The 57,671-nt window shown below is 49.4% G+C and carries 45 protein-coding genes (2 of these 45 running past the window's edge); 14 read left to right on the top strand and 31 right to left on the bottom strand.

The genetic code is table 11. From position 1 onward, the window contains the following. The 6 genes from TH61_RS06555 to TH61_RS06530 form a co-directional block, all read left to right on the top strand. Positions 1-606, top strand: the 3' portion of a protein-coding gene (locus tag TH61_RS06555; RefSeq protein WP_066507506.1) for a DNA replication/repair protein RecF. It extends 513 nt beyond the left edge of the window; the window shows 606 of its 1,119 coding nt (coding positions 514-1,119); the start codon falls outside the window, past its left edge; it ends in the stop codon at positions 604-606. A gap of 16 nt (positions 607-622) precedes the next feature. Then, the gene (locus tag TH61_RS06550; RefSeq protein ID WP_197464111.1) at positions 623-1,099 is read left to right on the top strand and encodes a hypothetical protein; all 477 of its coding nucleotides are present in this window, start codon (positions 623-625) and stop codon (positions 1,097-1,099) included. 77 nt (positions 1,100-1,176) lie between these two features. After that, positions 1,177-1,731: a GNAT family N-acetyltransferase gene (locus TH61_RS06545; protein WP_066507489.1), complete on the top strand. Its 555-nt coding sequence runs from the start codon at positions 1,177-1,179 to the stop codon at positions 1,729-1,731. A gap of 179 nt (positions 1,732-1,910) precedes the next feature. Continuing rightward, a complete protein-coding gene (locus TH61_RS06540) occupies positions 1,911-2,237 on the top strand; it encodes a DUF721 domain-containing protein (RefSeq protein ID WP_197464110.1) in 327 nt (108 codons plus the stop codon). A gap of 81 nt (positions 2,238-2,318) precedes the next feature. Next, positions 2,319-3,041, top strand: a complete 723-nt coding sequence (locus TH61_RS06535) for a DUF1003 domain-containing protein (RefSeq protein ID WP_066512580.1) — start codon at positions 2,319-2,321, stop codon at positions 3,039-3,041. Positions 3,042-3,091: 50 nt separating this feature from the next. Then, positions 3,092-3,667: an acyl-CoA thioesterase gene (locus tag TH61_RS06530; protein WP_066507486.1), complete on the top strand. Its 576-nt coding sequence runs from the start codon at positions 3,092-3,094 to the stop codon at positions 3,665-3,667. Positions 3,668-3,727: 60 nt separating this feature from the next. On the opposite strand, the gene cls is transcribed toward TH61_RS06530, so the two are convergent. The 8 genes from cls to TH61_RS06490 form a co-directional block, all read right to left on the bottom strand. Then, positions 3,728-5,239, bottom strand: a complete 1,512-nt coding sequence (gene cls, locus TH61_RS06525) for a cardiolipin synthase (protein WP_082780316.1) — start codon at positions 5,237-5,239, stop codon at positions 3,728-3,730. A gap of 30 nt (positions 5,240-5,269) precedes the next feature. Continuing rightward, the gene (locus tag TH61_RS06520) at positions 5,270-6,334 is read right to left on the bottom strand and encodes a metal-dependent hydrolase (RefSeq protein WP_066507483.1); all 1,065 of its coding nucleotides are present in this window, start codon (positions 6,332-6,334) and stop codon (positions 5,270-5,272) included. A gap of 72 nt (positions 6,335-6,406) precedes the next feature. After that, positions 6,407-7,759 carry a serine hydrolase gene (locus TH61_RS06515; protein ID WP_066507481.1) on the bottom strand — a complete coding sequence of 451 codons (1,353 nt, stop codon included), beginning with the start codon at positions 7,757-7,759 and terminating at the stop codon, positions 6,407-6,409. A 142-nt stretch (positions 7,760-7,901) separates the two neighbouring features. After that, a complete protein-coding gene (locus TH61_RS06510) occupies positions 7,902-8,594 on the bottom strand; it encodes an ABC transporter ATP-binding protein (RefSeq protein ID WP_066507480.1) in 693 nt (230 codons plus the stop codon). A gap of 119 nt (positions 8,595-8,713) precedes the next feature. Continuing rightward, positions 8,714-10,204, bottom strand: coding sequence for a DUF5687 family protein (locus tag TH61_RS06505; protein ID WP_066507473.1), 1,491 nt, complete (start codon positions 10,202-10,204; stop codon positions 8,714-8,716). 139 nt (positions 10,205-10,343) lie between these two features. Beyond that, complete coding sequence (locus TH61_RS06500) at positions 10,344-10,979, bottom strand: hypothetical protein (RefSeq protein WP_066507472.1); 636 nt, start codon at positions 10,977-10,979, stop codon at positions 10,344-10,346. Then, positions 10,966-11,406 carry an RNA polymerase sigma factor gene (locus TH61_RS06495; RefSeq protein ID WP_231862312.1) on the bottom strand — a complete coding sequence of 147 codons (441 nt, stop codon included), beginning with the start codon at positions 11,404-11,406 and terminating at the stop codon, positions 10,966-10,968. The genes TH61_RS06500 and TH61_RS06495 overlap by 14 nt, the downstream gene beginning before the upstream one ends. Before the next feature lie 504 nt (positions 11,407-11,910). After that, positions 11,911-13,335 carry a Glu/Leu/Phe/Val dehydrogenase gene (locus tag TH61_RS06490; protein ID WP_066507468.1) on the bottom strand — a complete coding sequence of 475 codons (1,425 nt, stop codon included), beginning with the start codon at positions 13,333-13,335 and terminating at the stop codon, positions 11,911-11,913. A 340-nt stretch (positions 13,336-13,675) separates the two neighbouring features. Between TH61_RS06490 and TH61_RS06485 the strand changes: the two genes are divergently transcribed. Both TH61_RS06485 and TH61_RS06480 read left to right on the top strand, forming a co-directional pair. Continuing rightward, positions 13,676-15,055, top strand: coding sequence for a M20/M25/M40 family metallo-hydrolase (locus tag TH61_RS06485; protein ID WP_066507465.1), 1,380 nt, complete (start codon positions 13,676-13,678; stop codon positions 15,053-15,055). Positions 15,056-15,325: 270 nt separating this feature from the next. After that, positions 15,326-17,641 carry a patatin-like phospholipase family protein gene (locus TH61_RS06480; protein WP_066507463.1) on the top strand — a complete coding sequence of 772 codons (2,316 nt, stop codon included), beginning with the start codon at positions 15,326-15,328 and terminating at the stop codon, positions 17,639-17,641. 218 nt (positions 17,642-17,859) lie between these two features. Here the strand turns inward: TH61_RS06480 and TH61_RS06475 are convergent, their stop codons facing one another. The 6 genes from TH61_RS06475 to TH61_RS06450 form a co-directional block, all read right to left on the bottom strand. After that, entirely contained in the window at positions 17,860-18,582 is a 723-nt protein-coding gene (locus TH61_RS06475; protein WP_157600610.1) for a head GIN domain-containing protein, read from the bottom strand. A gap of 292 nt (positions 18,583-18,874) precedes the next feature. Beyond that, positions 18,875-19,387: a fasciclin domain-containing protein gene (locus TH61_RS06470; RefSeq protein WP_066507448.1), complete on the bottom strand. Its 513-nt coding sequence runs from the start codon at positions 19,385-19,387 to the stop codon at positions 18,875-18,877. 90 nt (positions 19,388-19,477) lie between these two features. Further along, a complete protein-coding gene (locus tag TH61_RS06465; RefSeq protein WP_231862311.1) occupies positions 19,478-20,104 on the bottom strand; it encodes a rhomboid family intramembrane serine protease in 627 nt (208 codons plus the stop codon). A 57-nt stretch (positions 20,105-20,161) separates the two neighbouring features. After that, positions 20,162-21,124 carry a polyprenyl synthetase family protein gene (locus TH61_RS06460; RefSeq protein ID WP_066507445.1) on the bottom strand — a complete coding sequence of 321 codons (963 nt, stop codon included), beginning with the start codon at positions 21,122-21,124 and terminating at the stop codon, positions 20,162-20,164. Positions 21,125-21,303: 179 nt separating this feature from the next. Next, complete coding sequence (gene rnr, locus TH61_RS06455) at positions 21,304-23,643, bottom strand: ribonuclease R (RefSeq protein WP_066507437.1); 2,340 nt, start codon at positions 23,641-23,643, stop codon at positions 21,304-21,306. Positions 23,644-23,847: 204 nt separating this feature from the next. After that, entirely contained in the window at positions 23,848-25,626 is a 1,779-nt protein-coding gene (locus tag TH61_RS06450; RefSeq protein WP_066507435.1) for an ABC transporter ATP-binding protein, read from the bottom strand. 190 nt (positions 25,627-25,816) lie between these two features. On the opposite strand from TH61_RS06450, the gene TH61_RS06445 reads away from it, so the two are divergent. Next, positions 25,817-26,425 (top strand): hypothetical protein, encoded by a 609-nt coding sequence (locus TH61_RS06445; RefSeq protein ID WP_066507434.1) that lies wholly within the window; start codon positions 25,817-25,819, stop codon positions 26,423-26,425. 91 nt (positions 26,426-26,516) lie between these two features. On the opposite strand, the gene TH61_RS06440 is transcribed toward TH61_RS06445, so the two are convergent. From TH61_RS06440 to TH61_RS06430, 3 genes are all read right to left on the bottom strand, one after another. Beyond that, entirely contained in the window at positions 26,517-27,116 is a 600-nt protein-coding gene (locus TH61_RS06440; RefSeq protein WP_066507432.1) for a lipoprotein signal peptidase, read from the bottom strand. An 83-nt stretch (positions 27,117-27,199) separates the two neighbouring features. Then, positions 27,200-30,697: an isoleucine--tRNA ligase gene (gene ileS, locus TH61_RS06435; protein ID WP_066507429.1), complete on the bottom strand. Its 3,498-nt coding sequence runs from the start codon at positions 30,695-30,697 to the stop codon at positions 27,200-27,202. After that, a complete protein-coding gene (locus TH61_RS06430; protein ID WP_231862310.1) occupies positions 30,687-33,119 on the bottom strand; it encodes an RND family transporter in 2,433 nt (810 codons plus the stop codon). The genes ileS and TH61_RS06430 overlap by 11 nt, the downstream gene beginning before the upstream one ends. Positions 33,120-33,386: 267 nt before the next feature. On the opposite strand from TH61_RS06430, the gene TH61_RS06425 reads away from it, so the two are divergent. Then, positions 33,387-34,463 carry a dipeptide epimerase gene (locus TH61_RS06425; RefSeq protein ID WP_066507427.1) on the top strand — a complete coding sequence of 359 codons (1,077 nt, stop codon included), beginning with the start codon at positions 33,387-33,389 and terminating at the stop codon, positions 34,461-34,463. A 400-nt stretch (positions 34,464-34,863) separates the two neighbouring features. Here the strand turns inward: TH61_RS06425 and TH61_RS06420 are convergent, their stop codons facing one another. Then, complete coding sequence (locus TH61_RS06420) at positions 34,864-36,360, bottom strand: glycine--tRNA ligase (protein WP_066507425.1); 1,497 nt, start codon at positions 36,358-36,360, stop codon at positions 34,864-34,866. A 243-nt stretch (positions 36,361-36,603) separates the two neighbouring features. Between TH61_RS06420 and TH61_RS06415 the strand changes: the two genes are divergently transcribed. Beyond that, entirely contained in the window at positions 36,604-38,010 is a 1,407-nt protein-coding gene (locus tag TH61_RS06415; RefSeq protein ID WP_066507423.1) for an inorganic phosphate transporter, read from the top strand. Between the two features lie 798 nt (positions 38,011-38,808). Here the strand turns inward: TH61_RS06415 and TH61_RS06410 are convergent. The 10 genes from TH61_RS06410 to TH61_RS06365 form a co-directional block, all read right to left on the bottom strand. Next, entirely contained in the window at positions 38,809-39,282 is a 474-nt protein-coding gene (locus TH61_RS06410) for a hypothetical protein (RefSeq protein WP_066507420.1), read from the bottom strand. A gap of 535 nt (positions 39,283-39,817) precedes the next feature. Then, a complete protein-coding gene (locus tag TH61_RS06405; RefSeq protein ID WP_082780315.1) occupies positions 39,818-41,401 on the bottom strand; it encodes an Ig-like domain-containing domain in 1,584 nt (527 codons plus the stop codon). A gap of 70 nt (positions 41,402-41,471) precedes the next feature. Next, positions 41,472-42,359 carry a class I SAM-dependent methyltransferase gene (locus TH61_RS06400; protein WP_066507416.1) on the bottom strand — a complete coding sequence of 296 codons (888 nt, stop codon included), beginning with the start codon at positions 42,357-42,359 and terminating at the stop codon, positions 41,472-41,474. After that, entirely contained in the window at positions 42,360-44,222 is a 1,863-nt protein-coding gene (mnmG, locus tag TH61_RS06395) for a tRNA uridine-5-carboxymethylaminomethyl(34) synthesis enzyme MnmG (protein WP_066507413.1), read from the bottom strand. It lies immediately after the preceding gene. A gap of 70 nt (positions 44,223-44,292) precedes the next feature. Then, positions 44,293-44,724, bottom strand: a complete 432-nt coding sequence (gene ybeY, locus TH61_RS06390; protein WP_066507406.1) for an rRNA maturation RNase YbeY — start codon at positions 44,722-44,724, stop codon at positions 44,293-44,295. After that, positions 44,717-45,124 carry an ATP-binding protein gene (locus tag TH61_RS06385; protein WP_066507403.1) on the bottom strand — a complete coding sequence of 136 codons (408 nt, stop codon included), beginning with the start codon at positions 45,122-45,124 and terminating at the stop codon, positions 44,717-44,719. The genes ybeY and TH61_RS06385 overlap by 8 nt, the downstream gene beginning before the upstream one ends. Before the next feature lie 39 nt (positions 45,125-45,163). Then, entirely contained in the window at positions 45,164-48,475 is a 3,312-nt protein-coding gene (locus TH61_RS06380) for a DUF4175 family protein (RefSeq protein WP_066507401.1), read from the bottom strand. A 138-nt stretch (positions 48,476-48,613) separates the two neighbouring features. After that, on the bottom strand, positions 48,614-49,384 hold the full coding sequence (locus TH61_RS06375; protein ID WP_066507398.1) for an exodeoxyribonuclease III: 771 nt from the start codon (positions 49,382-49,384) through the stop codon (positions 48,614-48,616). Next, positions 49,385-49,726, bottom strand: a complete 342-nt coding sequence (locus TH61_RS06370; RefSeq protein ID WP_066507395.1) for a hypothetical protein — start codon at positions 49,724-49,726, stop codon at positions 49,385-49,387. A 140-nt stretch (positions 49,727-49,866) separates the two neighbouring features. After that, entirely contained in the window at positions 49,867-50,217 is a 351-nt protein-coding gene (locus tag TH61_RS06365) for a carboxymuconolactone decarboxylase family protein (RefSeq protein ID WP_066507391.1), read from the bottom strand. A gap of 68 nt (positions 50,218-50,285) precedes the next feature. On the opposite strand from TH61_RS06365, the gene TH61_RS06360 reads away from it, so the two are divergent. Continuing rightward, a complete protein-coding gene (locus tag TH61_RS06360) occupies positions 50,286-50,999 on the top strand; it encodes a ComF family protein (protein WP_066507389.1) in 714 nt (237 codons plus the stop codon). 178 nt (positions 51,000-51,177) lie between these two features. Here TH61_RS06360 and gldJ read toward each other — a convergent pair whose 3' ends face one another. Together gldJ and TH61_RS06350 are read right to left on the bottom strand one after the other, a co-directional pair. Beyond that, positions 51,178-52,365, bottom strand: coding sequence for a gliding motility lipoprotein GldJ (gene gldJ, locus TH61_RS06355; RefSeq protein WP_066507387.1), 1,188 nt, complete (start codon positions 52,363-52,365; stop codon positions 51,178-51,180). 85 nt (positions 52,366-52,450) lie between these two features. Then, positions 52,451-53,518, bottom strand: a complete 1,068-nt coding sequence (locus TH61_RS06350; protein WP_066507385.1) for a PorP/SprF family type IX secretion system membrane protein — start codon at positions 53,516-53,518, stop codon at positions 52,451-52,453. A 45-nt stretch (positions 53,519-53,563) separates the two neighbouring features. On the opposite strand from TH61_RS06350, the gene TH61_RS06345 reads away from it, so the two are divergent. Further along, positions 53,564-56,584 (top strand): AsmA-like C-terminal region-containing protein, encoded by a 3,021-nt coding sequence (locus TH61_RS06345; protein ID WP_066507383.1) that lies wholly within the window; start codon positions 53,564-53,566, stop codon positions 56,582-56,584. 172 nt (positions 56,585-56,756) lie between these two features. Then, positions 56,757-57,551, top strand: a complete 795-nt coding sequence (locus TH61_RS06340) for a DUF4382 domain-containing protein (protein WP_066507380.1) — start codon at positions 56,757-56,759, stop codon at positions 57,549-57,551. Between the two features lie 115 nt (positions 57,552-57,666). Here TH61_RS06340 and TH61_RS06335 read toward each other — a convergent pair whose 3' ends face one another. Further along, positions 57,667-57,671 carry the final stretch of a DinB family protein gene (locus TH61_RS06335; RefSeq protein ID WP_066507377.1) on the bottom strand. The gene runs 481 nt beyond the window's last position, so 5 of the gene's 486 nt are visible here — the last part of the coding sequence; its start codon lies beyond the right edge, outside the window; it ends in the stop codon at positions 57,667-57,669.

Below are 57,671 nucleotides of genomic sequence, written 5' to 3'. Positions count from 1 at the left end.
AATTACATAGACCGGGAGTACCTGCAGATTCTGGATGAGCAGTTGATGCCGCTAGGCACCGAGTTAAGCATACGCCGCGCCGCCTTCCTAGAGACCTTTGAACCGGTGTTCCAGCGGCATTACCAGCACTTGTCCGGCTCCTCTGAGCTGGTCACGCTGGGCTACCAGAGCCAACTCATTCGGCAGAACTACGCCTACCTTTTGGACCAAAGCCAGCGAAAGGATTTGCTTTTGCAACGTACCACCGTGGGCCCGCACAAAGACGATTTTGTATTCTTGATGGCGGATAAGAGCGTGAAGAACTACGGCTCCCAAGGCCAGCAGAAAAGCTACGTCATTGCCCTTAAGCTGGCCCAGTTTGAGGTCCTAGCCCAGAAAAATGACAACAAACCCTTGCTGTTATTAGATGACATCTTTGACCGCCTAGACGAAAAGCGTATCACGCACCTCATGCAACTGGTTGCCAACAATACCTTCGGGCAGATTTTCCTGACAGACACGCACTTGGATAGAACAGACAAGATTCTGCAACCGCTTTCCAACAACATTAGACGGTTCAGAATCTCTGAGGGAAAAGCAGAGACCATTGAGGATGAGGATATCTAACTGAAAACAAACGCTTATGTTCTCCTGGTTTAGAAAATCTAAATTCCCGAAGAAGCTTCCAATCAATAGAATGGAGGATTACCATACGCACTTCTTGGGCAAAACCAGCCATGGAAAACTATTCTGGGCGTATGAGACCTTCTATTTCTCGCAACCTTTTGGCAGTTTTAAAAATGAGGATTGGGCAAAATACCGGAGAGAGTATGCTATTCTTCATCTGTTTGATAAAGCGGGCAACCATGTAGAAACCAAGTCAAAGTTTACGGGAATAACCGCTGATTTGCAGGAGGTAGATACTTATACCGTACTAGAAGAAATGGTGCGAGAGCTTGGTCAGGTAGAATACACAGATATTGAAGTGAAACCTTTCAGTGTGAAGATTGATGGTGTGATTTTTGGGCTGATCCCTGATTCAGAAACTGGCTCCATTGATTTACAACCCAGCTCTACTATCTCTTTTCAAGAACCATGGGATGGGGAATACCTAACATAACCATTTTATCGTTTTTGGCTTACTTTCTGGAAAACAGGCTAAAAACGGTTACCTTGAATTCTAAAATCCCCACTCCCATGGATGCATCTTTAGAAGTAAGAGAACTGCAGGCAGATGACATTCCCCTCATCGCGGACTATTGGCTGAAGTCTGACCCAGACTTTCTGGTGAGCATGGGCGTGGATTTGCAAAAACTCCCCTCTCGCGAAGGGCTTACCCAGATGCTTACCCACCAACTAAAATTGCCACTCACAGAGAAGATGGCGTACGCGTTGATCTGGCTGGTAGACGGCAAACCCGTGGGCCACTGCAATGTGAACAACATTCAGTTCGGGCAGAGTGCGTACATGCATTTGCACCTGTGGCAGTCTGAGACCCGGCAACAAGGCATGGGCACGGAGCTGGTTAAGAAATCGCTGCCTTTCTTTTTTGAGAACCTGCAACTGCAAGAGATTTACTGCGAGCCCTATGCGCTCAACGTGGCTCCCAACAAGACGCTAGAGAAAGTAGGCTTCACGTTTGAGAAACGCTATGTCACCATACCCGGCTCGCTCAACTTTGAACAGGAGGTCAACCGCTGGAAACTCACTAGAAGTGACTACCAGAGGATTGTGGCCGAGGAACATTCGTAAAACTCCAAATGTCGTTTTTGCCTTACTTTCTGAGAATCAGGGCAAAAACGAAGGTGCAGAACTTAGCGTATTTCTGGGGATAACCGGGTGGATAAATTCATCTGCCGTAAAAGGATTTAGGGGCGGTTTAAACGGCTACCTTAGCAGTCCAGAACCCAGCATCCTTACCCGCAAAAACTATGTCATTACGCCCGTTGAACCCCAGAAGCCCTTTCATGCGCAAAGCAGATACCATCTCTTTGAAAGACAGCATTGAGGCCATGCTCCGGGCGTACAAACTCAACGGCAAACTGAGCGAAGTGCAGTTGGTGGCCTCCTGGGAGAAGATCATGGGCAGGGCCATCTCCATGAAGACACAGGAAGTCTTTGTGCGCAATCGCAAGCTGTTTGTGCGCCTCACCTCTGCCCCACTCAAGCACGAACTCAACATGGCCAAAGCCAAAGTCCTCACCCTCATCAACGCCGAAGTGGGCGAGTCGGTGATTGACGACGTGGTGTTCTTGTAGTTACCTTTCACCAGCGTAAGTGCGTACTTAATTGAAGTTTAGAGGCAGGATCCTTTGAACATCACCTTAAGCCAAACGCCCATGTCTACGCTGAAAGACCTTCCGGTAGTGGAGACTTGCCAGATCACAGGCAAGCTCTTGCCGCTAAGCCAGTTGATGCCCGCCAACACCGTGCGCGAACCACTGGTAGAACTCATCCTCAAGGACCACCCACAGTGGGACCAATCTGGCTACATCTCGCTGGATGAGCTCAACAAGTACAGAACCGCCTTTGTAGAATCTTTGCTGCAAGAGGAGTTTGGCCACCTCACCGAACTGGAGCAAGAGGTGGTGAGCAGTATCTCGCAGAATGAGCTCCTCTCCAAAAACACAGAGACAGAATATACAGAACAACTCACCTTTGGCGAGCGCATCTCAGATAAAATAGCCGATTTTGGGGGCAGCTGGCGGTTTATCCTCAGCTTTCTGGCTTTTCTGATCATTTGGATGGTCATTAACGTCGTCCATTTTCTAGGCCAGCCGTTTGATCCCTTCCCATTCATCTTGCTCAACCTCATCCTCTCTTCCATTGCGGCCTTGCAAGCGCCCGTCATCATGATGAGCCAGAACCGCCAGGAGGAGAAGGATCGCCTGCGCGCCGAGCATGACTTCCAGATCAACCTGAAAGCCGAACTGGAGATACGCCAACTTCATGAGAAAATTGACCACCTGCTCATGCAGCAAGGCCATAGAATGTTCCAGATACAGCAGATACAGGTAGAGCTGCTCAATGAAATCAACGCCCGTCTCCGGAATAACGTCTAGCGACATTTCCCGTTTTTGCCTTACTTTTAGGAAAACAGCTCAAAACCGAAATGCCCACTTCTAGCCCAGACCAAGACTTCTTCAAACCTGTCTCCCACTCGCGCACCACGCTCACCGAGCTGATGATTCCCAGCTATGCCAACTTCGGGGGGAAGATTCACGGCGGCATCCTGCTGTCCTTGATGGATAAAGTAGCCTATGCCTGCGCGGCCAAGCACGCGGGTAATTACTGCGTGACGGTGACGGTAGACGGCGTGCATTTTCTGCAGCCTGTAGAGGTAGGTGAACTAGTGAGTTTAATGGCCTCAGTGAATTATGTAGGAAGAACTTCTTTGCTGGTGGGCATCAAGGTAATTGCTGAGAATGTGAAGAGCGGTTCTGTCAAGCACACCAACACCTCTTACTTTACCATGGTGGCCAAAGGCGAAGACGACAAACCCGCCCTGGTGCCCGGCCTTACCTTAGAAACCCCTGAAGACGCGCGCCGTTTCATTGAGGCCTTGCAACGCAAGGAAATAAAGGCCCGCTCAGAGCAGGAGTTCAAAGAGATTAAGACGCATCTAGAGCTACAGCAACACCTCCCTACCTTAGACGGACAACGCTGCCAAATGGCATTCACCCTATAAGTTATCCACAACCGTTTTGGCCTGTTTCTTAGAAATTACGCCAAAAACGATGTTTAGCAATTATAGTAGCGGAGATAACAACCTGGCCAGTTTCTCAAAAAGTTGCTTGACTCTAGAGCGGTTGCGCCATTCCTCAGGGTCTATCTTCTTGGCGTCATTCAGGTCTAGGTAGAAGGCGTTGTGTAGCTGCTGGGAGATTTCCTTGTCATAGACCACGGCGTTCACTTCAAAGTTGAGTTCAAAACTGCGGTTGTCCATATTGGCGGTGCCCACCATGGACATGTTGCCGTCAATGACCATGGTCTTGGCATGCATGAACCCTTTCTGGTAGAGATAGATTTCCACACCTGCCAAGAGCAGATCATCATAGTAAGACCATGCCGCTGCGTTCACCAAGGCAGAATCTGCAATGCCCGGCACTAGCAATTTGACAGACACGCCACCCATGGCAGCCACGCACAAGGCGTTTAAAATGCTCTCACCGGGAATGAAATACGGGGTAGTTATCAACACTTCCTCCTGCGCCAGATAGATAGACTGCAGCAAGGAGAACAGAATAGTGGACGTAGGCGAATCTGGCCCGCTGGCCGCTATCTGCACCCGGCAATGGGCGTCTTTTACAGGTTCGGCAATAAAGTAATGCTCCTCTGGGTGCAGGAACTGACCCGAGCAGAAATTCCAGTCACAAAAGAAAAGGTATTGCAGGTAGTAAATGCCCGGCCCGTCAATGCGCAGGTGGGTGTCTCGCCAGTACAGTGCTTGCTTCTTTTTGAGGTTGTTGATGTACCGGTCTGCTATGTTGAGGCCGCCCACAAAGGCGGTCTTGGCGTCAATGATAATGATCTTGCGGTGATTGCGGTAATTCAATCTATTGGCCAGCAACCAGAAATGCACCCGATGGAACGGATGGGCCTCTACGCCAGCTTCTGCAAGTTCAGCTACATACTTTCTCCTGATAGAACGGCTTCCGTAGTCATCATAAATCAACCTGACCTGTACGCCCTCCTTCGCCTTTTGGATAAGCACGTCTTTTATCTGGTTGCCTATGCGGTCATTGTCTATGATGTAGTATTCAAGGTGAATGTGGTGTTTGGCTAGCTTAAGAGCTTCCAGCACTTCGGGGAATTTCTCTTCACCATTGAGCAGGACTTTGACTTTGTTGCCGGCGGTCAACGGACTAAAGCTGTCGCGCAGCAAGAGTTTGATGAGTTCTTTGTTGGCCTTCACCTCGGGACTGCTGCTTTGTAGGCTCTGCTCTGAGTAAGCGGTCACGCGTTGCTCCAACTCGCTCATGAAGACCTCGTCCTCAATCAGCTTCTTGGTGTAGAGCCGGCGCTTCTTGTAGTTGATCCCGAAGGAGAAGTAAATAATGATTCCCAGAAACGGCACAAAGATGGCAATGAGCAGATAAGCCAGCGTCTTGGACGTAGAGCGCGTGTCATAAATAATGCGGAGACAGACCAATACCACCACTACCGTATAGACCAGCCTGCCCAGCGTCATCCAGTTCTCCTGGTCCAGTAGAAAATCAAATGGGGAGGCTTGTATGGAGTATCTAAGCTGCTCTAGCATAGAAATGGACTGTGGATAAATGTTATTTCCCTAAAGAGATTTTTCTTCTTGAGGCCTAAAAACCCTGTGGATAAGTTGCCTGACCGTGACGGCATCCCACCCCTGAAATCGGCCTCTCTGCACTGCTAACGTGTTATCCAGCTTGGGCTGCAGGTAATAATGAAAGGCGAAGGTAGCACTGTTGTCGCGCCAGCCCAAGACTTGCCCAAACCGGAGCACGTTAAAGACCAGCGTATCCTGCCTCTGCTGTGCGGTATGGTAGCCCGCTGCAAACTGCTTCAAGTCTTGTACCTCCTGTTGGTCTGGATGAGCGGCTAATAAGTGGTCATTTCTTGGGTAGAAAGTAAACGCAATGGGAGCTTCTTCTCCCTCAAACACCGAACGGTACCCAATATGATAACCGCTGTCTGAGGTCGCCACCACGTACCACAGCCAACTGTTGAAGGCCGTAGGCGTCATGAAATGATGTTTTGTCTGTAAACTCTGACTAACTAAAGACCTTTCTACACTTCTCTCAACAGTAGCCTTGTTCTGGTTGGCGTAGCCCAGATACGCCAATGGCAGCACCAAACCCATCACCGCCCATGCCTTTCTGCTCTGTGGATTGATTCTGTGGCTGAATATTAATACAAGGACGGCTATAATAGGCCATAGCGTAAATAATGGGTCAGCCACATAAAGCAAATTCCAGGAGAAGCGCGTCTCTTGAAAGGGCAATAGCAAACCGGTACCGTAGGCATTGCAGGTATCCAGCAGATCATGCAGAAAGATCTGGCCCAAGAAAAACAGCAAGAGTGCCCCAAAACCTGCGTTACCGGTGTACTTCCATCTGTTGAGCAAAGCCGCCAGCAAGACAGCCAAGCCTACCCCGAAGAGAAAGGAATGCGTGATGCCCCGGTGCACCAACAAGTTCTTGGAGAAAGGCAGCCACAGGGCAGCCACCACGTCTATGTCTGGGAGGTTTTGCGCCACCGCGCCCAGCCAAAGCGCATGCCGGCCCAGCTTTTTCCCCAGCGTTAGTTCTCCTATACAAGCCCCAATGGCGGCATGCGTCAATGAATCCATAGCAGTGCAAATGTCATGGGTATACGCCATACATCAAAAAGGCGTTTTTGGGCTACTTTTTAAGAAATAGCCCAAAAACGCCTCTACTCACCCAAGGAGATTCTATTCTTTGGTGAAATGGTATTTGCCCGCCCCTTGCTTTAGGGTGAACTGGTCATACACGCCGGCCTCATTGGCAATGAATTCAATCTCAATGCTAGCTGGTTCAAAGACAAAGTTCTGAGCATTCTTGGGCTCTAATATGAACTCTGACTGACCCTGCGCCTGTGACATGAGCTTATCTCCGTCCTTGCGCATGGTTACTTTCAAGGGAAACTGCTTAGAGACAAAGGTGCCTTCATACTTGCTCAAATCCAGCACCAAGCCTTTAGGTATCTCATAAGAAGGGATCTTGTAAGGCTTGTTGAATGCAATGTTCAAGATGCCTATATGTGCATCACTGGGGTTCATGCCTAACCCGTTGAAGGTGGTAGCCATGGTCAATTTCTGCTCTGGGAAATAGCTGATCATAGAGTTGAACCCGTCAATAATGCCGCCATGGCCATAAGACACCTGGTTGTTAAACTTTAACGTGATCAAGCCTAAGCCATAGCCGTCTTTCATGGTTTTCATCTGCTCTAAAGACGCAGCAGAGATGAGCTTGCCATTAAACAAGCCGTGTATGAAAGTTGCCAGGTCTTTGGTGGTAGAAACGATGGCCCCAGCACCGTGGGGGATGCTCATATCCGTCTCTGGGGAAACGGTCCATTGGTTGTCTACAAACTTATAAGAAGCCGCTTCTTTCTTGGCCTGGGTTATCTTTCCTCCGTAGTAGGTGTCCTTGAGCTTGAGTTTATCCACAATCTTTTTCTTTAAAACCTCGGCGTACGGTTTCTTGGTGACCCGTTCTACAATGTAGCCCAACAGTACATAGTTGGTATTGCTGTAATTGTACTTGGCACCAGGTTCAAAAATAGGCTTCAGGGACGTCATGATCGCCAGCATCTCTTCCTGGGTTTTGGGCTGCGTCATGTACAACCCATAGGCAGGCACTGAGGTAAAGCTCATCAGGCCGCTGTGCTGGTTCAATAAATGCTCAATGGTAATGGTAGACGCGTTTTCAAACTCTGGAAAGAACGTAGACAACGGCGTATTTAGAGCAAGCTTCTTTTCTTCTATCAATTGCAGAATAAGCGTAGCCGTGAAGGTTTTAGAGATAGACCCAACGCGGTACTTGGTGGCAGTAGTGGCTTTTTCCTGATTTTGGTCAGCAAGGCTGGCATAGCCAATAGCTCTGTTGTAGACCGGCTTTCCGCCTTGGTATAGGGCCACCGTGCCCATGATCTTGTTTTTGCTTTCCAGCACAGACAGCAGACTGTCCATCTTGGCTTTGTTAAAATTCTCTTTCTGCTGAGCCATGCCCACAAAAGGCAAGGACAGCCAGAGGCAAGCCGCTAAAGATTTCTTGAATTTCATATTGAGTTTTATTGGGGACAGATAGATATAGAAAAAGGCGTTTTTGGTCTATAATCTAGAAAGTAGCCCAAAAACGCCTTTATTAGGAATAGCCTGCTTTTAGTTTAGCATGCAGGCTGAAATCAAATTCTACTGTGGATAACTACACCGTAAAATAGCTCTCCAATTGCTGGAGCGTAGTTTCGTTGGTTTTCATGTCCTCCACTACTTTGCCTTTCTCCAGCAAGACAATGCGGTCGCAGACTTCAATCACGTGGCTTAGGTCGTGGCTAGATATCAACATGGTCATGCCTTGGCTCTTCAGGTCTTTCAAGAGGTTCTTGAGGCGTATCTGTGAGCTTGGGTCCAGGTTGGCGAACGGCTCATCCAGGATCAACAACTCTGGGTCTGCCATGGCTGCGGCAGCTACGCCTACCTTTTTCTGGTTTCCTTTAGAGAAGTCCCTGATGTACTTGCGCTGCGCCAGAATCTCGCCGTTGAAGAAATCCTGGAAACGCGTCATGAACGCTTGCACATCTCCTTGGCTCAAGCCGTTTAGTTTGCCAATAAAATGGAAATACTCTTCTGGCGTCAAGTAGTCAATTAAGAAACCTTCGTCTAGGTGAGAGCCGGTGTACTGCTTCCAGTCCTCGGTGGTGCGCACATTCACGTCTTTGCTCAAGACCTCACCGCCAGACGGACGAATCAAGTCCAGAATCATCCGGAAGAAGGTGGTCTTGCCAGCGCCGTTGTTGCCCACCAGGCCAATGGTTTCGCCTTTTTGAATGTTCAGCGCCGGGATGTCAACCACCGTCACGCCATTGTATCTTTTCTGAAGGTCGCGTACTTCTATCATATCCTTATATTTTAAATCACAGGCGTAAAGCGTTTTACTTGAGCACCTATGCAGTAAATGACTTATTTATAACTTGTTATACTTTTACAGGCTTCTAAAAAACCTGAGTTTATCCACAGCTAGGCTGTCTGCCTAAAACCAGCGGCAATCTCGTATTTCTGGCCAGTGAAACGTTTCACTACCACTCCTATCAACTGCTTATGGAAGATAAAGCCCAAGATGCCCAGGATTGAGAGCGTAGCTATTCCCCAGTAAGGTTGGCCCAGCAAACTGAACGGTAAGAAAATTAAGATAGGCCCAAGAAGGATGGGCAGCATTAAGATAAACTGTGAGGCACCCACCCCTTGCCAGTTAAAAGAAGCGCTCTTGCTCAAGTCAATGCGTTTCTTGTTGAACGTGCTCATGAACAGCACCACAAAGGTGTTAATGCCTATGTTGTAGAGGAAGCAAGCCGTATTGATGAGCATGATTTTACCCCCTGCCTCAGGCAAAAGGCCATACAGCAAGGTGACTAAATAGGCTATCACGCAGGCCGGCACAAACAGCCAGAACTTGGCCAGATAGAACTTATAGGGACTCAAGCGTTTGGTCAAGAGCGCATCAAAATGGGCACTTTGCCAGCCCGGCACAAACTGACCGTAGCTCATCATTAAGAAGCCGGTCATGAAGATGCCCGGGAAGATGAGCATGGTAAAGCCGTCTGTGTACATTTTGTTCATGTAAAACACAAAGCCATAGGCCAGGAAGAAGACAGACATAATCACCACAGACCGTGGGCGCTTGTGCCGCTGGATTAAGCGCAACTCCAAGCCAATCAAAGTACCCATCTCGCCGAAACGTTGCAAAAACCCAATCTCAGAGCTATCTCCAACTTTTGACGCTTTGTTCACCCGTATCTCTTCTGGGTAGGTATGGGAGATCAGGAAACTGTAGTTAAGCATGTATACCGCCACTAGCAACACCAAAGGTACCAATACCCAAACTGGTTGCGTGCCCAGGCCGTTGAAGAAGCTTCTAGAGCTGTCGCTTAAAGAGATAAAGTTGAGGTAGTCTGCCAGGGCCAAGCCAATCACGGCCAGCAAGAACCCAAACGTCACCATAGGCTTCTCTACCAGCTGGCGCTTTACATACAGGGTAATGAAGTTGTTCACCAGCGTGAGCAGGAACAGACCCAGAACCCACATCCAGGTACCGGCCATGCCATACACCGCCGGCAAGGTTTTTACCGCGAAGGGAATGAACAGGAACAGTGGCAGGAAGTTGAAAAGGCTGGTAATGGACTTCCAGAGCACAAAATTAACCAGCTTGGACTTGCCCACCGGCAGGTGCAGGTAGGGCTGAATGCCCAGCACCGGAAGCTCCTGCAAGAAGAAGCGCATGGCCAGGTCAATTAAAAAGTAGTAGAGCAGGCCGCCGTTGACCATGGCCAACGTCTCTTTTCCCGGAAACATGTAGTTGAGGATGTTGTCCAGAAAGAAGCCCAGCAGCACCACATACAAAAGCATGAGGAGCATGAAGAAGCCCAGCACCAGGTTCACGGTCAGGTTTTTCTGCCAGACAGAGGACCGGGTGGTCTCTTTCCATTGGTGTGAAAGAAGAAGTGAAAGCATAAGCAGGTTGTTGTTTGGTAGTTTGTGTGTTTAGGCTATTAGTCCTTTAACTTACCAAAATATTACAAGCTCAGCCTGAATTCTTTACCAATAGATAGAAAAAGCGCTATGTATGAGAGTAGAAGAACCTTGCGTCTTTCTATGCCGCTACTTCCAAGGTTTCTAGTTCACTAAGGGCGCCTCTCAGGTTATTCAAATGGTTGCCATACATCTGGCGTATGTACCAGCGCAGGAAGCTATAGCCCACCACTCCGCCAATCACAAACCCAATGATAAGCCGCAGGGACAGCTGTTCCCAGGGCAAATGGGAGAGGTTGATGCCCTCGCCTAGTTTCAAGTAGACCAGTTGGCCCGCCGCCAACCCAATGGGCGCGAACAGCACGTTGCTCCAGAAATACAGCTTGGTGAGGCCGGTAAGCATCTCGGTGAGGTTTTGGAGCGTGCCGCGCAGGTTCTCTGTGGTCACGTTTAGGCGGCGCAGGTACTGCAGGCGTCCCCAGAAGTAGCCCAGGAACGGCAGGCAGATGACCACTATCACCATACACAGAAGCTTGAACACCAAGTCATTGGTAACATAGACCACGCCCACCCCAAACAATAGAACGGTGAACAGCAGCATGCCCAGCTCAAAGTAAATGTTCTTCTTGAGCTTGGTGACCGCATTCTGGGTACGGGTTTTCAACAGACTACTAATCTGGTCTTCGGTGACCTGGTGAACCGCCGCGGTCTGGGCAGCATATACCTGCCAGGCGTCTTTGAGGCTATCTAATTTCATCGTACACAGGGGTAAGCAGTTTCTCTAGCTTGGCTTTGATGCGATTCAGTTTCACGCCTACGTTGGATTTGGTGATGCCAATGATCTCGGCAATCTCATCATAGGACTTGTCTTCTAAATAGAGCATCACAATGGCTTTTTCCACTTGAGACAACTGGTCAATGGCGGAGTAGAGGTACTTGATTTTCAGTTCGTATTCAGCGGAAGTGTCTGGAGCAGACGGTATCTGCAGGTCCAGGTCAGAAAGCGAGCTTTGGTGCGGCCTTCTAGATTCCTTCCTAAAGCTAGAGACGGCCGTGTTCAGGGCCACCCGGTACATCCAGGTGCTCACTTTAGATTCGTGCTTAAACGTAGGATAGGACCTCCAGAGTTGCAACACTATCTCCTGGAACAGGTCTTTCCGTTCCTCGGGGTCACGACAGTACATGCTGCAGACCTTGTGAATCAAGGCCTGGTCTTGTGCAATGAGCTTGACGAATTCTTTTCTAAGCGCCGGATTTTCCACCGTAGTCTAAAAGTTTACCCCTATTGGTAGCCTAAGCCACAGGTAAATTACAGTTTCTAGCTGATATGCCGTAAAATTGTTGATGGCTGATGTTCAATTGTTGACAGCCATGTCCTCCTGCCCTTACCGTTTTTAGCCTGCTTTCTGAGAAACAGCCCAAAAACGAGTACTGTTCCCATTGTGCTTCTCGGCATTACCTTTCTTAGTTTATCATCCTGAAAAGACTTTATGAGCAAGTAAGATGACTTCTTTGGTAACCGTTATCACAACTTGCCCACAAGATCTTTTATGATGGCCGGAATGGTGGCATATTTTCATTCTTAGAAACCAGCAGCCACAAAAAAAGCCCCAGCAGATTTGAGCTGCTGAGGCCTTACCATTTTTGGTCTGTTTTGACGGAAACAGGCTAAAAACGATGTCTGTGCATCAAGGGAAAATACCCAGTGACTGGTAACTCACGCCAATCTTCTCAATGGCGCTGTAGAAGCCGGCGGTACGCAGATCCGTGATGGTGGATTTCTGGCGGGTCACTTCACGTATTTCATGGTAAGCAGTAATCATGGTGTCTTCTAGGCCAGAGTAGACCAGGTCCCGCTCATCTGCGCCGTGGATGATGAGCTCCTTTTCTTCTGGCGAGAGGCTTTTGCCGGTGTTCTTCTCAATGGTGTCTACCAGGCGTTTCAGGCTGGCTTCCTCGGCACGCTTGCCCATGCGGCCAAAGCGTACATTGGATAGGTTTTTGAGCCACTCAAAGTAAGACACCGTCACCCCGCCGGCGTTCAGGTATAAGTCTGGGATGATGATCACGCCCCGTGACAAGAGAATGCGCTCGGCTTCCTGGGTCACGGGACCGTTGGCACCTTCCGCAATGATTTTGGCTTTGATGCGCGCGGCATTGTCCTGGTGAATCACGTTCTCCAGCGCAGCCGGTAAAAGGACATCACATTCATGTTCCAGCAGTTCAGCGGAGCTTTCCAAGAAAGTACAGTTATGGAAGCCTTTCAGGGAGCCGTGCTGCTGACGGTACTGCATGACCTCGTCCACGTCAATGCCGTTCGGGTTGAAGATACCGCCCTCACGCTCGGCAATGCCCGTGATGACGGCACCCGCCTTTTGGCAGTAAATAGCCGCGTGGTAGCCTACGTTCCCTAGTCCCTGCACAATGATGCGCTTGCCTTCAATGCCCTGTGAAAGGCCCAGCGGCTTCAAAATCTCTGAATCTGACAAAGCCTCGCGCAGCCCGAAGAACACGCCCAAACCCGTCGCCTCGGTCCGGCCCCTGATTCCGCCTTGGCCTACCGGTTTACCGGTGACGCAGCCTAGCGCGTTGGTCTCGCCGTATTTGAAGGTATGGTAGGTATCTGCTATCCAGGCCATTTCGCGGGCCCCGGTGCCGTAGTCTGGCGCGGGTACGTCCATGGCGGGGCCAATCAGGTTCTTTTTGATGAGCTCACTGGCAAAGCGTCTGGTCACCTTCTCCAGTAATTCCACAGAGGAGGTTCTGGGGTTGATTTTCACGCCGCCCTTGGCTCCGCCAAAGGGCACGTCTACCACGGCGCATTTAAAAGTCATGAGTGTGGCCAGAGCTACTACTTCGTCCTCGTCTACGTGCATGCTGTACCTGATACCGCCTTTGGTGGGCAGCTTGTGGTGACTGTGCTGGGCGCGGATTCCCTCAAACACCTGTACCTCGCCGTTAATCTCCACCGGAAAATTCACTTTGTACACGCTGTTGCACGTCCTTATCTGCGCCAGAATGCCGGGATTGAGGTTGGAGTGCTTGGCCGCATTGTCATAGTAGTAATGGACACTGTCTAAGAATTCTTTTCCGGGGGCTACATTGGCGCTCATAGTTTTCTTGGGTTGGTGACAAAACTAGAACGTACTAATACGCAGACGCGTTGCTTGCCCTCAAAATGTTCCACGGAGAACAGTTTAGAGATGCAAGATTCAAGACGTAAGACACAAGACTTTTCTCTGCGCTTGTCATTCGTTTTTGGGCTGTATTCTGGAAAAGAGGTTAAAAACGGCTTGGGATGAGAAGTGTGGCATTTTGTCAAGATTGAGTTTCTGGGGATTAATGCAGAAATTACCCAACTGAATAAGAACAAATAAGACACAGCTGGTTATTGCTTTAAACCTGCGGTGCTTTATTTGCTCTAAGACCCAAACCCACACCACTCAAACAACCATGCGTACATTTTCTACTATTGCCTTGGCGGGCCTTTGCACCGTGGGCGTACTTTTTAGCGCTCCTTTCTCGCAGGCACAATCCATTGTAAGAACAGACCCGGTTATCAAGAAAATGACCGAAGAGGTCTCTGCCCAAGAACTGGAGCGCCTGGTGCGCGGCCTGGTAAGTTTTGAGACCCGGCACTCACTCAGCTCTGTCAAAGACAAGAAGAAAGGCATAGGCGCCGCCCGCAATTGGGCCGAGGCCGAGATGCAAAAAGCCGCCGCTCTGTCGGGGGGTCGTATGACCGTGATCCAGGACAAGTACCTGGTAAAGGCCGATGGTCGCCGGGTGAAAGAGGATGTGGAGTTTGCCAACGTCATGGCCACCCTCAAAGGCACCGACCCCAACGATGACCGCGTGTTCATTGTGAGCGGGCACATTGACTCTAGAAACACAGACGTGATGGATGCGGTAGGCAAAGCGCCGGGCGCCAATGATGACGGCTCTGGAACGGCCGCGGTGATTGAACTGGCCCGTGTCATGGCCAAGCAGTCGTTTCCGGCTACCATTATTTTTGTCTGCGTGCAGGGCGAAGAACAAGGCCTGATTGGCGCCCGTCACCTTGCCGAACGCGCTAAGAAAGAAAACTGGAACCTGGTAGCCATGCTCAACAATGACATGATTGGTAACTCCCTTTCAGATGAGACTGGCCTAGCGGATAATACCCGCGTGCGCATCTTCTCTGAAGGCGTACCCGCCTTGGAAACCCCAGAAATGACGGCCATGCGCAAAAGCACCGGCGGCGAAAATGACAGCCGAAGCCGCCAACTGGCCCGCTACATGAAGGAGATGGCCAGCCGCTACGTACCGCAATTAGACGTGGTCCTGAACTACCGCACCGACCGTTTCCTGCGCGGCGGCGACCATACCCCCTTCAGCCAGTTGGGCTTCACGGCCATACGCGTCTGTGAGATGAACGAAAACTACCAGTACCAGCACCAGAACGTGCGCACTGAGAAAGGCATTGCCTACGGCGACTTCCCGGAGCATGTAGACTTTGAGTATATTAGAAAGAACACCGCCATGAACCTGGCTACCTTGTCTAACCTGGCCTTGGCGCCTTACTCCCCAGAGAACGTGGGCGTGGTCACCAGCAACCTCACCAACAAGACTGAGCTAAAATGGGAAGCCCCGGCCAAAGGCGAGCGCCCGGCCGGCTATTACATTCTCATGCGCGAAACCTCTTCTGCCATGTGGGAAAAGAAAATCTACGTAGAGGGCAACGCCACCACCACCCTTCTGCCCTACTCCAAGGACAACTACTTCTTTGCCGTGCAGGCCGTTGACGCCGAAGGCCACGAAAGCCTGCCCGTCATGCCCAAGCCTCTGAGGTAGTAAGAATCATTTTCTGGCTGATTTCTGGAAAACAGGCTAAAAACAGCCCGGTAGTTTATGCTGCCGGGCTGTTTGTTTTATGGGAGTTGCCGTATAGACAAAGTTGAGTGCTGACCGCTGTAACCTTTCCTAGAATATTGCGGTTTATGAATATATAAGTTCGCGCCAACATCTGCCCGTTCCTTTTGTTTTGGTATTGAACGGGCTGTAAAGCCTAAACGCACTCGTTCCAAAGCCATCATCACTCTCCTACGCTATAGAAACATATTTATGCATCGTTCTTACTTCTTCTCTTGCCTGTTGCTTCTCCTGTTGGGGGTGGGACTACAAAACAGTTCTGCCCAAAAAGTGGGGTTGGTCTTAAGCGGGGGCGGCGCCAAAGGTCTGGCCCACGTGGGCGTCCTTAAGGTGCTGGAGAAAAACCAGATTCCCATTGATTACATTGTGGGTACCAGCATGGGTGCCGTAGTGGGCTCTCTATATGCCGCGGGGTACTCGCCGCAAGACATTGAAGACCTGGTGCTGTCGCCTAAGTTCCAATACTGGGTGTCTGGCAAGCAACTGGAGGACCGCGCCTTCAACTACTTCAGCTTAGACCCGTCACCGGCGGCGCTTAGGTTGCCGCTTACCCTCAAATCCAGCTTGAAAGTACAGACCACCGGCGGCCTTATCAGTGACGTGAACCTGAACTACGCCTTGGCTTCTACGCTGGCCGCGGGCGGGGCCATTGCCAACTATGACTTTGACCAGCTTTTTGTACCGTTCAGGGCTTTGACCGCTGAGATTTTTACCCGCCAGCAGATTGTTCAGCGCAAAGGCTCTTTGGCAGATGCTGTGCGTAACTCCATGGCAGTGCCCCTGGCGTTCAGACCCATCAGGCAGTCAGACGGGCGGTATCTGTTTGACGGCGGATTGTTCAACAATTTTCCTACAGACGTGATGCGCTCAGAGTTTAAGCCAGATGTCATTATTGGGGTGAACGTGGGAGATGTCTCTTTCAAAAAGTATCCGCATGAGAAGGATGACGAAATCCTGGGCACGTCCTTGGTCTTCCTGAGTTTTGACGTGGCAGATACTTTAGCAGTAGGTAAAAATGGGATTCTCATTCAGCCAGATTTGGAAGGATACGGCACCACAGACTTCGCCAAGGTGAAAGAACTCATTGACCTGGGTACGCAAGCCACCGAGGCCAAACTAGATCTAGTAAAACAGCGCATCAACCGCAGAGTAGACACCGTGGATCTGGTCAAGCGAAGAGCCGCCTTCCAGAAGAATGCGCCTCCTACCCGCTTTGACCGCGTGCGCGTATCTGGCCTTAAGGAAAATCAGAATGAGTATGTGCGCAAGTTCTTCCGGAAGAAGGGTGACCACTACACCATAGATGAGATTGAGGAAGGCTATTACCGCTTGGCGGCCAATGATTTCTTTAGAGGCATCTACCCGCGCATTCAGTTTGACCCGGCCACCAAAGGCTATGTTTTGAGTGTAGACGCGCAGCAGAGCAACAACGCCACCGCCGAGGTAGGCGCGGTTTTCAGCACCAGGCCTGTGGATAACTTGTACATGGGCATTGAGTACCGCCACTTGACCAAGCTCTTGTACACCGTGGGCATGAACGCCAACGTTGGTCGGTTTTACACGGCTGGCCAGTTTGGATTTAGGGTCAACGTACCGTCTAAGCTGCCTTTCTACATAGAGCCATCTGTGCTGTATAGCAGTTTAAATTACCAAAACACCAGTTCCATCTTTGACCGGGAAGCCGCCAGCACCCAGGTAAGGCAGCGCGATTTCAAGGTGGGCTTGCAAGCCGGACTCAGTCATAATTTTAGAGGCAGGTTTGTGGTTGACGGCGCCTGGTTCTCCAATGAGGATGAATACGCCAACATTGAGGACGTTTCTTCTGATGACAAACTAGACGAAACCGATTTAAGCGGACTCACCACAGCCTTTAGGTTTGAGCGCAATTCCTTAAACAGAAAAATGTATTCCACCAAGGGCCACCGCGCGGTACTGGGCTTAAGGGCCGTGCAAGCCACAGAGTTGTACAGACCGGGTTCTACCTCCCTTATGCTGGAAGGTCGCGAGGAAGACCACAAATGGCTACAATTCTCTGCCACCTATGAGGGCTATTATGAATCTGAGAACCGCAAAAGCAGCTGGGGGTACTTTGCCGAAGGAATGGTGAGCACGCAGGGCCGGTTCTCTAACTTTAGGTCTTCTTTGACCAGTGCGCCTACGTTCTTGCCGTTGCCAGATTCTCGTACGCTGTTTTTAGACAACTACCGGGCTACGCGCTATGGGGCGGTGGGCCTTAGGTTCTCTAGAAATTTCCTGACCAAGTTTGAATGGCGCACCGAGGCCTTTACCCACGTCATCCATCAACCTTTGCAGGAAGGCCCAGAACAGATGGCCCTCCGGAAGAATAGCTTCAGCAGACCTTACTTGACGGCTAGCACGGGTATCATAATGCAATTGCCCATTGGCCCTGCCGCCCTGCACTTTATCCACTATGACAATGACGCCCACCGCTGGTCTGTGTTTGGTCACGTAGGCTTCTTGTTGTACAGAGGCAGGAACCTACAATAGAATAACAAAAGAGAAAGCCCTTCGTTTTTAGCCTGTTTCCATCAAAACAGGCTAAAAACGAAGGGCTTTCCCGTTCCTAATAACTTTGTTTAGGTGTGGATAACGTAGACTATAAGGAAATAGAAACGCCCGCCTATCAGATTCTAGTCCTGAGTAAACGGGCGCAAGGCCGAGGCGTTTTCGGGTTAATCTCCAGAAAACAGGCCAAAAACAAAATATTAGCTGCGGCGCTTAACAGAACCAGACCCACTCACACGGCTGTCTACGCTAGGAGAACCTTCATAGGACACCCGGCCGCTTCCGCTGATAGTAGATTTTAGGCTGTCTTTGGCTTTGATCTCGCAAGAGCCAGAGCCAGAGATTTTCACCGTAGCTTCTTTGGTCTCAAAATCAAAGCCCTTCAAAGAACCAGACCCACTGATGGAGGTGGAGGCGCTGTTGCTTTCGCCTTTCAAGTAAATGGAGCCAGAGCCCGAGATACGGCTGGTAAGGTTTTCCACATCTGCCTGCAGCTTGATGCTGCCAGATCCGCTCACGGCTAAATCCATGGAAGCACCTTTGAAGGTATCCGTTGAGACTAATTTCCCAGAACCACTGACAGAAACCGCCTCTAGGGTAGGCGTAGTAATGTAGATGTCTACACGCTTGTCATCTGAGCCCCAGCTAATCCATGAGCCCGTGTCTTTGCGTTTAATGTACAGTTTGCCATCCTTCACCTCAGTTATCAACATGTTTAGTTGGTCTTTGTCGCCTTCTACTTTAACGCTGTGGCTGTTGCCTCTGCGTAGTTCTACATTGGCAGGATAGCCCAGGCTTATCTTGGTGAACGCGCCTACGTTTCTATCCTCCTGCTCAAGAACAGTAGAAGAGAAATCAAAGGAAGCCAATGTGGTGGCCAAGGCTACTAGCAAAAGTGCGGTGAGTAAAGAATGTCTTTTCATGGTCTTTGGGTTAAAGTACACTCCAAAGATGTAGCCCGCAGGCAAAGGGTTGCTTGGAGCCTCACATTTTTTTCAAAGGCCTTCTTGAGAGTCAGTCACAGACGTTTTTCTACCTTCATTGATGGCTACAAAGGACTAGATTTAATATTATTTATTTAAGAACTAGAACATTTGATGCAACTATTGAGATTAGATCGTTTTTAACCTGTTTTACCAGAAATAGCCTAAAAACAGCAAGAGCGGCCCTGGGGGATTGGCCGCTCTTGCAAGTAGTAACAATAGGATGGATTGGTTAGAAGGTAGTAGAAACGGGTGCGCTCAATGCGCCTTTTATCTGGTGCCAGACACCATTAGAGAACGGTTGGTCTGCGCTGGTAATGCGTACGCCGTCAATCAAAATATCACTTTTCTTCTTCAGGATTCTCAAAGAACCACCACCCAAGGTTTTAAGCCTTGCCCCGTCATGCATGTCTTTGGTAGTAATCATCCCTAAGACAATATGCTGAGAGAGGATGGTCTTGAGTTCATCTGGGGTTTTGGTCTTCAATTGCTCTAAACCCTCTTCTGAGGGAGCGAAAAAGGTATAAGCACCCGCATTAGAGAGAATGGGCATTAACCCAGCTTTGGTCACTAAATCCAATAAAACGGTCTGGTTGCTACTCACAATGCCTTCCGCTAGGGTAGGCAATGGAGTCTTAGCAGTACTAGCAGCAGAGGCTACTACTTGTGCTTGGCTAGCACTAGGCAGCGCAAATCCAATGCACGCAAGAAACGCTATCTTTAAAATAAGCAATTTACGTTTCATCTTAGTTACCTCCGTTCTATCTGTATATGTACTATATACGCAGAATACAAGAAATAAGATGACCAGCTTTTTACAGGAAAAATACAATATTTATCCTATGATTAGTTCTAAGAATCTAGGAAAATATTCTGGCACCATTCCTACTGTGAACACCACCCCAAAGAGCGCCCCGTAAAAGTGAGCACTGTGGTTGATGCCATCACCGGCGCGTCTGGCTTGGTAATAGGAATAGATGAGATACAGCGCCCCAAAAATGTAGCCCTTGATAGGCAGCGGAATTGGGAAGATGATCATCTCAGAAGTTGGATTGAAGTAGATGCTTGAGAAGATGATTGCCGCTACCCCACCCGAGGCTCCCAACGAATAGTAGTTTCGGTCGTTCTTGTGCTTAAAATAAGTAGGCAAATCTGACAACACAATGGCCCCTAAATACAACGTTAAGTACAGGACAATGCCCAAGGTAGATCCAAAAATGGCCATAAAGTATTGTTCTACCACTCCTCCAAACATGTAAAACGAGAACATGTTAAAGAACAAATGCCCGAAGTCTGCATGCAGAAACCCAGAGGTCAATAAGCGCCACCACTCATTGTGCTGGGCCACACTCTGCGGATGATGGACCCAGTTTTCCATGAGGTTCTGGTTGCGCCAAGCGTAAATAGAAACACCCACAGTGATAAGGATAAGTATGATGGTGATGCTAATGGGAAAAGGCATGGTAACGATTATAGGTGTTGAGTATTAGCAGAAGTGTAAGGCAAGTGACTAACTAACTTAGCTATCCCGCTCAATCAATTGAATGGCTAGCGTTCTGAGTAAATCCTTCTTGTGGTTCATGGCATTCACTTCCTGCAGATGGTGCAAGGCCTTCTGGAAGTAATGGTTGACCTGGGTTTGGGTAATGTCCTGGATGTTGAGACGGTCATAGATGGCTTTCACGGCTTCTACTTTATCCACATCCGTTTTGCCCTGCCAGCTCAACAATTCTTTCTGTTCTGTGGCAGAGGCGCGTTCTAAGGCCGTTAATAGCAGGTAGGTTTTCTTATCTGAGACAATGTCCCCGCCTACGCGCTTGCCAAATTTGGCCTGCTCCCCGTACACGTCCAGTAAATCATCCCGTAGCTGGAACGCTAAACCCATGTTAATGCCAAATTCCTTTAAATGCTTGGCATCTTCAGCATGGGCGTTGTTTAAGAGCGCGCCCAGTTCTAAACTAAAGCCTAGCAAGACGGCCGTCTTCAGTTTAATCATCTCCAAGTACTCGGCAATAGTCACGTCTTGGCGGGTCTCAAAAAGCATGTCCAGTTGCTGACCTTCGCAGACTTGGGCGGCACAGGTACTGAACAATTGCAAAGCGGTAGGTAGTTTGGCAGGCTCAATACCTAAGAAGTACTCATAGGCCCGCACCAGCATTACATCTCCAGAGAGAATAGCCACGTTGGTGTTCCATTTCTCATGCACCGTGGCCTGTCCTCTACGAATGGGGGCTTGGTCCATGATGTCATCATGCATGAGCGTAAAATTGTGGAAAACCTCAACCCCAATGGCGGGCATTACCGCTTTTTCTACGTCATCCTCAAACAGATATGCGCCAAGCAAAGTAAGCAACGGACGGATGCGTTTGCCACCCAAAGCCATGATATACTGGATGGGCTCATACAGCTCTCTAGGGTTTTCACCATACTGGAGCGTGGAAAGGGTTTGGTTGATTCTCTCGGAGAATTGGGAGATATCCACAGCGGTATTCTTTAATGTGTTGTCAAGAAGGTAGCTAAAAGAAGTGCTGCCTCTGCTTTAGATTCAAAGCTACAGTAAAATAAGGAAACGGGCTGTTTTGTTTAGCCAAACAAGAAAAAAGCGTTTTTAGCCTCTTTCCTGGAAAAGAAGCCAAAAACGCTTTACGTGTTTAGTGTTACTTATTTCTTGACAGTATCTATCAACTCCAGGTCAATGGTACGGTCCAGAATGTTGGCGGCCTTCACCTCTACAATTACCTCATCCCCGAAGGAAATCATGCGCTTGTTGCTGCGGCCAATGATGCGGTAGTTAGCCGAGTCCAGTTCGTAGAAGTCGTCCTGCAGGTCTGCCAGACGAATCATGCCTTCGCACTTGTTCTCTTCTATCTCCACATACATGCCCCACTCGGTCAAGCCAGAGACAATTCCTTTGAACTGCTCGCCAATGAAGTTGTTGATAAACTCCACCTGCTTGAACTTGATAGAGGCCCGTTCTGCGTCTGCAGCCCGTTTCTCCATGTCTGAGGAATGCAAACAGCGTTCCTCAAACTCCTCCACATCGGCACTGTCCTGACCATGCGTGTACCGGTCAATAAGACGGTGCGCCATCATGTCTGGGTATCTTCTGATAGGCGAGGTAAAGTGCGAATAGTGCGCAAACGCCAGTCCAAAGTGCCCTTCTGGCTCTGTAGAGTACTTGGCTTTGGCCATGGTCCTGATGGCCAGGCTCTGGAGCACGTTCTGCTCAGGCTTGCCTTCAGTTTGGTCTGCCAGGCTGTTCAACTCCTTAGAAATGTCACGGCCTTCGCCTAAATCCAGGTTATAGCCAAACTTGCGCGCGAACATAGAGAAGTTCAAGAGCTTTTCTGGGTCTGGGGCGCCGTGCGTACGGTACACCATGGTCAGTTTGTTCTTGCCTTTCTTGATGTGGTACACATGCTCGGCCACGTATTTGTTAGCCAAGAGCATGAATTCCTCAATGAGTTTATGCGCATCCTTGCGCTCCTTGATGTAGAGAGACAATGGCTTGCCATTCTCATCCAGCTTGAATTTCACCTCAATGGTTTCAAAGTTCACGGCGCCGTGCTTAAAGCGCTTCTCTTTGAATTTCTTGGCCAGTTCATTCAGCTTCAGAATTTCGTCTTTGTAGTCGCCTTCGCCGGTTTCAATCACCTCTTGGGCGTCTTCATAGGCAAAGCGTCTGTCTGAGTGGATGATGGTACGGCCAATCCAGTAGTCATGGATTTTGGCGTTCTCATCAATCTCAAACACTACAGAGAAGGTAAGCTTGTCTTCATTGGGTCTAAGCGAACAAAGGCCATTGGACAAGCGCTCGGGTAGCATAGGGATGGTACGGTCTACCAGATACACAGACGTGGCTCTTCGGTAGGCTTCCTTCTCCAGTTTGGTGTTGGGCTGAACGTAGTGTGTTACGTCGGCAATGTGCACGCCAATCTCCCAGTTACCATTTTCCAGTTGACGCATGCTCAAGGCATCATCAAAGTCCTTGGCGTCTGCGGGGTCAATGGTGAAGGTGGTCACGTCCCTAAAGTCACGGCGCTTGGCAATTTCTTCCTTCGTGATACCCTCCGGAATGGCATCCGCCTCCGCTTCCACGCTTTCGGGGAATTCAAACGGTAGTCCAAACTCCGCCATGATGGCGTGAATCTCAGCGTTGTGCTCACCAGCTGGGCCAAATACCCTGATGATTTCACCCGTCGGGCTTTTCTTAGGGTCTTCTGGCCACTCGGTCACTTTCACCAATACCTTGTCGCCGTCCTTGGCGTCTGCCAGGTTGCGTTCGCCCACAAACACGTCAAAGTACATGCGTTTCTGGTCAGGCACCAAGAAGCCGAAGCCCTTGCCCATTTGCAGACGGCCCACTACTTCTTCGCGCTCGCGCTTGAGTACTTCCACTACTTCGCCCTCGGGCCGGTCACTAGGCTTACGACCGCGTCTCACGGCCACACGCACGGTGTCACCGGTCATGGCAAACATGAGTTTCTCTGTAGGGACGCGCACGTCCTGCTCAGAGTCCTCACAAATCACGTAGGCGAAGCGTCCGTTGGCTAGGTCTACCTTGCCAATAAGCGTCTCACTACCGCGTCCGCTAAAGCGGGTGGAGGTAGTGCGTCTATCACCGCGGTCACCGGCATCCTCGCGTTTGGGACTGCGCGTGCGCTCCCCTTTAAAGTCTGGGTTGAAGACGTAGGCATCGTTCTGCAAATGCACAATCTCGCCGGTCTTCCGCAGGGTTTTAAGCAGGGTGAATACCTCTTCGCGTCCGCGCTGGTCATTAATGCCCAGACGACGGTGCAGTTGGCGGTACGTGAATACTTTCTCTGGGCTCTGGCTGAAGATGTTAATCAACACCCCCGCCGAAATCTGACCCACGTTTGGTCCGTCTTTCTTTCTAGAGCCTCTTTTATCTTTGGAGGCCGAGCCTCTGTTGTTGCTTGTTCTTTCGGACCGTGGGGCAGATGGCCCCTTTTCGTTACGGTCTCTTCTTTTTCTTTCCATTATTACTAATTACAAATTGTATCTGGCAGACGTACTTTTTCTAAGACGGCCTGCCGAGGTATCGCTTTTCTTGCAAGCGATGGGAACTCCAGCAAATGAATGGTTTGATTGCTGATTCAATGGAGAACCTTGGGATAATCGTTTTTGGCCTGTTTTGCTAAAAGTAGGCTAAAAACGGAAGCTTTGAGCGCTCCGCAAATATATCTATTCGTCTATACTTGCTTTTACTGCTTTTCGTTTCTCTTGGGCTGTTAAAATATCATTAACATCACCTTTGGGGATAGACTGAAGCAAGGTCTGGGTATAGGCGTGCTGTGGCTTTTCAAATACCTGCTGGGCGGGTCCTTGTTCCACTATCTGTCCTTGGTGCATCACAAAGATGCGGTCGGCCATGAACCTGGCGACGGCCAAATCATGGGTGATGAACAGGTACGTGATGTTGAACTCGCGCTTAAGACGGTTGAGAAGATTGAGCACTTGTGCCTGCACAGAGACGTCCAATGAAGAGACTGCCTCATCACAGATGATACACATGGGCTGGAGCGCTACGGCGCGGGCTATGTTGATACGCTGGAGTTGCCCGCCTGAGAATTGATGTGGATAACGGTTGAGGTGTTCTGGCAAGAGATTCACAGTCTGCAACAATTCTAACACGCGCTGTTCCCGCTCTTGCCGGTTCTTTAACACCCCGTGCACCTTCATTGGTTCCATGATGGCATCACCAATGGTCATGTGCGGATTGAGCGCCGAGAACGGGTCCTGGAAGATAATTTGGAAGTCCTTCCGGCGTTTCCTGAGTTCTTTAGAGGACAGGTTTTTCCACGCGATGCCATCCAGCAGAACATTCCCATTGGTAGGCTCCACCAAGCGCAACAAGGCTCGTCCCAAGGTAGTTTTTCCACAGCCAGACTCTCCTACCAGCGCTACTGTTTCACCGGGGTAAATCTCAAAAGAAACGCCGTCCACTGCTTTAACCACTTCCTTGGATTGTAAGAAAATAGAACGCCTCACCGGCAGATGCACTTGTAAGTTCTCTACTTGAATAAGCGGAGTGATATCAGAGTCAGATAGAAAAGATACGGTGGATGATTCTGCTTCTATCTGAGATTCCAATGTCACCTTTTTGCCTTCTATAAAATCAGCTACCGTAGGAAGCACTTTAGTGTGAGTATGCAAAGAAGGTCGGCATGCCAATAATCCTTGGGTGTATGGATGCTGGGGATTGGTAAGTATGTCTAAGACAGTGCCCTGTTCTACTACTTTGCCTTGGTACATCACCAACACTCGGTCGGCTATCTCTGCCACTACGCCCAAATCATGCGTGATAAAGAGCATGGACATGTGGCGTTTCTGGCAGATTTCGCGGAGCAAATTCAAGATGGAGGCTTGCACAGTGACGTCTAAAGCGGTGGTAGGCTCGTCTGCTATTAAGATGGACGGATTACAGGCTAAGGCCATGGCGATCATGACCCGCTGTTTCTGCCCACCGGATAGCTCATGTGGATAAGCGTTGAATTTCTTGGCTGGATCAGGTAGTTGTACTAACTCGAATAACTCAATGGCACGTTGCTTGGCCTCTTTCTTGGAGATGGGAAAGTGGATGAGGAGGGCCTCGGCCACTTGCTTTCCACAGCGCATGATGGGGTTCAAAGAAGACATGGGCTCTTGAAATACCATGGAAATCTCCCGCCCCCGTATCTTCTGGAGTTCCTTCTCCTTCAACTGCAGTAAATCTACTTCGCCTAATTGCTCAGATTGAAAAATGGCCTGCCCACCAGTGATGTGCGCGGGCGGTGTGTTCAGCAATTGTAGCAGCGCCAGAGAGGTGGCTGTTTTGCCTGAGCCCGTCTCTCCTACTATAGCCAAGACCTCGCCTTTCTGAAGCGTGAAGTCAATCCCTGCCACGGCCTTGGTGCGCGCGCCAGCTGTAGAAAACTCAATTTCTAAACCTGTGACAGAAAGAAGCGGCGGCGCGTGTAACACAGATAGCTCGGCAAAAAGTAGAAAATCAAAGGTATGAAAATAGAATAACCCGCTGGTTCTAAGGACAGGACTAGGTAATGTTTAAAAATTAGGGGTTTCCTATACAACTAAAATAGCCAAACCTAAGTATGCCACAATACCCCTGTTCAAGGACTCCCCCCTAAAATTAAATATCTCACACAAATTGTATATGAAACACATTCACTACTTAACCTCACTTTGCCTAAAAACAGCCATTGTAGCCGTTTTATGCACGTTCCTCTCCTTCTCTGCCTCGGCGCAACATGTATACAAGAACGCTTTCCGGACGGGTGTAGGTTTTGCTTACATTGTGGAGGGAGATAACAGTGGGGCCTTGTTCTCTAACCAGTACAGCCGCGAGCTGACGGACAGATTAAACTTAGCCATCTCTGGTGAGTATTTAAGCTCGTCCAGGTATGACCAAGGCAAGAAAATCTTTACGTCCAGAAAAGCCTTCGTCATGTTTGATGCCTCCATGTACTTTGACCTGTTGGAGAATGAGAAGTTCACCATTAAGATTGGCGCAGGGCCAGCCGTACGCAGACGCTCTGAGCTAGATTTGGCCAAAGGGGCCCTAGGCGAAAACACAACGCCGGGTTCTACTCCTGATGAGCAGTTCATCCACAGCCGGGAAAGAGACTTCGGAGGGAAGATTGCCTTGGAGAACGACTTCTTCAGTGACAACCGCCTGTTCTTCGGGTGGAGAGCCACGGGCTACATCTACAACAAAGGAACCTCTATCTTCTCTGTAGGATTAAACATGGGCTACTCGTTCTAGAGCCAAACCAACTTATCTTAAACGAAGAAGCGTTTTTGGCCTACTTTCCAGAAAGTAGGCCAAAAACGCTTCTTCGTTTATAAGCAATCCCTTACGCTTGGGCTTGTACGGTAGGCTCTTGGTTCAGGAATCTATTCTGGTTGAAAACGATGATCAACACGCCCACAAAAATGGCGGCGTCTGCCACGTTGAAGATTGGCCACAATGACATGGGCGTTCCGCCAATGATGGGAATCCAGTGCGGCAGGATACCTTCCCAAATGTCCAGGTAGAACATGTCAATCACCTGGCCGTGCAACCAAGGCGTTACCACCCCATATGGGGCGTTGTCAAACCACACACCATAAAAGGTACTGTCAATGAGGTTGCCAATGGCACCACCCAAGATGGCCGCTACGCACCAGACCAAGCCTTTGTGCGCCCTGGTCTTCACCAGATAGTACACCAAATACCCAATGCCCACCATGGCCACCATTCTGAACAGAGTAAGAATCAGTTTGCCGTAGTCAGAGCCAATCTCCACCCCAAAAGCCATGCCCGGGTTGAGTGTATAGTGCAGCTTAAACCAGTCGCCAAAAACCGGAATCTCGCCGGGCAGGCCCATCTGCATGTTATAGTGGACCAGCATCTTCACGGCCTGGTCAATGGCGATCACCAGTAAGGTGAGCAGGTAGTATTTTGTGTACTTCATGTGAGAAGGTTAACCTTCGTTTTTGGCCTGTATTCTAGAAATGAGGCCAAAAACGAAGGGCAAGTATAGTCAAATGTAGGAGTTTAACGGGCTACTTCTATGCGAACCGGCAAAGAAAAACCTTCCATGTCCAAGACGGTGGCATCTCCGTCGGCAAAGCTAGGTACCAAGGCTAGGTCTACCGCTTGAACTTCCTCGGCAATGTAATTGCCAAACAATTGCAAGGCGGCGCGCACTTCTTCCTGTCCGTCCTGGATGTAGACCTTGATTTTGTCTTGCACTTCCAGACCGCTATCCTTGCGCAGGTTCTGCAGACGGTTCACCAGCTCGCGGGCCATACCTTCCAGACGCAACTCCTCGGTGAGGGTGATGTCCAAGGCCACGGTGATGGTGCCCTCTGAGGCAACCAGCCAACCCGGGATATCCTCCGACATGATTTCCACGTCCTCGCGGCTCAGCACGGTGGTGTCACCGTCCACGGCAATCTCAAAGAAACCCTCGCGTTCCATACGGGCGATGTCCTCTTGCCCCATGGCTTGAATCTGCGCGGCTACTATCTTGAGCTTAGGCCCAAACACCTGGCCCAGACGCTTGAAGTTTGGCTTGATTTTCTTCACCAAGATACCGGTCGTGTCTTCCAGGTATTCTAAGCCTTTCACGTTCACCTCAGAGAGAATCAGGTCTTCCACGGCCTGTAGCTGGCTCTTCATCTTGTCATCCAGGATAGGCACCAAGATACGGCTCAAGGGCTGACGCACTTTTATCATCTGCTTCTTGCGCAGCGAGTGCACCAGTGAAGATACGCTTTGCGCCAGCTGCATGCGCTCTTCCAAATCTGTGTCCACCAGGTTCTCATTTACCAGCGGGAAACGCTCCAAGTGAACAGACTCTGACAGGCTGCGTCCACTCACGCGGTTCAAGTCCAGGAACAGGCGGTCCATGTAGAATGGCGCGATAGGCGCTCCTAACTTGGCCACGGTCTCCAAACATGTGTACAGCGTTTGGTAGGCTGCCTTCTTGTCTTGGTTCAGCTCACCTTTCCAGAAGCGTTTGCGGTTTAGGCGCACGTACCAGTTGCTCAACTCATCGGCCACGAAATCCTGGATGGCCCTGGCCGCTTTGGTAGGGTCATAGTCATCAAAGTAGCCTTCCACTTCCCTAATCAATGTGTTCAGGCGCGAGATAATCCAACGGTCACTTTCGGTGCGCTGGCTTACTGGCACTTCATCCTCTTGGAACGTGAAACCATCCAAGTTGGCATACAGCGCGAAGAACGAATACGTGTTCTGTAAAGTCCCGAAGAAACGGCGCTGTACTTCAGTGACTCCATCCAGGTTGAACTTGAGGTTATCCCAAGGTGGCGCATTCACAATCATGTACCATCTGGTGGCATCCGGACCAAAACGGCCGATGGTCTCAAACGGGTCAATGGCGTTGCCCAGGCGCTTGCTCATCTTATTGCCGTTTTTGTCCAGCACCAGACCGTTGGCAATTACATTTTTGAACGCCACACTGTCTTCCAGCATTACCGCTAGGGCGTGCAGGGTAAAGAACCAGCCACGGGTTTGGTCTACGCCTTCGGCGATGAAGTCTGCCGGGAAGTTGGCCTTGAACTTATCATGGTTGTCAAACGGATAATGCCACTGTGCGTAAGGCATGGCGCCCGAGTCAAACCAAACGTCAATCAGGTCGGTCTCGCGTTGCATCGGCTCGCCTTTGGCAGTTGCCAAGATGATGTTATCCACATAGGGTCTATGCAGGTCAAAGCCATCATAGTCAATGTCCGTCAAAAAGAATTCCTCGCGGGGCTCTTCGGTTCCGGTTGGGCTCAAGACAAACTCACCGGCGAACTCAAACATGTTGTTCGCCTCGTGCTCATCCTTGGTGCCGGTATGCACGGGCTTGGGAGCCGGCTTGCCTTTGCGCAAAGGATTCTCCTGCATGAAACCTAACTGGATACTGCGCTCAATCTCTTTGTCCAACTGCGCCACTGACCCAATGCAGATTTCCTCGGAGCCGTCCTCAGTGCGCCAGATAGGCAACGGCGTTCCCCAATAGCGGGAGCGCGACAGGTTCCAGTCCACCAGATTCTCCAGCCAATTGCCAAAACGGCCGGCGCCGGTAGACTCTGGTTTCCAGTTGATGGTCTTGTTCAGTTCTATCAATCTTGCCTTTACCGCCGTGGTCTGGATAAACCAGCTGTCCAGCGGGTAATACAGGATAGGCATGTCGGTGCGCCAGCAGTGTGGATAGCTGTGCTCGTATTTTTCTACTTTAAACGCCTTGCCTTCTTCTTTAAGTTTGATAGAGATTAGGACGTCTGTGCTTTTATAGTCTTTAGAAGTCTCGTCTAGCTTGTCATAGTTCTTAACCGGCATTCCGGCAAAGTCCGTAATTTCCTGCACAAAGCGCCCTTGGCGGTTCACTATTGGAGAAGGCTTGCCGTTCTCATCAGTTACTAACAGCGCCGGGATGTCATTCTGGGCGGCTACTCTAAAGTCATCGGCGCCAAACGTGGGTGAGATGTGCACAATACCGGTACCATCCTCGGTGGTGACAAAGTCGCCAATGACCACCCTAAACGCGGGCTTGTCCGGCTGAACGTAGGGCATCAACTGCTCATAGGTCACATCTTTGATTTGCTCGCCGGTGAACTCCTGTAATATGTGGAAAGGAATTACTTTATCCCCAGGTTTAAAGTCCTCAAAAGAAGCTTCTTTGGCTTTCTCTGAGAAGTACTTACCCACCAGGTCTTTGGCCAATACGACCGTGATAGGCGCAAACGTGTACGGATTGAAGGTCTTTACCTGCACGTACTTGATGTTTTTACCCACCGCCAAAGCCGTGTTAGCTGGAAGCGTCCAGGGCGTAGTTGTCCACGCCAGGAAGTAGTTGTCTTGGCTGTGCTGGAACAGGAACTCAGACTTTTCGCTCTGCTGGATTTTGAACTGCGCCACTATGGACGTGTCCTTCACGTTGCGGTACGTGCCTGGCTGGTTCAGCTCATGCGAAGACAAACCAGTACCGGCCGCTGGAGAGAACGGCTGGATGGTGTAGCCTTTGTAGAGGTAGCCTTTGTCATAGAGTTTCTTGAGCAGGGCCCAGTTAGACTCAATGTATTTGTTGTCAAAGGTAATGTAGGGGTTATCCAAATCTACCCAGTAACCCATGCGCTCGGTGAGGTCATCCCATTGGTCCTTGAACCGCATTACGGTCTCACGGCAACGGGCATTGTACTCTTCCACCGAGATAGTCTTACCGATGTCTTCTTTGGTGATGCCCAGTTCTTTCTCTACCTGCAACTCAATGGGCAGGCCGTGGGTGTCCCAACCGCCTTTGCGCTGTACCTGAAAGCCCTGTAGGGTTTTATACCGGCAGAAAATGTCTTTGACGGCGCGGGCCATCACGTGGTGAATACCCGGTGCGCCGTTGGCAGAGGGCGGTCCTTCATAAAACACAAAGGTCTCCTGCCCCTCGCGGGTTTCCACTGATTTCTCAAATATGCGGTTCTGCTTCCAGTAGGCTCTCACCTCTTCGGCAAGATTCGCATAGTCCAGTTGTTTATACTCGTTATACTTCACCTTTCTTCTCCGTATCTAGGTTGGTCGTTTTCTTAATGTCTTCAGACAAGGCTTCGTTCAGCTCTTCAGCGTCTTGGGTATAAAGCTCGTCATAATCTTCAATTGGGGCATCTGACTCATGGATATATTTTCCTTTGTCAAAACTCACCAGCAAAGCGGGCAGTACAATCAGGTTGGTGAACAGGGCAATGAGCAAGGTCAAGGCCATCAACACGCCCAAGGCCTTGGTGCCGCCAAACTCTGAGAAGGCGAAGATACCAAACCCGAAGAACAATGTCACCGTGGTGTAAATCATACTGGTTCCCGCCTCCACAATACTGGTACTGATGGCCTTCATCACATTGAACCCGTTGGCCACCAGCTCATGCCGGTAGTAGGCCAGAAAGTGCACCGTGTTGTCTACGGTTATCCCCAGGGCAATGGTGAAGATAAGCGCCGTGCTGGGTTTGAGAGCTATGTTGAAAAAGCCCATGAACCCACCCACTATCAACAGAGGAATCATGTTGGGAATTAAGGTAATAATCACTGATTTTGACGTCCTGAACAGGAAAACTACAATCAAAATCACCGCCACGAACGCTTGCAACAAGCTGGAGCCCAGGCTGTCTATCAAATACTGGTTACCTTTTATAAACAACAGCGTGGTCCCCGTCAAACTCACTGACTGCTTGCGGTCACTGTCCGCCCGCGTGAAGTTCATGGTGTTGCCCTCCTCGGTAATCTTCACATCGTCCCCGCCCCAAATCTTTCTAATCTCAGGTTTGATTTTGTTGATGATAAGCGAGTCCAACTCCTGCGAGCCCACGTCGGCTACTTTTAAGGAGATGCGCGCCTCCTGCCCGGTGCTGTCCACAAAGTTTCGGAGCAGTTTCTGTGTCTCGGCTTTGGGTTGCTTGGCCAGGTAACTGAAGATGAAGTTCCGCTCGGTATTATCCGGTAGTCTAAACGAACTTTCGTCCCCATTATAAAAGGATTGTGTAGCCGTCTTCACTAATCCCACAATGGAAATTGGCGTGGTTAGAATGGGCTGAGTCTGCAGGAAGTTTTCCAGCTCCTCCATCTTGCGCAGGTTGGGCAATTTGAGCACGCCCTGCCTCTGACCGGTGTTGACAACTATCTCCAGGGGCATGACGCCGTTGAAGTGGTGCTCAAAGAATTGAAGGTCTTTGTTCACACTGCTTTCCTCGGGCAAATCGTCTACCATGTAGGAAACGGCCTTCATTTTGTAGACACCCCAACTCCCAAGCACTACCAAGGCCAGTGTAAAACCATAGATAAGCCCGCGCTTTTTCAACACCAAGTAATCCATGAACTCCAGCAGTTTGGTGAGGGTGCGGGCGTCCAGGTGCTTGAGCTGTTTCTCGGTGGGAGGTTTCAAATAAATGAACACCGCCGGCACCAGAATGATAGACAGCAAGAAGGTCACAAAGGTGTTCACCCCGGCCACTACCCCAAACTCATAGAGAATAGCAATGTCTGTGAACATGAACACAATGAACCCGATGGCCGTGGTAGCGTTGTTGATGAAAATCACCAGGCCCAGTTTGCTGATGACCCGCGCCATGGCCAGCACCTGATTCCCGTGCTTTCTAAACTCTTGATGATACGTGGCCAGCAGGTACGTGGAGTTAGGCACCCCAATCACCACAATAATGGCTGGAATCAATCCCGTCAAAAGTGAGATTTTGTAACCCATCAAGGAAATAGTCCCCAACACCCAAATCACCGCCAGACTGATAATCAACAGCGGGAACACCACCGCCGAAAGGGACCGGAACGACAGATATAGCGTCACGCCCGTCACGACCAAGGCCAGCAACAGGAACAGTTTCATTTCATCCGCTACCTTGGTGGTCATGATGGCCCGCACAAACGGAAGCCCCGCCAAGTGCAGCTTGATTTTGGTCTTGGCCGAGAAATCATCTGTGAGCGTCATGATGTTGTTCATCACGGATGCTCTTCTAGAAGAATTAAGGTACGCCGGGTCTACCGTGATGGCCAAGAGCGTCGCGCCCGTTTTCTGGTTGATAATCTGTCCGTCGTAGAAATGGAGTTCCCGTACCTTTTTGAGCAAGGAATCCAGTTGCTTCTGGTCTTGCGGGAACGGCTCAAAGATTTTGCTGGTAGTAAACTTACGCTCTACCGTGTCTTTGGAGATGTTGATTAAGTTAGGCAGCGAGATGACCGCCGTCACGCCTTCCACATCATTCAGGTTCTTGGAAAGGTTGCTCAGGTGCTTGAAGTTGGCCAGTTCATAGACGCTGCTGTCCTGCATGCCCGCCACCAACACGTTTCCGTCTTCTCCGAATTGGTCATGGAACCGGTTAAAGTACACCATGTCTGGGTCATCTTGTGACACCACCTTGGCAAAGTCATAGGTCATTTCTACGTCCTTGGCCTTGTAAGCCATAAACGCGGTCATGACGGCTAACAGCGCTATTAGGGGTAAGCGCTGCTTAATTATAAAAATCGCGAGTCTAGTCCACATAATCCTCAATAATCCGGCAAAGGTACGGAATAATTGGGTGGTGAACGGTCACCTATGGGAAACCTCCATTTTTGGTCTATTTTCCAGAAAACAGCCCAAAAACGATGTGAGCCTTATAACCCCTGCGTGCAGTAGCCGTTCCTGAGGTTTGAGATTGGCTAAATCTTTCCTTTCTTGTCTTTGCACCTAACGCCTTCCTCTATGACGCCTACCCGCATTGTCTCCGTCACCTATCAACCCTTGGACCTGGACCTAAAAGAGCCTTTCGCTATTGCCACCGGCACCCAGTATCAGGTAGAGAATGTTTTGATAAAGGTGGATCTGGCCGACGGTACCGTGGGCTTGGGTGAGGCTGCTCCCTTTCCGGCGGTGAACGGCGAAACCCAGACCACCACCCTGGGCGCTTTGGTGGTATTGGAAACGCATTTGGTCCATCAGGACGCGCGGGAATGGCGGACGCTCGCGAAGAAGTTAAATGAAATTGCCCACGAAGCGCCCGCCGCCCGGTGTGGATTGGAGATGGCCCTGCTGGATGCGCTCTGCCAGCATTACAAAATTCCCTTGTATGTTTTCTTCGGGGGAGCGGGCACCCAGCTGGAAACCGATTTGACCATCACCGCCGGAAACGAAACCCACGCCGCCGCCTCTGCCAAATCCATTGTGCACCGCGGCTTCTCTACCATCAAGGTTAAGACTGAAGGCACCGATGTGGATTATGATTTCAAGAGAATTGAAGCTATTCACAATGCGGCCCCGGGGGTTAACTTGATTATTGACGGTAACTGCGGTTATGATTTGACCCGGGCGCAGGACTTTGTCCACCGTTTACAAGTGGCTCAAATACCGGTTGTGTTGCTAGAACAACCACTTCCCAGAGAGAATTGGGACGACCTGAAGCTGTTGGCAACTTCCTGCCCTTTCCCCATTGCGGCAGACGAGTCGGCGCGAAGCGCCCCAGACGTAATTAGGCTGGCCCAAGACCGAAGCGCCGCCGTTGTCAACATAAAACTGATGAAATGCGGTGTACTGGAGGCTTTGGAAATGGTAAGCCTGGCTAAAGCCTATGGATTGCGCCTGATGATTGGCGGCATGGTGGAGAGCATCCTGGCTATGAGTTTCTCAGCGCACTTTGCAAGCGGTTTGGGTGGGTTTGACTTTGTGGATTTAGACACGCCTCTTTTTATTGCTGACCATCCGTTCACGGGCGGCTTCTCCCAAGACGGTCCGCAGTTGATGTTAGACAAAGACGCGCCAGGGCATGGGGTGAAGGTAGGATAGATGGGGATTCTCGTTTTTGGCCTGTTTTCTGGAAATGGGGCCAAAAACGGAAATCGTAGTTCTGGTTTCACTCTAGGGAGAAGGCTGGATAAGAGAAATGTGTTGTTGGTTTTGTAGAGACAATGGCAATACCTTGTCTCTCGCATCTTGCTTTATTCTGAAGATTTCATCTGCTGATGTAATCATCCCCCTACCCCCTTCAAAGGGGGACGAAATGCGTGGTTCGCTTTGTTCTCCTTCTTTCTTTTTATGCAAGATTTGTCTGCACTGAAGGTTGTGGGTAATCGGATTTAGCCATTCTCAGCTATCCACAATAAAAAAGGCTCTCCTGTAGAAGGAGAGCCTTTTCTGTAATTTCGTTTTTGGCTTATTTCCTAGGAAACAGGCTAAAAACACACACTTACAATTTCTCGAAAATACGCTTGAAGCTCACGGCGTCCCCAATGTACTGACGGAGTTCAGAGATGTGCATGCGCTTCTGCTCGCGGCTGTCGCGCTCACGCACGGTCACGGTGTTATTCTCTAAAGTCTCATAATCCACGGCAATACAGAACGGCGTGCCAATCAGGTCTTGGCGGGTGTAACGTTTACCAATGGCGTCGCGCTCTTCGTAAATCATGTTGAAGTCAAAGCGCAGGTCATTGAAGATCTCCATGGCCTTCTCGGGCAAGCCGTCTTTCTTCACCAGTGGGAACACGGCGGCTTTCACCGGGGCGATGGCTGGGTGGAACTTCAGGAAGGTACGGGTCTTGGTGTTTTCGCCTTCAGTGATTTCCTCTTCCTGGTAGGCGTTACAAAGCGTCATTAGGAACAAGCGGTCAGCGCCGACTGAGGTTTCCACTACATATGGTACATAGTTGCCGTACGGTTTGCCTTCCTCGTTGAGGTCGTTGTCAAAATACTGTTGCTTTTTGCGGCTCAGGTTCTGGTGCTGGGTTAGGTCAAAATCCGTGCGGGAGTGAATACCTTCTACTTCTTTGAACCCGAAGGGGAATTCAAATTCAATGTCCACGGCGGCGTTGGCGTAGTGGGCCAGCTTCTCGTGGTCATGGAATCTCAGTTTCTCAGCCGGAACGCCTAAAGCCTCATGCCAGTTCTTGCGCATGCCTCTCCAGTGCTGGTACCATTCCATCTCTGTGCCAGGGCGCACGAAAAACTGCATCTCCATCTGCTCAAACTCGCGCATTCTAAAGATGAATTGACGGGCCACAATCTCGTTTCTAAACGCTTTTCCAATTTGGGCAATGCCAAACGGTACTTTCATACGACCTGATTTCTGCACGTTAAGGAAGTTCACGAAGATTCCCTGTGCAGTTTCTGGGCGAAGGTAAATGGTGCTGGAGTCCTCGGCCACCGAGCCCACCTGTGTGGAGAACATCAGGTTGAACTGACGCACGTCAGTCCAATTGGAAGTGCCTGACACGGCGCACTTTATGTTTTCTGAGATAATGAGTTGCTGTACGCCTTTTAAATCTTCGGCCTCCAGCAGACGCCCCATTTCCTTTAGCAGGGACTGGGCCTTGTCCACATCTCCGGCTTTCTCGTACTCGGCGGCTTTGTCTTCCAGGAGTACGTCGGCACGGTAACGCTTTTTGGAGTCCAGGTTATCAATCATGGGGTCATTGAAGGAGTCAATGTGCCCAGAGGCCTTCCAGGTAAGCGGGTGCATGAAGATGGCGGCGTCAATGCCCACCACGTTCTGGTGCAGTTGGGTCATGCACTTCCACCAGAGCATCTTGAGGTTGTTCTTGAGCTCAACCCCGTTCTGCCCATAATCATAGACGGCCTGCAGGCCGTCGTAAATCTCGCTGGACGGAAACACGAAGCCGTATTCCTTGGCGTGCGAGATAATATCTTTCAATTGTGCGTTCTCTGTTGTCTTCTCAGTAGTGCTCATGGCTGCAAATATAGAGGTTTCTGTGGCACTTTCCCCAAACGCGGCGGTCGGGGCTTTTCAGTTCTGCTACTTATTTTCTTTATTTCCGTACGTACTTCCTGTTACCAAGAAGCTCATTTGCAGGGCGCTCCCTTATTTTAGTGTCTCACCTTTTAACTGGCCCTGCAGATTTAACAATTAAGTAACATTGGGTTTCTTCTGTTCTAGTAGCTTTGGTAGTTTTTATTTTATCTCACCTGTTTTATGTTTGGATTAGAGACTGACTTGCTCCTCCTCCTATTGCTGTGTTTGTTTGCCGCCTGCGCCTTTGAATTTGTCAATGGTTTCCATGACACGGCCAACGCAGTAGCCACCGTTATTTACACCAACTCGCTGCGCCCTTGGGCAGCCGTGGTATGGTCTGGCTTTTGGAACTTCATTGGCGTGTTTGCCGGTGGTATTGGGGTGGCCATGGGGATTGTGTACCTACTGCCCATTGAGACGCTCATTGACCAGGATGTCTGGCACGGCGTGGCCATGGTGGGTGCCCTCTTGATAAGCGCGATTGTCTGGAATCTGGGTACCTGGTACTACGGCCTTCCTTCTTCCAGCTCGCATACCTTGATTGGCTCTATCCTTGGGCTGGGTATTGCCTTCTCTTTGCTGCCTTCTTCTAACGGCGCCACTTTTGCCTGGGACGAGGCCACCAAAACCGGCATGTCCTTGATCGTTTCACCATTCTTAGGTTTCACGTTGACGGTATTCCTAATGTTTATCCTGAAGCGTTTCGTGAAAAACAAAAGCATCTTCAAAGAGCCGCATAAACGCAAGGCGCCACCCTTGTGGATCCGTTTGATCCTGATTATCACGTGTACGCTGGTGTCTTTCTTCCATGGTTCTAATGACGGCCAGAAAGGCGTGGGTCTGGTGATGTTGATTCTGATTGCCATTGTGCCTACGTACTTTGCCCTGGACAACAGCCGTGACCCATTTGAGATGCAAGGTTCTATTGCCAAGGTAGAGCAGGTGTTAGGGAAAGTAAACATGGCCACTTTATCTGCTACTGATAAAGAAGAGATGTCCAAACTGAACGCTGAACTAGCTGAGATGAAAGGCATTTTTGCTGCCAATCAAAACTTGAAGACCCTCCCGAAGGACACTCGTTTTGCGTTGCGCAGAGACATTCTTTTAATTACCAAAGGCACTAAAAACCTATTGGAAAGCAAAGATGTGAGCCTGAGCCCAAGAGACCGCGAAGAACTGGAAGAAGGTGTGAAAGGCATGCGTGCCTTCACAGACTACGCTCCTGACTGGGTGATCATGATGATCGCGCTTTCCCTAGGGATTGGTACCATGATTGGCTGGAAGCGTATTGTAAAGACTATTGGCGAGAAGATTGGCAAGGAGCATTTGACCTACGCTCAAGGCGCCTCTGCTGAGTTGATGGCGGCTAGCGTAATTGGTTTCTCTACGTTTATCTTTAAACTACCGGTAAGTACCACCCACATCTTGTCTTCCGGTATTGCCGGTAGTATGGTGGCCAACAAGGGCATCAAGAACCTGAACGCTGGCACCATCCGGAGTATTGCCATGGCGTGGGTGTTGACCTTGCCGGTTTCTATGTTCCTTTCTGGTTCTTTGTTCTTATTGTTTAGATGGATGCTGGGGTAAGGACTACCTTCTTATAAATTCAAAAGCCGCTCTGTCTGGAGCGGCTTTTTTTATGCCTAGTATTTTCTGGCTGCAGGATGGGATTGACTTGATTGCTGTTTTTGGCTTGTTTTCTGGAAAGGAGGTAGAAAACGGAATGCTGTTTTTATTCAACCCGAGCGCAGTCGAAAGATCTTATTATAGCTGGTTTGTGCATGCTATTTATTATCCCTGAGAAATCCTTTCATTCCGGTGCGCACTCACTTCCATGTTTCATCACTACCTCTTAGCGCTCACGACCGCGGGCCCTCGTCCTGTCCCTTCGCACTGCTGTTGTACTCTGGGCCTTTGACCCCGCCTGCGGCAACGAAACAACAGAGGCGCTCAGGGCCAGGACTGGTTTGGTTCCAGTTCTGCTGGCGCTTATAAGTAACTACCCTGTCTGTAGGCGAAGGCCGTTCCTGTCGGTGCAGAGGCATGCGTGCTGCGCACGGTTTGGTTTATCTGCCGTCCAGTGGCCATGGTTCAAGTCTGCGACTTGGACCCATGTTGGAGGCAGTTTGTAACTGCCGCGGGCTATAGTATTTAGTTTCAGGTTCTAAACTCAGAGTATTTTACAATTAACTGATTGTAAAGCCGAAAACTATCCAGACCGCTTTTAACCTAATTTCTGGAAAAGAGGCTAAAAACGAGTTGCATTTCTTGAGTCATACCTTGGGGACATCAGGACAAAATCTCTTCTATGCTTAAACAATAAAGGGAACCAGCAAATAAGCTGATTCCCTTTTTTTGATCTGAGTTATTATAATTCTTTAGAGCCTATTTAGGCCATCTTACTTCTAGGTCATCGTCCATGTGTACCCCGAAGTTGATGGCCAGCAGCTTGCCTTCTTCAAAGTACAGGTCAATCATCTCTTTCTCGTATGAAAGGCAGGTGACGTTGTTCTCAATGGTTTCTTTCTCCACGTTGGTGATGCCATGCTCTTTAAAGAGATTCTCCACCTCCTCTAGGCTCATATCAAACAGTTGCTTACCCCATAGTGTCACATTGGGGTTGGCGGTTTCAATGCAGCTTAAACGGTAGTCATCTTCTTTGTCAAAGTAGAAAGAGAAGCCGCTGTCCCAGTAATTCCAGGCCTTGTGCTCAAACTCGTCTTCCTCGTCTGACTCTTCTACTTCTTCTGGCTCGCCCATCAGCTCCTCCACGTCTTCCATGGTGATGCCAAATTTCAAATCTCCTATGCCCTCTCCTAGGCGTATTTCATTGTCGAATGCTTCGTTTGCTTCTTCCATAGTATTGCTCTTGATTGATGATGCCGTTTTTGGCTTACTTTTTATAAAACTACGCAAAAACAGAAACTCTGCACGCTCTGTTTTTGAATTCTTGTTTTTTGCGGAGGCCTTCCAATTTTTTTTCTTTTCCAGTTCTCAACAGTGTTCACACTGTATTTATGATAAAACAATTTTTCTTAAAAAGAATCTCTTTCATCATTAGCTCTGTTAGCAAGTGGATAAGTTTGGGTATCCCCAGTGCGGTTCTCAGCTTGTGTACAAAACAGGCTTTTCATGCACACTTTTCCTTTACGTTGTGAATTTGATTTTATTCTTGTTCAAGTACTTATCTGCCTTTTCCACCAATTCACAATTTGACCTGTTCAAAAGCCCTTTAGGTTATACATACGTGCATAACTCTTAAGAATTCTTGATTTTGTAAACGCTCATTCACACTTTGGTGGTTAACTACCCTCTTTATCCTGTGGTGATGTTTAGTTATCAGACTTATGCCCGATTTATTCCACTAGTTTCCCACAGGTTACCCACCACGAGGCTAAAATTCAATAGCAGTCATTTCTACTTCCCAGTTGGCGCGCACCTCTTGGGTGTCGGGCACCAATATTACGGGCTCAGGCAGGCGTCTGTCCTTCAACAAACCGTTGTCCCAGCGTCCGTTGCCGTTTTTGTCTACCAGAATCCTGATCTGGTATTTGCCCGGTTCCAGGTCCTGCCAAGTTTTGGACTTGATGTTCTTCTCAGTGAAGATGATCTTGCCTTCCTTCATTAGCAGCACCAGGTAATTTTTCTCAGCGGTTTTCAAGGTGATTTTTAAACTGCCGGTGGTGGCCTTGTCACTGATGCCTACTCGCTTGGTGCCTTTGGTAAATGGATCTCCTGTAAAAGGAAGCACCTTAGTAGTGTCAATGCTCACTTGTACGCTCTTAGCGGCTTTTATGGGAAGCTTTACGGTAAGTAGTGTTTGGTTTTCTGAAAGAGTGAAGTCTTTGGCAGTGGCTGTCGCTGCGGTGTTGAGTGAGTCTAAGAGTAAATTCACTGCGCCTGCTGGTTGGTTTACCTTGATGGGCACGTCAAATTTCAGCTTTAACTCTTCGCCGGGTTTAATGGTCTCACCGTTCACCAGCGTGAAGGTGTTGTTCTTTCTTGTGGCCTTGGCCCCGGCCAGCCTTACGGCCACCGTGTCTGTCTTAGTATTGCCGGCGCTGTCCTGCACCTGCACGCGCCAGGTTTTCTCTTGGGCTGCCACGGGGAACAATTGAAGCGTTTTGCCATTGTTGGTGAGCTGCCATTTGATTTCTTCGCCGGCGTCCTGTACCAGCGCACTGGCCAAGCCTTCATTATATTCTACTTCATATTGGTTGGCGAAGCTTTTTCTGGAAGCCAGAATGGGACTGGTATTATCCTGCAGGTGCAGTTGCAGGTTGGCAGTGGCGGGTTTATTGGAAATCTGGATGGGCTGCGCTAAGTAGGCTATCTGTTCCTTTTCACTGTCATAGCGCAGGTTGTTGTTGGTTTCTGTGAGCGCGTAGATGTGGTAGCTTCCTTCTTTGATGTTCTGGAATTTGTAATTCCCCGAAGAGTCTGACGTGGTCACATACAAGGGTCTGCCCTTCTGCACCTGTGCTGTGTCTTCGGCTTTGTAGAGGAGCACGTTGACTTCCTTGTTCAAGGTTGGACTGAACAGCTGTGTCACTTGCCCGGCTACACTCCCAGAGTCCAGCGTAGCGCCCGTACTAAAGGTGATGACTACCTGCCTGGCAGGGTTCTTCTCGGTGATGTCGCCAATGGCCTGCCTAAAGTTTAAACTGTAGGTGGTGTTGGCTTGCCACGGCTCCGTAAACTCCAATTCTATGGTGCCGTCCTTTATCTTAGTTTTGTAGGTATTCTCCGTGAAAGGTGCAATAATCAACTGTTGCGTGATTTCTGGGGCCTGGATGGCCTCATCAAACGTCAGCATGATTTTTTCTGGGCTAACGTTGGTCTGGCCGTTCTTTGGATAGCTAGAGACCAGCTTTGGCGCCACTATGTCTTTGTCCCCTCCCTCGGGGGAACTGATGCTGGCACATCCTTGTAGCAAGGCAACTGTTAGGGAAAGTATGGGTAGAAATGTTTTTTTCATGTTCTGTTTTAAAACGGAAATGACCTTATAGTATTCTATAAGGTCATTCTACTATACGGGTTTTCTGTAATTACTTTTTCTGGGCTATGAAAATCTGGCTGGAATAGGAGTTGTCATTGCGGTAGCCGTGCAGGTTAGATCGGAAGCCGGTCCAAAAAGGACTGAGCATCTTCATCTCGCCGTGCTTATACTTTTCACTCAACAGACTCACGTAGTAAGAATCCCAACGCATGGGTAGTACTTCTTTTAATTCAAGCTTGTGCTTTTTGAGGAGCTTCTGCATGCTGGCCTTGTTGAAGTGGTACAGATGACGCGGCACATCATAGGCGGCCCAGTCGGCGCCGTACTTTTTGGCATCGTAGGAATCAGCGTTGGGGACGGCAATCACTACATGCCCTCTTTTCTTAGTGGTTCTTACCAGCTCTTTTACCGTCTCGTTCAGTTTGTGTACATGTTCTAACACATGCCAGAGCGTAATAACGTCAAACGTATCGTCTGCAAACTGACTCAGATTCTCATGGTGCACTTTCTGCCCTAGTTTCTGCTCGGTTTGCTCTCTGGCCAGTTGGTTGGGCTCAAAGCCTTCTACCTGCCAACCATCCTTTTTACAGGCTTGTAGAAAGTACCCTACCCCACAACCGTAATCCAGAATCTTACCTTTCTTGGCCAGACTGTTGACTAGGTCCACTTTTTTCTTGACAGCCATGGACCGCACAAACCGGTAGGTCTTATTCAAAATCCCTTTGTCCGTGTCACTGTGCGAGATGTACGCCTCTGACGAATAATACGGACCTATGTGTTCTTCCTCTGGTCTGGGGTTGGTAAACTTGAGGCCGCAGCTGGTGCATTGCACAATCACAAAGCTCTCCTGCGAGACACTCTTATCCTGGACCACCAAGAAATTTTTCAGATCAGTTTTCTGGCAAACAGGGCACTGGTCTAGCCGTTCGTAGCTCATTTATTTTCCTAAGTAAACCATTAAGATAGAAATGTCTGCCGGAGAGACACCGCTTATTCTGGAGGCTTGGCCTAACGTTTCGGGTTGAATTTTGAATAGCTTCTCACGGGCCTCATTGGAGAGCGCCGGAATAGCTTTGTAATCTAGCCTGTCTTTGATAAGGTAGTTTTCCAATTCCTCCATTTTGGTGGCGAGTTGGTTTTCCTTCTCAATATAGCTGGCATATTTGATGGAAATCACTGCCTGCTCCAAACTGTCTGACAGGTATTTGCTCAAAAACAGGTTCAGGCTCTCAGAGGACTTCAGTAAATGCTCCAGCTCAATGTTGGGGCGCTTGAGCAAATTAGCTGCCTTGGCTCTTTCGCTGATAGGTGCAGATTCCATCTCCAGTAGCGTGGCATTCACTTCTTCCGGCTCTATCCCCTTCTGTTGTAAATACGCCAACACTTCTTTGGTCTCCTGGATCTTGCGCTGCACTCTTTCCAAACGGTCATCAGAAGCCAGGCCTAATGTATGGCCTTTCTCAGTGAGCCTGATGTCTGCGTTGTCTTGGCGCAATAAAATCCGGTGCTCCGCACGGGACGTGAACATACGGTAAGGCTCCTCGGTGCCTTTGTTTACTAAGTCGTCAATCAGAACACCTATGTAGGCCTCTGATCTTTTCAGAACGAACGGCTCTAAGTTATGCACCTTGTTGTGGGCATTGATTCCCGCCATAAGGCCTTGGCAAGCCGCTTCCTCATAACCCGTGGTGCCGTTGATCTGGCCCGCGAAGTAGAGGTTTTCCACGCGCTTAGTTTCTAATGTCAGGTTCAGCTGGGTTGGCGGGAAGAAGTCATATTCAATGGCGTACCCGGGTCTGAACATCTTGGCGTTCTCAAAACCTTGTATTTCACGCAAGGCTTTGAGCTGCACATCTTCTGGTAAAGAGCTGGAGAAACCGTTTACATACACTTCCACGGTGTTCCAACCTTCTGGCTCTACAAAGATCTGGTGACGGTCGCGCTCCGCGAAGCGGTTGATCTTGTCCTCTATAGAAGGACAATAGCGCGGCCCTAGTCCCTGAATTCTTCCTTTGAACATAGGCGACTGCTCAAACCCAGTTTTTAGAATCTCATGAACCTTGGTATTGGTATAGGTAATATAGCAGCTGCGTTGCGCTGGTAAGGCAGGGGTGTCAGTGTAGGAGAACTTAGAAGGATTCTCATCCCCTTTCTGCTCTTCCATCAAATCATAGTTCAAGCTACGTCCGTCCACGCGTGGAGGAGTTCCGGTTTTCATGCGGCCTGCCTCAAAGCCCAATTGCACAAGTTGCTCGGTTATACCTTTGGCAGATTTCTCTGCAGCGCGTCCTCCACCCAATTGTTTTTCGCCAATGTGGATGATGCCGTTTAGGAAAGTACCGTTTGTCAAAACCACGGCCTTCCCTTTTATTTCTATTCCTAAGCTGGTTTTGACCCCAATTACTTTGCCATCTTCTACCAATAGCTCTGACACCATTTCTTGCCAAAAGTCTAGGTTGGGCGTTTGCTCCAATGTCATTCTCCATTCTTCGGCAAAACGCATTCTGTCGCTTTGCGCGCGCGGACTCCACATGGCAGGGCCTTTGGACATGTTGAGCATTCTGAACTGGATCATGGTTTTATCCGTGACTATTCCGCTCATGCCGCCTAGGGCATCTACTTCTCGCACAATTTGTCCTTTTGCTACGCCACCCATGGCTGGGTTGCAGGACATCTGGGCAATAGTGTTCATGTTCATGGTTACGAGTAGTACTTTCGATCCCATGGTTGCGGCTGCGTGCGCAGCTTCACAACCTGCATGCCCTGCCCCTACTACTATAACATCATACTGTGTGAACATAGTGTGGATTACTGTGATGTTTCACGTGAAACATTGTTGATAACTGAGGTAAAACTATTAAAAGGTGTGTCTATAAACTTAATAAGCTCAAACACTCATCTTCTTTGGACTTCATTAATTCCTTCAATTCTGGGCTTTTATCATCAAATCCAAGCAGATGAAGAAGTCCATGAACCATAACTCTTTGGAGTTCTCTTTCTCGGGTAATGTTGAAAGAGTGGGCATTGTCCACAACCCGATCTATACTAATGAAAACATCACCTTCAATAACTCCTTCTATATCGGAATTATCAAAGGTGATGACGTCAGTGAGAGTATCGTGGTCTAGGTATTCTACATTCATCTGATGAAGATATTCATCAGAACAAAAAATGTAGTTCAAAGATTCTAATTCATAGGAATAGTTAGAGATAATTTTCTGTAACCATTCTTTGATCTTTTGTTCGTCTTTTACTTCAAACTCTATGTCCTCGTTAAAAAACTCAATGGGTGATTCAGGCATTTTCAATGTTGAAGGTTAAAGAAACGGTGCGTCCATCATTACTGAAAGACACATCATCACAGAGGTTGCGCATCAAGAATATGCCGCGGCCTCCTGGATTTTCTAAGTTCTCTGGGGCAGTTGGGTCAGACAAAGCATTAGGGTCAAAACCGCTTCCCTCATCCTCTATCTCAAACTTAAGCTGTTTAGGCTCTACAAATAAAGAGAGGTAAACGTTCTTGTCTTTATCAAATTTATTGCCGTGACGGATAGCGTTGTTGACAGATTCCGTAACAGCCACCATGATATTGCCATAGATATCATCTTCTATCTGGAATTTTTCGCGGGAGTTGTCAATGAAGCTCTCCACTATCCGAATGTTCTCAATGATAGAAGGAATCTGAATTTTTACTTGATTCATAATATGTTTAAAATATCTGAAATGTCTGCAAATCTAATACTAATAACCTAATTTTTTAAAATAAGCATCTACCTGTTTTTTATAATAAGGAGTAAATGCTGGTAAGCTCTCCCGGAGCGCTTCTGTTTGCTGTTGTTGGCGCTGTTTGTACTTCTGTAAAGACGCAGGAATACGGGCCGGAAGGTCTTTGGCCGTGTTTGCTTCCCGCTTCTCATCCAAATCCCGCTCATTGGCAGCCTTCTCTGCTTGCAACAAACGCGTCATAATTTCTTTCTGACGCGTTATTGTCTGCTCCGTAAGACGTTTATTAACGAGATCAGCCTCCGTTTGTTCCATGAGCTTGCCCAAATTGGACAGATTCTGACCCTGCTCCTTGCCGCCCGGCGAGGTGGACGCTGGTGTGATGTCTTTTAAGGCATTGCGCAATCGTTCCTGTTGAGCCGCCAACTTGGCCAAAGATTCTGATAAGGCCTTGCCCGACTGACCACTTTGCTGGAGTTGCTGTATCTGCTGGTTGAGTTGCTGCTGCATCTGACCCAAGGCGCCAGGTTGGTTCTTGCCGCTCTTGCCTTTCTTCTTGCCTGGACCGCTCTGTTGGGCCGCCATCATGGCCTGTTGCATCTGCTTCTGTACATCACTTAGCATCAAGGCCAGGTTGTTCATGGAGGTCATGGCTAGTTGCTGGTGGGTACCTGTCTTGGAGAGGTTGCGGTCCTTGATGGAGGCAGAGCTTTTGTCCATGTTGTCTTCCATCTCCCCAACTTCACGGGTCACGAACGACTGGATCTGGAACACGCGCTTGGCCAAAGAAAGGAGGCTGTCCTCAATGATCTTGGCATCGTCTGACAGTTTGAGTTGTTGCTGCGCTAGGTTGATGAAGCGGGGATCGCTTTGGTGCACGCTTCTAAAAGCCTTCATGAGGTTCTCTTGGTCGAAGGAAAGCGTCACCAGGTTCTCCAAAATGTCGCGCAGGTGGTCCAGGTTCTGTTGCATCTGTTCCATGTCCCCGGACATCTCCTCAGATTTCATCTGCTGGGCCATCTGCTGCATTTTCTGGGCGGCAGACTTCTGGGACTGGCTGGCCTTCTTGTACTGGCCTTTCTCCAAAGACTCCTGCGCGTTCTCCTGCTCCTGCTCTATCTGCTCTTCTAGTTTCTCTGAGTCTGGAATGGATTCTGGATTGTCTAGTTTCTCATTCTGCTTCTTCGCATCGTCTAAGGATTTTTGGGCATCCTTGAATTCTTTCTGTAGTTTCTTTTGCTCCTCTTGTAGGGCTTTCTCTGACTGGTTTTTGTCTAGTGACTTCTGTGAAAGCTCTTCCTGCTCCTTGGCAAGTTTCTCTAACTGCTGCGTGGTTTGGTCCAACTTCTGCTCTACCTGCAACTGTTGGAATAACTCCAGCAGGCGGTCCAATTCTTTCTGCAAGTTCTCTTCCTTCTGGTTGAGCTTGTCTAACAACGGTTGGATGGCGGCGGGGTTGGGCTGGCGTTGCTCCAAGAGTTTCTCGAGTTCATCGTAGAGTTTCTTAGTTTCCTCATCAAGCAACTCGTCCATCATTTTTTTGAGCTGGTCCCGTTTTTCGGCTATCTTCTCGTTTTCAGGCGAAAAACGCTCTTGCTGTTGGTTGAGTTGGTCATTGAGTTCCTGTAAAGAGGATAGGTCTTCCTGCAAGGCTTTCTTCTTCTCTGCCAGTTCCTGCAAGGCCTTCTTGTCCTGGAAGCTCAGCTCCCGTTTCAGTTTGGTCTTTTCCTCGTTCTGCTCCAGAGACTTCTTCAACTCCTCTGCCTTGGACAAAGAAGACTTTAACTGAGACTGCACCTTCTGCGAGGTGGCGTCAATGGACTTCTGCAGTTGATTGGGATCTGGGTAGGTAAACAAAAAGGTAGAGGTGCGGGCGCTCTTCGGCGAAGGTATCTGGTCGTTGTCCGTTACCTGCACAAAATATTCCACCTTGTCGCCGGGCTGTAATCGCAGTGGCTTCAGGTTGAACTGATGGAAATAGGCCTGGGTAGAAATGTTTCGGTTGAACGGCACAGAGATGGCTTGGTACCCGCCACTAACTTTTCCAGCCCGAGATACTTTATAATGTAAGGCCAGTCTGCTGAACCCGTAGTCGTCTGAGATGTTCCCGCCCACTACTAGATATGAGAACAGCACCGAGTCCCTGAATTGCTCCAGCGTAATCTCTGGGGCTCTGTCTGGGATGACCGTCACTTGGTAGTTGATTTGTTCCTTATTGGTGCTGTACTGATTGCGCAAGTGCATGCTGTACGGCTGACTTTCTAAAAACGTCTTACGTACCAAAAACTCATCATCGGTTTCAAGAGCTTTCAATCGCTGGCTAGGATTTTTAAAGTCTAACCACAAGGAATCGGCGTGCTCAGCGGCTAAACGCCAGGTCACCTGCGTCCCTTCAGGCACAGTAAGGTCTCCGGAGTTTTCCACAACCTCTAGGGGCTTGCGCAAGTAGCCCGGGAATCGCAATTCGGCTTTCAGGCGGCGCAGCGTGGGTCTGGGCACCACGGTGAGGTGTTTCTGGTCTGAGTAGAATCCGGCCCCAGTCAGCTGGAAATCCACAGTTTCTTCTACCGCTTTAAAATCATAGACATAGGTATTGTCTGGAGCTTTGCGCAAAGGAATCTCTCGGTCCTCCAGAACCAGCGCAATTTGCTCTGGCACTTTGTCTCCCTTGATGTTTACTTTTAATTGAAAGTCTTCTCCCCTAAAAGCCTGTAGGTTTTTGTTCAGGATTTCAAACTCAAACGGAGCCTTAGGGGTGTAATGCGTTTTAAAGTTGAGGATGCGCTCACTGCCTTGTACAAAGAAGCTAGGATAGATAAAGGCAAGGATGATGACCAAGGCAGATGGCAACAGCACATACTTCATGTATGGCTTGTTCTGCGTGAGCCGCACCCGCTCCGGAAACTTATACCCGGCCAACTCTTCTGAGCGCTGCTCCACGCTGGCGGCCACCAGATCATTCTCTGCTGCCTGCTGCCGTAGCTGTAACAAGTTCAGAAGCCGGTCCTGGATTTCGGGGAAGTACGTGGTGACCTGTTGCGCGGCCTGCTCATCTGATAACAGCTTCTTTAAATTCGCTAACGCCATAAGCGGTGTCCAGAGCCAGCGCCCCACGGCAAAAACAGTAATGGCTAAGAATGAGAACAGAAGGAACGCTCGTATCTCCGGCTGGAAGTAAAAGAAGTACTCCAGCAGGGTGAAGAGCAGGAAGAAGGAAAGCAGGAGGCCTGCGGTGAGAAGGGCGCCTTTGAGCAGTAAATTCAGATAGAACTTACGTTTAAAGGCCTGAAGCTGCTGTAATACAGTATGTAAGGAACCGGCAGCCTGCATGGTTTTTGGTTGTTTTGGAAAAAATAGCCCAAAAACGGATTGAAAAAAGGACGGCCCTTGCTTCAATCCGTTTTCTATTTAGCCTTACGTAAGTAACAATATAGTAACTAATTATACTATTAAAATATTGTAAGAATGCTACGTGAGCGGGTGCATTTCTAGTAAAACCGGGCAATGGTCAGAGTGCTTTGCCTCTGGCAGAATAGCAGCCCGTTTCATGTGCGGTTTTAAATGCTCAGAAACCAGCAGGTAGTCAATGCGCCAGCCCAAGTTCTTGGACCGCACATTGGCTCTGTAACTCCACCATGTGTACTGATGCGGTTCTGTGTTAAAGTGCCTAAATGAATCTATAAACCCGTATTGCAAGAAATTGCTGAACCAGTTGCGTTCCTCGGGCAGGAAACCCGAGCTGTTGGCATTTGACTTGGGGTTGTGGATATCAATGGCCTGGTGGCAGATGTTGTAGTCCCCGCAGATCACCAAACCGGGCACTGTGTGCTTAAGCGTCTGTATGTACTGTTGAAAATCCTGCAGCCACTGAATCTTAAACGCCTGTCTATGCTCGCCGCTGGAGCCAGAGGGCATGTACACGTTCAACACTGAGTAACCGTCAAAGTCGGCGCGGATAACCCTTCCCTCCTGGTCATAGTGCTCAATGCCGCAGCCTATGCAGACGCTCTTAGGTTCTTGCTTGGAAAGAAGCGCCACGCCGCTGTAGCCTTTCTTCTGCGCCGGATGGATGTAGACATGATAGCCTAGCTCTTCCCAGATGGCTTTGTCAAACTTGGTCTCATCTGCCTTAATTTCCTGCAGGCACAACACATCTGGATTAGCGGCCTTTACCCAGTCTGCGAAGCCCTTAGACAAGGCAGACCTAATCCCATTTACATTATAACTGATGATTTTCATTTAATTCATTTGGTCAAAATACTCTAGCACGTGCCAGCGCATCATGCGTTCCTGCTCCTTGAGGTTGCAGAAAGGCAGGGCTTTCACGGCTTTCCAATGCGGCCAGCCGTCCTGGTCGGCGCCCTCTAGCTCATAGTAGCCAGAAAGGCTTAATATCTTGCAGGTGGCAATGTGCATTAAGTCCTGCTTCTGCTCTTTGGTGAACTCACGCACGCCCTGGCCCAGTTCCTGCACGCCAATCAAAAAGAGAAGGGCGTTCAAATCTGGCTTCTTGCCGAAGCGCTGTTTGATATCCTGCCTCAAAGCGGCCCACCGGACGTCAAAATCCTCTTCGTTCTCCATTGTTTATTGAATGAATGAGTGATTTAATAAAGGAAAGGATTAAAATTTCCTTCAATCAGTAAATTACGAGAAGTCGTTTTTGGCCTGTTTTCTCTAAAAAAGGCCAAAAACGGACGCTCTCAAAGTAAGAGACAAAGAAATTAGGCTTGCTGTTCCGCCTTCAGTTCTTCCCAGTATTCCACGGCTCTTCTAAAATGAGGAATCACAATGGAACCGCCAATCAGGTTGGCAATCGCGAAGACCTCATATACCTGCTCGTCTGTTAGGCCGCACTCAAAGCATTTGCCCAAGTGGTATTTGATGCAGTCATCGCAACGCAGCACCATAGAGCAGGCCAGGCCCAGCATCTCTTTGGTCTTCACGTCAATGGCGCCGTCTGCGTAGGCGTTGGTGTCCAAATTGAAAAAGCGTTTGATTACTTTATTGTCCGCCTCCATGATCTTCTCGTTCATGCGGGTACGGTAGTCGTTGAATTCTGTAACTAAGCTCATAGGTATTGCAGTATGTAATAGGCAAATGCGCCTCTAAAGTAAAGTTACACCAAAAAACGCAAGAGTGTATGGCCAAGGCATCTGTGAGCGTCTCTTCCCTGTTTCAGGATTTTCTGAGCCTGCTGTTCCCCGAGGAATGCCGGGCCTGTCACGGGGAGTTGGCCATTGGCGAAGACGTCATCTGCAGCCATTGCCGCATCAAGTTGCCCTACACAGACTTCCATCTTTCGCCGCAGGATAATGCCTTACATAGAGTTTTCTGGGGAAGGGTGCCTCTTCAACTCGCGGTGGCTTATCTGATGTTCCAGGAGAGAAGCCGCGTGCAACAGCTCTTGCATCAACTCAAATACCGGGGCCGCGAAGAAGTGGGCGAAGTGTTGGGTCGCTGGTACGGTGCCCAACTGCAGCAGCAAGAAGCCTTCAAAGCAATAGATGTGGTAGTGCCCGTGCCTTTGTACAAAGCCAAATTGCAACAGCGAGGATATAACCAAGTGAGCGCGTTTGGCCGCGAGATAGCTTCTGCCCTGCAAGTACCGTTTGAGGAAGCCGTCCTGAAGAAAGGCCGCAGCGGAAAGACCCAGACCAAGAAGAACCGTCAGGAACGATGGGAAGCCATGCGCCAATTATATTCAGTTTCCCAACCCAAAGTCATAGAGGGAAAGCACGTCTTGCTGCTGGATGATGTGGTCACGACCGGCGCTACCCTGGAGGCCTGTGCCACTCTCTTGCTGGCCAACGGCGCGAAGACGGTCAGCATTGCCACCATCGCCTACACTTTATGACCTACCCTCTACTCTATATATAAGGAGTGGCTTCACCTTTTAGTGAATATCGCTTTTGACTTGTTTTCTGGAAAAGAGGTCAAAAACGATAAAGCGTGTCTCTAATCCTACCAAAATTTTTATGCACAAAAAAAGGGCTGGTGTAAGCCAGCCCTTTTTTTGTGAAACTCTAAGGAGATTACTTGTTTGATCCTGTGTTGATCATGGCGCAACGGAAACCGATGGTAGAGGTAGCAGAGTCCTGAGCCATGAAGCGACGCGTTCCTGGAGACAACCAGTAGGCTACGTCTTTCCATGAACCGCCTTTGTACACTCTCACGTTGTTACCGATCAAAGACTTGAAACCGGCTACGTCGTAGTTAGAAGAGTCATCCAATACACCGTTTCTTCGCACTGGGTTTAAGTCTTCCACGTCCTGGAAAGAAAGCGGACGGTACACGTCTTGTACCCACTCGTTCACGTTACCAGCCATGTTATATAGACCAAAGTCGTTTGGCGGATACGCGTAGATGTATTCTGTGATCATGGCACCATCGTTCAAAGAACCGGCAATACCAGCGTAGTCACCACGTCCACGTTTGAAGTTGGCCAAGAACTGACCCATGCCTTTACCGTATGGGTTACGCACTTGGTGGCCATCCCATGGGTAGATACGCTTGTTCAATTGGTTTTCTTCTTCGTCTAATTGTACACCAATCAAAGCTTGAGCAGCGTATTCCCACTCAGCTTCTGTTGGGAGACGGTAGTTCGGTAGAACGGCACCAGACTCAATTGGAGGCGTTGCGCCTTCTGCTAGGTCACCGTCATAGTCTTTAGCCAGGTTCTTGTTCACCATGGCGGTACGCCATAGACAGAAATCCTGCGCCTGCTCCCAGCTCACGCCCACCACTGGGTAGAAACGGAAACCTGGGTAACGTAGGTAATAGTTTACATATGGGTCGTTGAAAGATAACTCGCGCTCCCAAACGGTAGTGTCCGGAAGGGCTTTGGTATAGATTTCCTCAGAAGAGTCTTTTCTAACGTAGTGTAGGTACTCTAACCAGTGAATGTTAGCAACCTCGGCCTCATCCATGTAGAAAGAAGCAATGGTGATGGTACGCTCAATGTTGTCACGGGTCATGGCAATGTCTTCCTCAGAAGAGCCAAGGGTGGTTCTACCACCTTCAATAAACACCAAACCCGGTCCTTCAGGAGTGTCACTATAATCCGCTACAGCAAAATCGCCTTCTTCTTGATCAAATTCTACCCCCGTGGCAGTACTCACATCGCCTGGATCGCGGCTAGTGGGATGGTTTCCTTTTTTGCAGGAAGAAATAGCAAGCGCGCCTGCTACCATCGTGTACAAAAGTTGCTTAGACAGTCTCATAAATTTTGGTTGATGCCAAGTAATAATTGGTAATAATTGTATTCTCTAAAAACGATTTGCCTTTAACGTGTAAAAATAGACAAATTCAAAATTCTGGACAAGCAATGCGATTATAATTTTTATCAGAACCCAATCTTTTGAAAATCTTCTCATAGTCTGCCATGGCAAACCCCACACTAATCTCATGGGTAGGCCCCAAAGCAGTACGCTGGCCAGACAGCATGGTTCTATACCCGTAGCCTACCTTAAAGCCTTTATAAGCCAGTCCTAAAAGGCCGCTAACTGCGCTAGAGACAGGTGTTTGCGTCCCGCCTAGCAGGTAGCTGTAGCCAATACCTAACGTGATAGGTGTTATAATAGTATAAAGGTTCCCGTCCAGTCTTTTAAAACTACGCTGCTGCAAATAAGAGAGGGTAGGCGTAAAGCTTACCTCTTTTAAAGAATTTCTGGCGTAGTAGTTTTTGACATACAATCTATAGCCCGTCTGCACCTGGAAGATCGGTGGCAAAGTAGCGGCATCTCCCCTGCCTGTGGTTGGATTATTTAAATGTTGCGCCGAGGCGCCCAGCCAGAACTGGTCTGTGAAAAGTAAAAATCCGGTGGCCACGGTGGCGTACGAGGAACGCTCCCTGCCCATGGTTTCTGAGGTGGGTTGCTGAACAGAACCGTCCGTGCCTAGCTGGTCTTCAAACACCAAACCAGAGAAACTAGGCATCTGCGAGGCAAACGCCGCCTGCAGTCCCGCACTAAAATCAAGGTTCTCCCGCAGCTTGGTATGGTAGGCGTATATGGCTCCGGCCTGAAGGCGAGCGTACCCGCCGGCGGGTTCCCGGTCTGACAATACGGTGAGGCCCACGGCGGTTTTGCTTTCCTTGAACCGATACTCGCCGCTCAGCCACTGGGTAGAAAAACCGTTCTGGGCGCCCGTCCACTGGGATCTGTGCCCGGCGGTAATGCTGTAGTCAGACAATAATCCAGTGAAAGCGGGGTTAAGAAAGACACGGTGTGCAAACTGCTGGACCGGTGGCGCCTCCTGGGCTTGCACGTTATGGATAAGAGAAGCAGGCGCAAAAAAAGACAGAAACCCACCTAGCCGTACCACCTTTAAGAGACGGCACGTAAATTGCGATGGTTTTCTTACGCCTATTTTCATTCTAAAATAAGTAAACTTACATTCTGAACTCACCTTCTTGACAAGATGAAAAAAGTATTCATAGGGCTGGCCATCTTTTTTGTAGTGCTGCTGGCCGCTGCCGCGCTAGTGCCGGTTCTGTTCAAAGATAAAATCAAAGACCGGCTAGATAAAGAAATAGCCAAGAATATTAACGCCCGGGTGCTATACGAAACAGACAACGTATCGCTGTCCTTGTTTCGCACATTCCCAGATCTGGCCTTGAGCGTGAAAGAACTGCGTATTGTGGGCAAAGACTCCTTCCAACGCGATACCCTCGCCTACCTCCCGGACTTTGCCCTGGGCCTGGACCTGATGAGCGTGATTACGGGCAATGAAATGGTAATCAAGTCAGTGACCATGGACAAGCCGCAGTTAAAGCTGTTGGTTTTAAAATCGGGTAAGGCCAATTGGGACATTTTTATTCCAAACTCGGCGCAGGCTACACAAGCAGATACCTCAGACTTTAAGATGGGCATTGACAACTGGGAGATGACCGATGGGCAGATCATCTACCAGGATTTGAGCATCCCATTTGGGGTGGCGGCTTACAACGTGCAGCACACCGGTAGCGGTGACCTGGCCAAGGACATCTTTGACATGAAGACTCAGACCCAGGCCGAACGCTTCACCATGACCTATGACGGCATTAACTACATAGAAAACAAGAAGCTGGACGCTGACGTGACCATGGCCATGGACCTGGCCAACATGAAATATACCTTTAAAGACAATAACTTCCGGATTAATGATTTTGCGTTGGGAATGGCCGGTTCTGTAGCCATGCCCACCGAGGACATCCTGCTGGATTTGACCTTCAAAGCCCTGGAAACTGATTTCAAGAACCTCTTCTCTCTGGTGCCCGGCGTGTTCACGGATAAATTCAAGGACATTAACACAGACGGCAAGCTGGCGTTTAACGGCTACGTGAAAGGAACCTTCAACGAGACCACCATGCCGGGCTTTGGGGTGGACTTGAAAGTGAACAACGGACGGTTCAAATACCCAGACCTGCCACAGGAGGCCCGCAACATCAACGTGGATATGAGCGTGAAGAATGCAGACGGCGTAGTGGACCATACCCAGGTCAACATCAAGAAACTGCACTTGGACCTGGGCAAGAACCCGGTAGACGGCCAAGTGATGATTGACGGCCTGGAGCCGATGAAAATCAACGGTAACCTGAAAGCCAAACTAGACCTAGCAGAATTGACCAAAGTATTTCCTTTGGAAGGGACTACTTTACGCGGCTTACTGGACGTGGACGCGACGGCTAACGGCGTGTACTTTGAGAACCACATGCCTATGGTAGTGGCCAAGTTGAACCTGGTGAACGGCTATGTGAAGTCCTCCTCGTTCCCGGCACCCCTGGAGAATGTGACCATGGTGTCTACTGTGACTAACAAGACTGGCCAAGCCGCCGACACGGACATTCAAGTATCCCAATTCAAAATGCTCTTGGACAAAGAGCCGTTGCAAGGCCGTGTATCTATTAAGAACTTAGCCAAACCGCAGTTTGACCTGGCTATCAACGGTATTCTGGACTTGACCAAGCTGACCAAGATCTTCCCGATTGAAGGCACCACGGTGAGCGGCCGCTTGAATGGGAACATTGCCGCCAAAGGAAAAATGACCGATGTAGAGGCTGGCCAGTACGGCAACGTGATTGCCAGCGGTGCCATGCAAATCAGTCAATTGAACTACAAGAGCACCGACTTGCCGCAGGGCATGCGCATCAATACGGCCAAGGCTACCTTCAACAACGAGCAGGTACGCCTGGAAAACCTGAACGGGTTCCTGGGTAAGAGCGATGTGCAGATGGACGGAACCGTGACCAACTATATGGGCTACCTGTTCTCAGAGAATCAGCCGTTGCGCGGTACTTTCAACCTGCGGGCAGGTACCTTCAATGTAAACGAATGGACCGTAGACGAGCACACCGGCCAAGCGGCCCCTTCCACCACTGCCAAGGCGCAGGGCGTAGTGCAAGTGCCGGCAGACTTGGATTTGGTTTTGAACACGCAGGCTGGGAACGTTCTCTATGACAATCTTAAGCTGCAGGATTTCAAAGGGCAGGTAGCCATCAAGAACCAGATTGCCAAACTAGAGAATGTGAGCTTTAACACTTTAGGCGGCCAGTTTGTGACCACCGGGTCTTATGATTCCAGAGACCTGATTCATCCAAAGTTCTCCTTCGGGCTGGACATTAAGAATCTAGATTTCAAGAGCGCCTTTAATGCCTTCAATACCCTGCAGAAGATTGCTCCTATCGCTAAGGCCCTGGACGGCCAGTTCTCTACCAAATTTAGCTTGAACGGCGAGCTGGGCGGAGACATGATGCCGGTCATGAGCACGTTGACCGGTAGAGGCGCCGTGGAAGTAGTGCAAGCCGTGGTGACCAACATCAAGGCCTTGACTAAAATAAGCGAGGTGACGCAGCTTAAGGACGTGCAGAACTTTGTGGTGAAGAACAAAGGCTTCGCCGCTGAGATTTTGAGCGGGAATTTGGTAGTAAAACCGTTTGATCTGACCGTGGGTGACATGAAGATGACAGTGGGCGGTACCAACAACCTGGCCGGCACCATGGACTATATTGTGGCCTTGGACGTTCCTTCGGGCAAGGTGGGCGGCGCCTTGTCTTCTAAACTGACGGCCTTGTCGGGTGTGCAGAACATTAAGAGCTTGGAGCGCGTGACCCTGCAGTTAGGCGTGGGCGGTACTTTCACTAACCCCACCGTAGCCCTGCGCAGCAGCAGCCTTAAAGCCGAAGCCAAGGATTTGGTACAGCAGGTGGTGAGCAGCAAACTGGAAGGCGTGAAAGAGAAACTAAAAATCAACGCGCCTACCAATACGGACAGCCTCAAGGTTGAATTTGCCAAAAAGCAGGAAGAAATGAAGCTTAAGGCGCAGCAAGAATTAGAGAAGAAGCGCGTAGAGGCAGAGCAGAAAGTACGGGATGAGGCTAAAAACCAACTGAACAAGCTGTTCAAGTTGCCTAAGAAGCCTGCCGCTTCTACCACTCCGCCAGATACTACCAAGCAGCAGTAATACTAAAGCGCAAAGCTCATCGTTCCGTTTTTGGCTTGTTTTCCGGGAAACAGGCCAAAAACGGAATTTTTTTGTTTAACCCCCAAATGTTGTAAACCCTGGTACAGTTTTTCGTATACGTCCCGTGCTGTAACACACCAGTGTAATTTCCCCCACCCTTAATTTTTTACCCATGAAAAAATCTATTGTAGCCGCCCTGTTCTTGTTTGGAGCCTTGGGCTTCTCTGCCTGCTCAGAGGATGACAAAGAAGTGACCGGTACCTCCCGCATGGAAGTGCGCCTCACAGACGCCCCCGGTGACTATGACGAGGTAAACGTAGACATCAAATCAGTACAGATCCACAGAAACGCCACCGGCGACGAGTCGGGATGGGTGACTTTGGACAACATCAAGCCAGGCGTGTACAACCTGCTGGACTTCGCCAATGGCCGCGATACCTTGCTGGCCAGCGCCACGCTGCCCGCCGGCGCCATCACCCAGATCAGGTTGGTACTGGGCAACAACAACACCCTAAAGCTGAAAGGCGAGAACACCCTAAGACCGTTGACCACGCCTAGCGGTCAGACCTCGGGCTTGAAACTGCAATTGAATACTACCTTAGAGGAAGACGTGACCTACGTGGTGTTGCTGGACTTTGACGCGGCCAAGTCTGTAGTGCCCCGCGGTAACAGCGGTGAGTATAACCTGAAGCCAGTGATCAGAACTATTACTACGGCCGTGGCCGGTGGAATCAAAGGAACCGTAACGCCAGCCGCTTCCAAGCCAGGTATCTTGGTGATTTCTGCCGCTAATGATACCGTGGGTGGTTTTGCGGATGACGCTGGACGTTTCTTGATCAAAGGTTTGAGAGCTGGTACCTATAAAGTGCAGTTCACTACCACAGAGCCGTACAAAAACAAAGAAGTGACTAACGTAGTAGTGACCAATGACCAAATCACCACCATGGCAAATACAGACCTGAACTAGCCTAATTCAGCGTCTAACGCATAAAAAAGGGAGCCTTTCTACAGGGCTCCCTTTTTCTTTATCTGGTACATCGTTTTTAGGCTATTTTCTAGAAAACAGACCAAAAACGATGTAATTACA

This window comes from Rufibacter sp. DG15C (assembly GCF_001577755.1).
In the GTDB taxonomy this organism is placed as follows: Bacteria; Bacteroidota; Bacteroidia; order Cytophagales; family Hymenobacteraceae; genus Nibribacter.
Note: the sequence above shows the minus strand (reverse complement) of the source record. Positions and strands in the feature narration are given on the sequence as shown.

Bases quoted from the DNA above. Each gene is read 5' to 3' on its own strand.
- TH61_RS06550 (WP_197464111.1), top strand. From the start codon at position 623: ATGTTCTCCTGGTTTAGAAAATCTAAATTCCCGAAGAAGCTTCCAATC.
- TH61_RS06545 (WP_066507489.1), top strand. From the start codon at position 1,177: ATGGATGCATCTTTAGAAGTAAGAGAACTGCAGGCAGATGACATTCCC.
- TH61_RS06540 (WP_197464110.1), top strand. From the start codon at position 1,911: ATGTCATTACGCCCGTTGAACCCCAGAAGCCCTTTCATGCGCAAAGCA.
- TH61_RS06535 (WP_066512580.1), top strand. From the start codon at position 2,319: ATGTCTACGCTGAAAGACCTTCCGGTAGTGGAGACTTGCCAGATCACA.
- TH61_RS06530 (WP_066507486.1), top strand. From the start codon at position 3,092: ATGCCCACTTCTAGCCCAGACCAAGACTTCTTCAAACCTGTCTCCCAC.
- cls (WP_082780316.1), bottom strand. From the start codon at position 5,239: ATGCTAGAGCAGCTTAGATACTCCATACAAGCCTCCCCATTTGATTTT.
- TH61_RS06520 (WP_066507483.1), bottom strand. From the start codon at position 6,334: ATGGCGTATACCCATGACATTTGCACTGCTATGGATTCATTGACGCAT.
- TH61_RS06515 (WP_066507481.1), bottom strand. From the start codon at position 7,759: ATGAAATTCAAGAAATCTTTAGCGGCTTGCCTCTGGCTGTCCTTGCCT.
- TH61_RS06510 (WP_066507480.1), bottom strand. From the start codon at position 8,594: ATGATAGAAGTACGCGACCTTCAGAAAAGATACAATGGCGTGACGGTG.
- TH61_RS06505 (WP_066507473.1), bottom strand. From the start codon at position 10,204: ATGCTTTCACTTCTTCTTTCACACCAATGGAAAGAGACCACCCGGTCC.
- TH61_RS06500 (WP_066507472.1), bottom strand. From the start codon at position 10,979: ATGAAATTAGATAGCCTCAAAGACGCCTGGCAGGTATATGCTGCCCAG.
- TH61_RS06495 (WP_231862312.1), bottom strand. From the start codon at position 11,406: ATGTACTGTCGTGACCCCGAGGAACGGAAAGACCTGTTCCAGGAGATA.
- TH61_RS06490 (WP_066507468.1), bottom strand. From the start codon at position 13,335: ATGAGCGCCAATGTAGCCCCCGGAAAAGAATTCTTAGACAGTGTCCAT.
- TH61_RS06485 (WP_066507465.1), top strand. From the start codon at position 13,676: ATGCGTACATTTTCTACTATTGCCTTGGCGGGCCTTTGCACCGTGGGC.
- TH61_RS06480 (WP_066507463.1), top strand. From the start codon at position 15,326: ATGCATCGTTCTTACTTCTTCTCTTGCCTGTTGCTTCTCCTGTTGGGG.
- TH61_RS06475 (WP_157600610.1), bottom strand. From the start codon at position 18,582: ATGAAAAGACATTCTTTACTCACCGCACTTTTGCTAGTAGCCTTGGCC.
- TH61_RS06470 (WP_066507448.1), bottom strand. From the start codon at position 19,387: ATGAAACGTAAATTGCTTATTTTAAAGATAGCGTTTCTTGCGTGCATT.
- TH61_RS06465 (WP_231862311.1), bottom strand. From the start codon at position 20,104: ATGCCTTTTCCCATTAGCATCACCATCATACTTATCCTTATCACTGTG.
- rnr (WP_066507437.1), bottom strand. From the start codon at position 23,643: ATGGAAAGAAAAAGAAGAGACCGTAACGAAAAGGGGCCATCTGCCCCA.
- TH61_RS06445 (WP_066507434.1), top strand. From the start codon at position 25,817: ATGAAACACATTCACTACTTAACCTCACTTTGCCTAAAAACAGCCATT.
- TH61_RS06440 (WP_066507432.1), bottom strand. From the start codon at position 27,116: ATGAAGTACACAAAATACTACCTGCTCACCTTACTGGTGATCGCCATT.
- TH61_RS06430 (WP_231862310.1), bottom strand. From the start codon at position 33,119: ATGACCGCGTTTATGGCTTACAAGGCCAAGGACGTAGAAATGACCTAT.
- TH61_RS06425 (WP_066507427.1), top strand. From the start codon at position 33,387: ATGACGCCTACCCGCATTGTCTCCGTCACCTATCAACCCTTGGACCTG.
- TH61_RS06420 (WP_066507425.1), bottom strand. From the start codon at position 36,360: ATGAGCACTACTGAGAAGACAACAGAGAACGCACAATTGAAAGATATT.
- TH61_RS06415 (WP_066507423.1), top strand. From the start codon at position 36,604: ATGTTTGGATTAGAGACTGACTTGCTCCTCCTCCTATTGCTGTGTTTG.
- TH61_RS06410 (WP_066507420.1), bottom strand. From the start codon at position 39,282: ATGGAAGAAGCAAACGAAGCATTCGACAATGAAATACGCCTAGGAGAG.
- TH61_RS06405 (WP_082780315.1), bottom strand. From the start codon at position 41,401: ATGAAAAAAACATTTCTACCCATACTTTCCCTAACAGTTGCCTTGCTA.
- TH61_RS06400 (WP_066507416.1), bottom strand. From the start codon at position 42,359: ATGAGCTACGAACGGCTAGACCAGTGCCCTGTTTGCCAGAAAACTGAT.
- mnmG (WP_066507413.1), bottom strand. From the start codon at position 44,222: ATGTTCACACAGTATGATGTTATAGTAGTAGGGGCAGGGCATGCAGGT.
- ybeY (WP_066507406.1), bottom strand. From the start codon at position 44,724: ATGCCTGAATCACCCATTGAGTTTTTTAACGAGGACATAGAGTTTGAA.
- TH61_RS06385 (WP_066507403.1), bottom strand. From the start codon at position 45,124: ATGAATCAAGTAAAAATTCAGATTCCTTCTATCATTGAGAACATTCGG.
- TH61_RS06380 (WP_066507401.1), bottom strand. From the start codon at position 48,475: ATGCAGGCTGCCGGTTCCTTACATACTGTATTACAGCAGCTTCAGGCC.
- TH61_RS06375 (WP_066507398.1), bottom strand. From the start codon at position 49,384: ATGAAAATCATCAGTTATAATGTAAATGGGATTAGGTCTGCCTTGTCT.
- TH61_RS06370 (WP_066507395.1), bottom strand. From the start codon at position 49,726: ATGGAGAACGAAGAGGATTTTGACGTCCGGTGGGCCGCTTTGAGGCAG.
- TH61_RS06365 (WP_066507391.1), bottom strand. From the start codon at position 50,217: ATGAGCTTAGTTACAGAATTCAACGACTACCGTACCCGCATGAACGAG.
- TH61_RS06360 (WP_066507389.1), top strand. From the start codon at position 50,286: ATGGCCAAGGCATCTGTGAGCGTCTCTTCCCTGTTTCAGGATTTTCTG.
- gldJ (WP_066507387.1), bottom strand. From the start codon at position 52,365: ATGAGACTGTCTAAGCAACTTTTGTACACGATGGTAGCAGGCGCGCTT.
- TH61_RS06350 (WP_066507385.1), bottom strand. From the start codon at position 53,518: ATGAAAATAGGCGTAAGAAAACCATCGCAATTTACGTGCCGTCTCTTA.
- TH61_RS06345 (WP_066507383.1), top strand. From the start codon at position 53,564: ATGAAAAAAGTATTCATAGGGCTGGCCATCTTTTTTGTAGTGCTGCTG.
- TH61_RS06340 (WP_066507380.1), top strand. From the start codon at position 56,757: ATGAAAAAATCTATTGTAGCCGCCCTGTTCTTGTTTGGAGCCTTGGGC.